This window comes from Thiocystis violacea, from assembly GCF_016583575.1.
Lineage (GTDB): Bacteria > Pseudomonadota > Gammaproteobacteria > Chromatiales > Chromatiaceae > Thiocystis > Thiocystis violacea.
Map to the genome: position 1 here is coordinate 55163 of NZ_NRRG01000007.1, position 57671 is coordinate 112833.

General features: G+C 65.8%; 46 protein-coding genes and 1 pseudogene (2 of these 47 running past the window's edge). 18 read left to right on the forward strand and 29 right to left on the reverse strand.

All coding sequences use genetic code 11. The annotated features are described in order from the left end of the window. Both CKO27_RS05600 and CKO27_RS05605 read right to left on the reverse strand, forming a co-directional pair. Positions 1-1148, reverse strand: partial view of an iron-containing alcohol dehydrogenase gene (locus CKO27_RS05600; protein ID WP_200373897.1) — the 5' portion only. It extends 40 nt beyond the left edge of the window; only the first 1148 of its 1188 coding nucleotides appear in the window; its start codon is at positions 1146-1148; its stop codon lies beyond the left edge, outside the window. Between the two features lie 56 nt (positions 1149-1204). Continuing rightward, positions 1205-2173: a DMT family transporter gene (locus CKO27_RS05605; RefSeq protein ID WP_200373898.1), complete on the reverse strand. Its 969-nt coding sequence runs from the start codon at positions 2171-2173 to the stop codon at positions 1205-1207. 230 nt (positions 2174-2403) lie between these two features. On the opposite strand from CKO27_RS05605, the pseudogene CKO27_RS05610 reads away from it, so the two are divergent. Next, positions 2404-2664: pseudogene (locus CKO27_RS05610) on the forward strand (LysR substrate-binding domain-containing protein); the annotation flags it as partial. A gap of 71 nt (positions 2665-2735) precedes the next feature. Beyond that, positions 2736-3323 (forward strand): 1,6-anhydro-N-acetylmuramyl-L-alanine amidase AmpD, encoded by a 588-nt coding sequence (gene ampD / locus CKO27_RS05615; protein ID WP_200373899.1) that lies wholly within the window; start codon positions 2736-2738, stop codon positions 3321-3323. Here the strand turns inward: ampD and CKO27_RS05620 are convergent. Further along, entirely contained in the window at positions 3299-4015 is a 717-nt protein-coding gene (locus CKO27_RS05620; protein WP_200373900.1) for a GNAT family N-acetyltransferase, read from the reverse strand. The genes ampD and CKO27_RS05620 overlap by 25 nt on opposite strands. Positions 4016-4273: 258 nt before the next feature. After that, positions 4274-5788, reverse strand: coding sequence for a helicase HerA-like domain-containing protein (locus CKO27_RS05625; protein ID WP_200373901.1), 1515 nt, complete (start codon positions 5786-5788; stop codon positions 4274-4276). Between the two features lie 129 nt (positions 5789-5917). Between CKO27_RS05625 and CKO27_RS05630 the strand changes: the two genes are divergently transcribed. From CKO27_RS05630 to CKO27_RS05645, 4 genes are all read left to right on the forward strand, one after another. After that, positions 5918-6370 carry a rhodanese-like domain-containing protein gene (locus CKO27_RS05630; protein WP_200373902.1) on the forward strand — a complete coding sequence of 151 codons (453 nt, stop codon included), beginning with the start codon at positions 5918-5920 and terminating at the stop codon, positions 6368-6370. 19 nt (positions 6371-6389) lie between these two features. Beyond that, positions 6390-7001, forward strand: coding sequence for a hypothetical protein (locus tag CKO27_RS05635; protein WP_200373903.1), 612 nt, complete (start codon positions 6390-6392; stop codon positions 6999-7001). 91 nt (positions 7002-7092) lie between these two features. Next, positions 7093-7656, forward strand: a complete 564-nt coding sequence (locus CKO27_RS05640; protein ID WP_200373904.1) for a peptidylprolyl isomerase — start codon at positions 7093-7095, stop codon at positions 7654-7656. Positions 7657-8020: 364 nt separating this feature from the next. Next, complete coding sequence (locus tag CKO27_RS05645; RefSeq protein WP_200373905.1) at positions 8021-8224, forward strand: hypothetical protein; 204 nt, start codon at positions 8021-8023, stop codon at positions 8222-8224. An 11-nt stretch (positions 8225-8235) separates the two neighbouring features. Here the strand turns inward: CKO27_RS05645 and CKO27_RS05650 are convergent, their stop codons facing one another. Beyond that, entirely contained in the window at positions 8236-9147 is a 912-nt protein-coding gene (locus CKO27_RS05650; RefSeq protein WP_200373906.1) for a DNA ligase, read from the reverse strand. 255 nt (positions 9148-9402) lie between these two features. Between CKO27_RS05650 and CKO27_RS05655 the strand changes: the two genes are divergently transcribed. The 5 genes from CKO27_RS05655 (at position 9403) to CKO27_RS05675 (ending at position 14391) form a co-directional block, all read left to right on the forward strand. Then, positions 9403-10686 carry a CoB--CoM heterodisulfide reductase iron-sulfur subunit A family protein gene (locus CKO27_RS05655; RefSeq protein WP_200373907.1) on the forward strand — a complete coding sequence of 428 codons (1284 nt, stop codon included), beginning with the start codon at positions 9403-9405 and terminating at the stop codon, positions 10684-10686. A 3-nt stretch (positions 10687-10689) separates the two neighbouring features. Further along, positions 10690-12780: a hydrogenase iron-sulfur subunit gene (locus tag CKO27_RS05660; protein ID WP_242470753.1), complete on the forward strand. Its 2091-nt coding sequence runs from the start codon at positions 10690-10692 to the stop codon at positions 12778-12780. Positions 12781-12920: 140 nt separating this feature from the next. Beyond that, positions 12921-13757, forward strand: coding sequence for a CoB--CoM heterodisulfide reductase iron-sulfur subunit B family protein (locus tag CKO27_RS25145; RefSeq protein WP_338115902.1), 837 nt, complete (start codon positions 12921-12923; stop codon positions 13755-13757). A 111-nt stretch (positions 13758-13868) separates the two neighbouring features. Next, a complete protein-coding gene (locus tag CKO27_RS05670; protein ID WP_200373908.1) occupies positions 13869-14141 on the forward strand; it encodes a type II toxin-antitoxin system Phd/YefM family antitoxin in 273 nt (90 codons plus the stop codon). Beyond that, positions 14122-14391, forward strand: coding sequence for a Txe/YoeB family addiction module toxin (locus tag CKO27_RS05675; protein ID WP_200373909.1), 270 nt, complete (start codon positions 14122-14124; stop codon positions 14389-14391). Before CKO27_RS05670 ends, CKO27_RS05675 begins: the two co-directional genes overlap by 20 nt. A 133-nt stretch (positions 14392-14524) precedes the next feature. Here the strand turns inward: CKO27_RS05675 and CKO27_RS05680 are convergent, their stop codons facing one another. The 4 genes from CKO27_RS05680 to CKO27_RS05695 are packed head-to-tail and all read right to left on the reverse strand — an operon-like array spanning position 14525 to position 21249. Beyond that, the gene (locus CKO27_RS05680; protein WP_200373910.1) at positions 14525-15706 is read right to left on the reverse strand and encodes a Wadjet anti-phage system protein JetD domain-containing protein; all 1182 of its coding nucleotides are present in this window, start codon (positions 15704-15706) and stop codon (positions 14525-14527) included. Beyond that, positions 15703-19173: an SbcC/MukB-like Walker B domain-containing protein gene (locus CKO27_RS05685; RefSeq protein WP_200373911.1), complete on the reverse strand. Its 3471-nt coding sequence runs from the start codon at positions 19171-19173 to the stop codon at positions 15703-15705. Before CKO27_RS05685 ends, CKO27_RS05680 begins: the two co-directional genes overlap by 4 nt. Next, on the reverse strand, positions 19170-19829 hold the full coding sequence (locus tag CKO27_RS05690; protein ID WP_200373912.1) for a DUF4194 domain-containing protein: 660 nt from the start codon (positions 19827-19829) through the stop codon (positions 19170-19172). Before CKO27_RS05690 ends, CKO27_RS05685 begins: the two co-directional genes overlap by 4 nt. Beyond that, the gene (locus CKO27_RS05695) at positions 19819-21249 is read right to left on the reverse strand and encodes a Wadjet anti-phage system protein JetA family protein (RefSeq protein WP_200373913.1); all 1431 of its coding nucleotides are present in this window, start codon (positions 21247-21249) and stop codon (positions 19819-19821) included. The genes CKO27_RS05690 and CKO27_RS05695 overlap by 11 nt, the downstream gene beginning before the upstream one ends. 1368 nt (positions 21250-22617) lie before the next feature. On the opposite strand from CKO27_RS05695, the gene CKO27_RS05700 reads away from it, so the two are divergent. Further along, a complete protein-coding gene (locus tag CKO27_RS05700; protein WP_200373914.1) occupies positions 22618-23106 on the forward strand; it encodes a low molecular weight protein-tyrosine-phosphatase in 489 nt (162 codons plus the stop codon). Here the strand turns inward: CKO27_RS05700 and CKO27_RS05705 are convergent. The 4 genes from CKO27_RS05705 to rne form a co-directional block, all read right to left on the reverse strand. Beyond that, the gene (locus CKO27_RS05705; protein WP_200373915.1) at positions 23022-23822 is read right to left on the reverse strand and encodes a polysaccharide deacetylase family protein; all 801 of its coding nucleotides are present in this window, start codon (positions 23820-23822) and stop codon (positions 23022-23024) included. The genes CKO27_RS05700 and CKO27_RS05705 overlap by 85 nt on opposite strands. Then, the gene (locus tag CKO27_RS05710; RefSeq protein WP_200373916.1) at positions 23809-24972 is read right to left on the reverse strand and encodes a glycosyltransferase; all 1164 of its coding nucleotides are present in this window, start codon (positions 24970-24972) and stop codon (positions 23809-23811) included. Before CKO27_RS05710 ends, CKO27_RS05705 begins: the two co-directional genes overlap by 14 nt. 55 nt (positions 24973-25027) lie before the next feature. Then, positions 25028-26218, reverse strand: coding sequence for a sulfotransferase (locus CKO27_RS05715; protein ID WP_200373917.1), 1191 nt, complete (start codon positions 26216-26218; stop codon positions 25028-25030). Positions 26219-26440: 222 nt separating this feature from the next. Beyond that, positions 26441-29464: a ribonuclease E gene (gene rne / locus CKO27_RS05720; RefSeq protein ID WP_200373918.1), complete on the reverse strand. Its 3024-nt coding sequence runs from the start codon at positions 29462-29464 to the stop codon at positions 26441-26443. Positions 29465-30178: 714 nt separating this feature from the next. On the opposite strand from rne, the gene CKO27_RS05725 reads away from it, so the two are divergent. The 3 genes from CKO27_RS05725 to CKO27_RS05735 all read left to right on the forward strand — a co-directional run bounded on the left by CKO27_RS05725 (position 30179) and on the right by CKO27_RS05735 (position 32846). Further along, entirely contained in the window at positions 30179-31093 is a 915-nt protein-coding gene (locus tag CKO27_RS05725) for an RluA family pseudouridine synthase (protein ID WP_338115903.1), read from the forward strand. Continuing rightward, positions 31090-31746 carry an HAD-IA family hydrolase gene (locus CKO27_RS05730; protein ID WP_200373919.1) on the forward strand — a complete coding sequence of 219 codons (657 nt, stop codon included), beginning with the start codon at positions 31090-31092 and terminating at the stop codon, positions 31744-31746. Before CKO27_RS05725 ends, CKO27_RS05730 begins: the two co-directional genes overlap by 4 nt. 92 nt (positions 31747-31838) lie before the next feature. Beyond that, positions 31839-32846, forward strand: coding sequence for a S49 family peptidase (locus CKO27_RS05735; RefSeq protein ID WP_200373920.1), 1008 nt, complete (start codon positions 31839-31841; stop codon positions 32844-32846). A 48-nt stretch (positions 32847-32894) separates the two neighbouring features. Here the strand turns inward: CKO27_RS05735 and CKO27_RS05740 are convergent, their stop codons facing one another. The 15 genes from CKO27_RS05740 to CKO27_RS05810 form a co-directional block, all read right to left on the reverse strand. After that, entirely contained in the window at positions 32895-33503 is a 609-nt protein-coding gene (locus CKO27_RS05740; protein WP_200373921.1) for a hypothetical protein, read from the reverse strand. A gap of 102 nt (positions 33504-33605) precedes the next feature. Then, positions 33606-35057 (reverse strand): DUF294 nucleotidyltransferase-like domain-containing protein, encoded by a 1452-nt coding sequence (locus CKO27_RS05745; protein ID WP_200373922.1) that lies wholly within the window; start codon positions 35055-35057, stop codon positions 33606-33608. A 92-nt stretch (positions 35058-35149) separates the two neighbouring features. Further along, the gene (locus CKO27_RS05750) at positions 35150-35524 is read right to left on the reverse strand and encodes a response regulator transcription factor (protein WP_200373923.1); all 375 of its coding nucleotides are present in this window, start codon (positions 35522-35524) and stop codon (positions 35150-35152) included. After that, complete coding sequence (locus CKO27_RS05755; protein ID WP_207280615.1) at positions 35517-38279, reverse strand: ATP-binding protein; 2763 nt, start codon at positions 38277-38279, stop codon at positions 35517-35519. The genes CKO27_RS05750 and CKO27_RS05755 overlap by 8 nt, the downstream gene beginning before the upstream one ends. A gap of 6 nt (positions 38280-38285) precedes the next feature. Further along, entirely contained in the window at positions 38286-38486 is a 201-nt protein-coding gene (locus CKO27_RS05760; RefSeq protein ID WP_200373924.1) for a hypothetical protein, read from the reverse strand. Between the two features lie 79 nt (positions 38487-38565). Beyond that, a complete protein-coding gene (locus tag CKO27_RS05765) occupies positions 38566-39000 on the reverse strand; it encodes a type II toxin-antitoxin system VapC family toxin (RefSeq protein ID WP_200373925.1) in 435 nt (144 codons plus the stop codon). Positions 39001-39389: 389 nt separating this feature from the next. Further along, positions 39390-39677, reverse strand: coding sequence for a BrnA antitoxin family protein (locus CKO27_RS05770; protein WP_200373926.1), 288 nt, complete (start codon positions 39675-39677; stop codon positions 39390-39392). Further along, positions 39664-39825, reverse strand: coding sequence for a BrnT family toxin (locus CKO27_RS25150; protein ID WP_200373949.1), 162 nt, complete (start codon positions 39823-39825; stop codon positions 39664-39666). Before CKO27_RS25150 ends, CKO27_RS05770 begins: the two co-directional genes overlap by 14 nt. 17 nt (positions 39826-39842) lie before the next feature. Next, complete coding sequence (locus CKO27_RS05780) at positions 39843-42338, reverse strand: glycogen/starch/alpha-glucan phosphorylase (protein WP_200373927.1); 2496 nt, start codon at positions 42336-42338, stop codon at positions 39843-39845. Between the two features lie 237 nt (positions 42339-42575). Beyond that, complete coding sequence (locus CKO27_RS05785) at positions 42576-44978, reverse strand: putative bifunctional diguanylate cyclase/phosphodiesterase (RefSeq protein WP_200373928.1); 2403 nt, start codon at positions 44976-44978, stop codon at positions 42576-42578. Positions 44979-44990: 12 nt separating this feature from the next. Continuing rightward, positions 44991-45431 carry a hypothetical protein gene (locus tag CKO27_RS05790; protein ID WP_200373929.1) on the reverse strand — a complete coding sequence of 147 codons (441 nt, stop codon included), beginning with the start codon at positions 45429-45431 and terminating at the stop codon, positions 44991-44993. A gap of 6 nt (positions 45432-45437) precedes the next feature. Further along, positions 45438-46619: a hypothetical protein gene (locus CKO27_RS05795; protein ID WP_200373930.1), complete on the reverse strand. Its 1182-nt coding sequence runs from the start codon at positions 46617-46619 to the stop codon at positions 45438-45440. A 137-nt stretch (positions 46620-46756) separates the two neighbouring features. Then, positions 46757-46966: a SlyX family protein gene (locus CKO27_RS05800; RefSeq protein ID WP_200373931.1), complete on the reverse strand. Its 210-nt coding sequence runs from the start codon at positions 46964-46966 to the stop codon at positions 46757-46759. 32 nt (positions 46967-46998) lie between these two features. Then, a complete protein-coding gene (gene trhA, locus CKO27_RS05805) occupies positions 46999-47613 on the reverse strand; it encodes a PAQR family membrane homeostasis protein TrhA (protein ID WP_200373932.1) in 615 nt (204 codons plus the stop codon). A gap of 8 nt (positions 47614-47621) precedes the next feature. Continuing rightward, complete coding sequence (locus tag CKO27_RS05810; protein WP_200373933.1) at positions 47622-48701, reverse strand: serine hydrolase; 1080 nt, start codon at positions 48699-48701, stop codon at positions 47622-47624. 197 nt (positions 48702-48898) lie between these two features. On the opposite strand from CKO27_RS05810, the gene CKO27_RS05815 reads away from it, so the two are divergent. The 3 genes from CKO27_RS05815 to CKO27_RS05825 all read left to right on the forward strand — a co-directional run bounded on the left by CKO27_RS05815 (position 48899) and on the right by CKO27_RS05825 (position 54495). Further along, on the forward strand, positions 48899-50128 hold the full coding sequence (locus CKO27_RS05815) for a YcjF family protein (protein ID WP_200373934.1): 1230 nt from the start codon (positions 48899-48901) through the stop codon (positions 50126-50128). 8 nt (positions 50129-50136) lie between these two features. Continuing rightward, positions 50137-51675 (forward strand): GTPase family protein, encoded by a 1539-nt coding sequence (locus CKO27_RS05820; protein ID WP_242470754.1) that lies wholly within the window; start codon positions 50137-50139, stop codon positions 51673-51675. 111 nt (positions 51676-51786) lie between these two features. After that, positions 51787-54495 (forward strand): methyl-accepting chemotaxis protein, encoded by a 2709-nt coding sequence (locus CKO27_RS05825; RefSeq protein WP_200373936.1) that lies wholly within the window; start codon positions 51787-51789, stop codon positions 54493-54495. A gap of 83 nt (positions 54496-54578) precedes the next feature. Here CKO27_RS05825 and CKO27_RS05830 read toward each other — a convergent pair whose 3' ends face one another. Then, positions 54579-57671: the 3' portion of a sulfite exporter TauE/SafE family protein gene (locus CKO27_RS05830; protein ID WP_200373937.1), read on the reverse strand. 462 nt of this gene lie beyond the right edge of the window; the window shows 3093 of its 3555 coding nt (coding positions 463-3555); its start codon lies beyond the right edge, outside the window; its stop codon occupies positions 54579-54581.

The following is a 57671-nucleotide window of genomic DNA, read 5'->3' on the forward strand; positions in this document are numbered from 1 at the left end:
GTCATGGGCGGGCGACCCAGCAATCGGCCCTGATCGTCATGGACCACGAGCACGGCGTCCTTGGCGTACGCCTCGAACAGCGCGTCGCCGATGCCCAGCTCCGACAGGCGGGTGGGGCAGCCGATCTCGCGCAGGAAGCCCTCGTAGGCCGCGATGCCCGCCAGGCCCAGGGTCAGCGCGTCTTTCCCGTCCGGCGACAGACCGAAGATGCGCTGGGCGAACTGGGCGAAGCGCTCGGGACGCGCCCTGGCGGCGAAGCGCATCCAGGCCGGATTGACCACGGCCAGCCCCGCGCCATGGGGGATGTCGTGGTGGGCGGAGAGGGCGTGCTCGATCATGTGCACCGGCGGCACCATGCCGACACCGGCCTGAACCCAGCCATTGAGCGCGACGATGGAGGCCCACTGGACCTGGGCGCGGGCGTCCAGATCGCGGCCGTCGGCCACCGCCCGGCGGCCCCATTCGATGGCGTTGATGATGACCCCTTCGGCGAAGCGGTCCTGGATGGGCGTGCCGTCCACGCCGTTGAAATAGCCCTCGGTGACATGGGTGATGAGGTCGCACACGCCATAGGCGGTCTGGTCCTTGGGCACGGTCAGGGTCAGCTCGGGGTCGACCAGGGCCACTTTCGGATACAGACACTCGGCCTGCACGAAGGATTTCACCTTGGTGGCATCGTTGGAGATGACCGCGCCACAGTTCATTTCCGAACCGGTGGCGGCCAGGGTCGGCACGGTGATGATGGGCAGCGCCTGGGTCGGAATGTGCCAGTGCTCCTGGCCGTGACCGATCATGTCCCAGGGGTCGCCGGCATAGAGGACCGCCGCCGCCATGACCTTGGCGGCATCCATGGTGCTGCCGCCGCCCAGGGCGATGATCACCTCGCACCCTGCCTCGCGCGCGATGCGCGCGCCGCGCACCACGGAGGTGATGCGCGGGTTGGGCTCCACGTCGGTGCATTCGGCATGGGCGACGCCGGCGTCCGTCAGACTCGCGACCGCGCGATCGAAGGCGCCGCTGCGCTTAACGCTGCCGCCGCCCGTGACGATCAGGGCCTTCTGGCCGTATTCGCGCGTCACCGGCCCCAGTCGCGACAGCGTGCCGGCGCCGAAGATCAATTTCGTCGGGTTATGGAATTCGAAGTTCATGGCGTTTTCCTCGTATCAGTGCGTAATGTTTGTGGAGAGGGACGGACGATCAGGCGTCACGGCGAAACGGGTGCGGACGCCGTGGTCGGCGCGACGGCGGCCGGCCCGCGAAACGGGAGGCGCAGCCCAGGTGCGCGGGCGGCGAGCGCGCTCATCACGCCCGCGACCGCCACCACCGCCATGCCCAGCAGGCTCAGGTGATCCGGCACATGGCCGAGCGCCAGCCAGCCGAGCAGTCCGACCCAGAGGAGTTGCAGATAGCTCATCGGCGCCAGGAGCGAGGCCGGCGCCTGCCGATAGGCCGCCGTGAGCAGGAAATGCCCTAAGACCGCGGCGACGCCCATCGCCAGGAAGAGGATCAGCTCCAGCGTCGTCGGCACCGGTCCGCCCCAGGTCCAGGGCAGTGAGCCCCCGAAGCCAAGGGCGCCCACCAGGGCGGCATAAAACAGCAGGCTCAGCGTCTGTTCCGTGCTGGCCAGGACACGCGAGAGCAGGAAGTAGACGACCGTGGCGCCGGCCCCGCACAGGGCAAAGAGGACGCCGGTCGGATCGAGTCCGCCGCCGGGGCGCACGATCAGCAGGACGCCGACGAAGCCGGTCACCGCCGCCAGCCAGCCCAGCCAGCCGATGCGCTCGCCCAGGATCGGACGCGCGAGCAGCACCACCAGCACCGGGGCGAGGAACACGATGCTTACGGTCTCGCCCACGGGCATCCGCCGCAGCGCCAGCGCGACGAAGAGCGAGGCCATGGCCAGCGACACCGCGCGCACCAGGACCAGACCGGTCCGCTGCGTCTGGATGAGCGTTCGCCCCTGGGTCGGCGCCAGGAAGACGACCATCAGCAGGCCATGGACGATGTAGCGCATCGCCATGACCAAGGGCGCCTCGTAGTGGGCGGTGAGGATCTTGGTCGTGGTATCCATGCCGGCGAACAGGACGGTCGCCGCCAGGAGCAGCAGAATACCGCGCAGCGTCCCGGCGCCTGGGTGGCGCGTGGCGGTGTCTGATTGGCGGGTTTGCATCATGGGTCTACCGGTCTGGATCGCGGGTGCCGAGCGGAGGTCGACACGGGATGCTCACACTCTAGCCGCCGCGAGACCCAGTGATAAGATGGGAGAATCGGGATGACCTTATGAGAGCGATTCATCAATGCCGCGTCAGAGCCTGGATGACCTGGTCGCCTTTCTGGCCGTGGCGCTCGCCGTGATCTGCGCGACAAGCCGGCGGGAACCATCCGCATCACCACCGCCGGCCATGCCGCCGAGACCATCCTCTGGCCCAAGCTGTCGAGGGTTCTAGCAGCAGCCCGCCGATGCGGCAAGCGGCACTGGCGGGCGCTGGGCTGGCCTATCTGCCCGAGGACATGGTGCTGGAGCCCATCGCGGCTGGGCGGCTCGTCCGGGTGCTCGATGACTGGTGCGCGCCCTTCACGGGCTACCATCTCTACTATCCCGGTCGCCGCCAGTCGTCACGCGCGCTGGCCCTGGTGATCGAGACGCTGCGACATCGAGCTTGAGGTGCCGGCCTGTTGGGTGAGGACGCTTATCGCTTTGCGCAAGCGACCGACGGATTCCGAGAAAATCTAGCATGAGCGACAACAGCATGACGTCCATGAAACCCCCTGATTGGGGCCTCGACCCCGCCGGCTGGCTGACCGGGGCGGAGCGGCGTCCCTCGCCGAATCAGGACGAGCGGCCGCCTGGGACCGATATCGATCTGCTGGTGATCCATAACATCAGCCTGCCGCCCGGCGAGTTCGCGGGGGATTGGATCGATGATCTCTTCCTCAATCGGCTCGATCCGACCGCTCATCCCTATTTCGCGCCGATCGCCTCGGTGCGCGTCTCGGCGCATCTGCTGATCCGTCGCGATGGTCGGCTGATCCAGTACGTCCCCGGCGAGCGGCGCGCCTGGCATGCCGGGGTCTCCAGCTTCGATGGGCGCGAGCGTTGTAACGACTATTCGATCGGGATCGAGCTGGAAGGCGCGGATGATGTGCCCTTCACCGAGGCGCAATACCGCACGCTCGCCGACGCCACCCACTGTCTCCAGATCCGCTATCCGGCCATCACGGCTAGGCGTATCACCGGACACAGCGACATCTCGCCCGGTCGCAAGACGGATCCGGGTCCGGCCTTCGACTGGGCGCGCTACCGTGCTCTGATCGCCGGCTGAGACGGCCCATCGCCGGCCATCGGCCAGGTCATCCAGTGCGCGGCATTGAGCAGGCGATGCAGGCTGGCGGACCAGGCGTCGATGGCCAGGCGCGTGATAGCGAAAGGGTCCAGCCAGGGCGGCAGGCTGTCGGCCGGTTCCGCCTGGGGCTCGGCGAAGTCGTAGTCGTAGGTCAGGGTGCCGTCGTCCAGCCCATGGACACGACCGCCAAGACTGACCGCCAGCGCCCGCATGTCCTTGTTCGCCGTCAGCACCTCGTACCTGAACCGGCGCAGGCCCTCGCGGCGGGCCAGCACGACCAGTTGCTTGACCAGCGCCTTGCCGAGGCCGCGCCCCCGCGCCGCGTCGATGACCGCCATCGCCAACTCGCTCGTATCCGAGCCAGGCCCCAGGCGAATGCAACGCGCGGCGCCCAGCACCTCGATTTCCTCGCCCCAGGCGTTCAACCGAAAGGCGCCCAGCGCGATGTGGTCATGCCCGTCCGCGCTGGTCAAAAAGGCCAGATCGCTCTCGGTGAGCGCGGGCTTGGCGCCGAAGAAGCGCTGCCATCGCGACTCGGGCGAGAGTCCGGCGAAGCAGGCGAGCATGGCCTCACGGTCATCCCGGCCGATCGGGCGCAGGCGGCAGGGCGTTCCATCCTTGAGTCGGATGGCGTGACCGGAGGTCACCGGAGCGGTCAAGGTGTCGAACATGGCTAACCTCCGCCGAATGGTCGATGGCGATCATGACCGCTGACTCGGAGGCCGCGCCCCGGCCCAACCTGGGACGGTGCGCGACAACCTCCGGTGAAATCCGGAGCGCCAGCGGTGGCGGTGCACGGACAGGGTCGGGCTTGACCCGATCGGAATTTGTGCACTGCAACATTGGAGGCGGGTGATAGGCAAAGGTTCAATTGGCCCCGGATCCCTGGGGGATCGGGGGCGCTCCGTTCTGGTGAGGCTCTCGGAGAATCAGCGTCCGCGCGTCCCTCCGAGCAGGGAGCCCAGGATGCCGCGCACCAACTGACGCCCGACCTGGGTTCCAAGCGAGCGCATGGCGCTGGTGGCGAACGCCTCGATCGGGCTCGGGCGGTTCCCGGTCCTGGGGCTCGGCTCGCGGCGGTTCGCGGGCGAGGGCGCCGTCCGGCCGCCGCGTCCGAGATAGCCCGACAGATCCGGGATATCGGGCGCGTCCGCCTGCTGGGCGCGCTGTTCGAGGATCTCGTAGGCCGAATGACGGTCCACCGGGGTATCGTAGACACCCTTGGCCAGGGACTGGTCGAGAATGTCCTGGCGTTCCGCCTCGCTGATGGGGCCGAGCCGGCTGCCGGGCGGGGCGATCAAGACCCGTTGCACCATGCCGGGCACGCCGTCCTCGTCCAGGGTCGAGACCAGGGCCTCGCCGACCCCTAGGGCGGTGATGGTCGCCTCGGTGTCCAGGGCCGGGTTCTGGCGAAAGGTCTCGGCGGCCACCCGCACGGACTTCTGATCCTTGGGCGAGAAGGCGCGCAGGGCGTGCTGAACCCGGTTGCCGAGCTGGCCCAGCACCTTGTCCGGCACGTCGATCGGGTTCTGGGTGACGAAATAGACGCCCACGCCCTTGGAGCGGATGAGCCGGACCACCTTCTCGATGCGATCCTGCAAGACCTTGGGGGCGTCGTCGAACAAGAGGTGCGCCTCGTCGAAGAAGAGCACCATCCGGGGCTTGTCGGGGTCGCCCACCTCGGGCAGTTCCTCGAACAGTTCGGAGAGCAGCCAGAGCAGGAAGGTGGAATAGAGCGCGGGCGAGTGGATCAGCTTGTCGGCGACCAGGACGTTGATGTAGCCGTGCCCGGCCACATCGGTCTGCATCATGTCCTGCAACGCCAGCGCCGGCTCGCCGAAGAGCTTCTCGCCGCCCTGCTGCTCCAGGGCCAGGAGCGACCGGAGGATGGCGCCGACGCTGGCCTTGGAGACGTTGCCGTAACGGGTCCGCAGACTCTCGGCCTCGTCCGCGACATGGGCGAGCAGGGCGCGCAGATCCTTCAGATCGAGCAGCAGCCAGCCGTTCTCGTCGGCGACCTGGAAGACGATGTTGATCACGCCCTCCTGGACCTCGTTGAGATTGAGCAGGCGCGACAGCAGCATAGGGCCCAGCTCGCTGATGGTGGTGCGCACCGGATGTCCCTGTTCGCCGAGGATGTCCCAGAACATGACCGGATTAGCGGCGTGGACGAAGCCCTCTTCCTGCTCCAGGTTCATCTCGGCGACACGGGCGGCGACACGCGGATTGTCGCCGCCGGCCTGGCTGATTCCGGCCAGGTCGCCCTTGATGTCGGCCAGGAATACGGGCACGCCCTGGCGGCTGAACTGCTCGGCAAGCCGCTGGAGCGTGACCGTTTTGCCGGTTCCGGTCGCGCCGGCCACCAGACCATGCCGGTTGGCCAGGCGCGGCAGGAGTGAAACGGACGTATCGCCCTGTTTACCGACGAGGATGGACGTTGTCATTGACGGCACTCCGTGTTTTTTTAGAGATTCTCGACTGGCCACGAGTATATAACGGTCGCGCCCCCACTCTGGAGGCGCGGGCCTCTAGGCCATGTCGAGCCTTCCGACTTTCAACACCGAGAGATCATCATGCTGTACAGACCTATTCGCCGACTCGCCGTCCTGATCGCCGCCAGCTTCCTGGCCATCGGCTGCTCGCAGGCCGCGGATTCCGGACTCACCCTGACCCCGGAGGCGGCGCTCGCCAAGGCCCAGGCGGGGGAAATCACCCTGGTCGATATCCGGACCCCGGGCGAGTGGCGTCAGACAGGCGTTGCTCCGATGGCGCGACGCATCGACATGCGCAACCCTAAGGACCCCAGTGGTTTCGCTGATCGCGTTTTGAAGGAGGTCGGTGGAGACAAATCCGCCCCGATCGCCCTGATCTGTCGCACCGGTAACCGTAGTGGTTACCTTCAGCAGGAGTTGCGGTCCCTAGGTTTCACCAATATCCATAACGTCCCCGAGGGCATGGCGGGAAGCAAGGCCGGCCCCGGTTGGATCCGCCGCGGTCTGCCTGTACAGCCCTGTCCCAATTGCTGAGCCCAAGGGAACCGCACGCATGCTGTTCGACGTCGATGAAGCCACCCGCAAGCAGGCCAAGTCCCCGCATGAGCTGGCGATGGTCAATCTGGTCATCTTCAACCTGCTCATCGGCGTCGGTCTGCTGGCGGGCTCGATGGCGCCGCCGGACTCGACCATCGCGCGGTTCAAATGGATCGCGGTTCTGGCGCCGCTTGCCGGTTCGCTCGTCCTGATCGTCTTCACCCACTGGCGGGCGAGGCGGGGAGCGAGGCGGTCATCCTGGTTCGTCGCCGCGCACTGGCGGCTGGCGGCCTCGCGCTATCGTCTCCTGCTCGTCGCCTATCTGGTCTGCGCCGCGATCCTGAGCCTAGCCCTGTTCGGCGGTGGGGTAGGGGGCCGGAGCGAGGCTCGGATTCGCGACCTGCCGCCCGTGATGCAGGAGATGGAGCGACACAAGCTGGAATCCCAGGACATGGGCGGGGCGGTGTGGGCGCGGATCGGCGTGGTTCCGCTCCTGCTTGCGATCATGGTCAGCATCATGCTGGAATCCGGCTCCATCTATCAGGCCGGTCGGGGTGAACTGCCCGACGCCCTGGTGGCCCGTTTTCCTCCTCCGCCGGACCTCGCGGAACTCCGGGAGGCCGGCTAGAGGACCGGATCGTCTTTCACCATCTCCACGACGCGCTCGCCTTGTCGAAGGTTTCCCATCACCCCTTGATCTTCAACCACGAGGAAATCCCATGAAAACATCACCCATTCTGCTCGCTGGCTTCCTGCTCGCCACGACCGTCACCTCGGCCCTGGCCGCCAACCCCAAGGTCGCCCTGGATGTCAGCATCGGCGGGGAGCCGGCCGGGACCATCACGCTGGAGCTGTTCGCCGACGTCGTGCCCAAGACGGCCGAGAATTTCCGCGCCCTCTGCACCGGAGAAAAGGGCGAGGATCTGACCTACGCGGGCAGTCCCTTCCACCGCATCATCCCCGGCTTCATGATCCAGGGCGGTGACTTCACTAACGGCAACGGCACCGGTGGCAAGTCCATTTATGGCGAGAAATTCGAGGACGAGAATTTCGACCTCAAGCACGACGAGCCCGGCATCCTCTCCATGGCGAACGCCGGACCCAACACCAACGGCTCGCAATTCTTCATCACGACCGTCGCCACGCCCTTTCTGAATGGCCGGCATGTCGTCTTCGGCAAGGTCGTCGACGGCATGTCCGTGGTCCGCGCCATGGAAGAGCAGGGCAGCCCATCGGGCCGCACCAAATCCGCTCTGAAGCTGGAGAGTTGCCGCCAGCTCTGAGGTCGGTCGCCTGGCCATCTCCCCGCGCGGGGAGATGGTTCGGAACCGGGCCGGGAGCGACTAGGACGATCCTCTCGCACTCGAAGGCGAAGCGCACCGCGTCAGGGCAAGTCGGCCCGCTCATGCACTCCAATCGACCTTGGATCGCTCGGTTTCATCGCGTGATGAGACTTGATGCTCGGACGCCGAGGGCGAGGGCGGTCAAGAATTAAGGTGAAACGAACGGAGCCAACCCCAGGAACAGGGGGAAATCGGCGGGTTTTCATCGCTGAGTCGATCCCCCATCTTGGCTTTGACCCTTTCGGGCAGATTTCTTGCTTTGAGATGTCCGTCCACCGATTCCACACGACACGAGGCTCCGATCATGCCAGACCTCCATGCCGACCAGAATCCCAGGGGAGCCAACCATCGCCCCGAGGACCGCCGATGGCCAGAAGCGGAACTCGCCCCCCGGCTCCATCCCTGGGCCGATCCCCAGGCCAGGGATCGAATCGACGGGTCTCCCGGTCGCTTCGACCGTCAGATCGAGGCGGATGTGCTGAGAAACCTGGCGAGAATGGGTTTCTGAGCCGAGCCTTCTCAATCGGTCTCCCGCACACGCTCGAAGCTCGCGAAGCGCGGAATCCCCGCGCTCGTGCGGCCCTGATACCTGAAGGTCACGGTGCTTCCGATGGGCGGCGGTGATCGCCGCTCGGCATCGCTGAAACCCGTCCCGATACGGAACCTTGGCCCGTCCGGTTCTTCCACCACCAGCGCGCCCAGCATTCCCTCGTATTTGCCCTTGCCGGGTCGATGGGCGATCACCCGCGCCTCGGCGTCCAGATAGGGTTTGACCTTGAGCAGGTCATCGGTGCGTCCGGCCCGATAGGCGGATCCATCGCGATGCAGCATCAGCCCCTCGCCACCGGCCCGGACGACGGCGGCGAGCCGCTCCATCAGGTCGGCGTGATCGGCGACCCGGAATTGCTCGACGGCGGCGATACGCTGATTCGCTGAGCCGGCCAGGAGTCGCTGGAGCGCCTGGAGACGTTGGCCGAACGGGGCCGACAGCCCCGGCAGGTCGAAGACCATGTAACGCACCGATCGCCAGGCTTGCGGATCCGGCTCCTGGCGTCTGACCGTTCCCGACAGCTGCTCGAAGGTTCCGCGTCCCATCCAGAGCTCGCCGTCCAGCGGCACACTCGGGAAATCCGCCGTGAACCAGTCCGGCGTCTCGATCCGCTGTCCGCCCCGGCTGATCAGTCGGGTGCCGTCCCAGTAGGCACGCACGCCGTCGAGCTTCTCGCTGACCCAATAGTCGGACAGCTCGACGCCTTCACGATAGAGATTCGCCAGCACCAGATCCGGCTTGATCGCCGGCGTTTCCAGGCCGACCACCGGGGTTGTCGCGGTCGCGGTAGTCGGCTCCGCCATCCCGGTGGAGGCGGTGACACAGAGCAGAAGCGCGCACCAGGCGGCCTGGGGAGCGCGGATACTCGACCTGTTCAACATTCCTGTCCTCCTATCGATCCATGGATGATTACCGTCCGCTCGGGCGAGCATAACCCCCCTCCATCAAAGCATCAAAAACTACGATCCGTATTTCAAGCCCCCGGCATAGCCGCGACCCCTCGCGGGGGTACCTTAGCAAATTCCGATATTCGGGCGTTCCCACCGCACCGGATCACCTGAACGACGCAGACCTCCCCCGTCCCTTCACCGCTGAGTCGTTCGCCACGCCATATCCGCGAAGACGGAGGAAAGTCCATGACGGCAGTCGTCGCAACCAATGAGACCATTCTGGTGGTCGGCGGTGGCATCAGCGGCATGACCGCTGCGCTGGAAGCCGCCGAGACCGGGAAACGGGTCGTGCTGGTTGAAAAGCGTCCCTATCTGGGTGGCCGCGTCACCCAGCTCTATAAATATTTCCCGAAACTCTGTTTCCCCACCTGCGGTCTGGAAATCAATCAGCGCCGCGCCAAGATGAACCCGAACCTGACCATCCTGACACTGGCCGAGGTGATGGGACTCACGGGCCGCGAGGGCGACTACACCGCGACCGTCAAGCTCTCCCCGCGCTATGTCAACGAACGCTGCACCGCCTGCGGCGACTGCGGCACGGCCGTCGAGGCCGAGTTCGACGACGATTACAACTATGGTCTCGGCAAGCGCAAGGGCGCCTATCTGCCCTACCGCATGGCGCATCCGGCGCGTTATGTGCTCGATCCCGCCATCATCGGTACCCCGGACGCGGACAAGGCCAAAGCCGCCTGCCAATATGACGCCATCGATCTGGAGATGCGCGAGGAGACCGTTGAATTCCGCTGCGGCGCGGTGATCTGGGCGACCGGCTGGCGTCCTTACGATGCCGCCAAGATCCAGCCCTACGGCTATGACCGGATCGCCAACGTCATCACCAGCGTCGAATTCGAGCGACTGGCCGACCCCAATGGCCCGACCGGCGGCAAGTTGATCCGTCCCTCCGACGGCAAGGAAGCGAAAAAGGTCGCCTTCATCCAGTGCGCCGGCTCGCGCGACCGCAACCATCTGCTGCACTGCTCGCGCATCTGCTGCATGGCCTCGCTCAAGCAGGCGACCTATGTCGCCGACGCCTTCGCCGATGACGCCGAGATCAATATCTATTACATCGACCTGCGCGCCATCGACCGTTTCGAGGACTTTTACAACAAGGTCCGCGCTAACCAGCGCATCAAGTTCATTAAATCCAAGCCGGCCTCGATCGTCGCCGACAAGGACGGCAACCCGGTCGTCCATGGCGTCGACACCGAAGGCTACAACCGTTTCGCCGAGCCGCACGATCTGGTGGTGCTCGCCATCGGCATGGAGCCGTCGGTGGACAAGGACGACTTCCCGGTGTCGATCGTCATCAACCGCGAGGGCTTCATCGAGGCCGCGCCCGAGAACGGCGGCGTCTTCGCGGCGGGCTGTGCGTCCGATGCGCTGGACGTGAACCGGGCCGCGCAACATGCCACCGGCGCCGCGCTGCGCGCCATCCAGGTCGTCAACCGCGTCGCCAGGGCGGAGGTCTAACACATGGCAGTCGAAAAGAAATTGGCCGGCTATCTCTGCACCGGCTGCGGGATCGGCGAGCGTCTGGATACCAGTCAGCTCATGAATATCGCCACCCGCGAAGGAAAGTTTCCGAGCGTCAAGCAGCACGCCATGCTGTGCTCGCCCGCGGGCGTCAAGCTGATCCAGGACGACATCGACGCGGGCGCGGCGACGCATCTCATGATCGCTGGCTGTTCGCGTCGTTCCAAGGTCGAAGCCTTCAGTTTCAGGAATGTCGCCATGTCGCGCGCCAATCTGCGCGAGGGTGTCATCTGGGCGCGTCCGGACACGCCAGAGAACACCGAGACCACGCAGGAAATGGCGGACGACTACATCCGCATGGCCTGCGCCGAGGTCAAGTTCATGACCGTGCCGACGCCCTCCGGCGAGCAGGAACTCAACAAGAATATCCTGGTGGTCGGCGGCGGCGTGACCGGCATGACGGCGGCGCTGGAAACGGCGGCGGCCGGTTATCCGGTCCATCTGGTGTGCGACGAGGACGTGCTGGGCGGGGTCTGGAAGGATCTCTACAAGCGCGTGCCCTTCCGCGCCGCCGCGTCCGACGTGCCGAACGGGCGCGATGTCGATCTGCCGGGGCCGGAAGATCCCGGCATCGCGGACATGATCGAGCGCGTTCTGGCCAACGAGCGCATCACGGTCCACCTCAACGCCCGGCTCTCCAAGACCTCCGGCGCGCCGGGGCGCTTCTCGGCTGACATCGACGTTCAATCCGGCCCGACGGTGACCGAGAACTTCGGCGCCATCGTCCAGGCGAGCGATTTCAAGCCCTACGACGCGAACAAGCTGCCCGAGTTTGCCTACGGTAAGACGCCGAACGTGCTCACCAACTTCGAGCTGGAGCGTCTGGCCAAGGCCGCCAACGGCGGTCCGCTCAAGCGTCCTTCCGACGGCAAGGTGGTCGAGTCGGTCGCCTTTATCCAGTGCGCCGGTCAGCGTTCGGACAAGGAGGGTCATCTACCCTATTGCTCCGGCTTCTGCTACACCGAGTCGATCAAGCAGGCGATGTATTTCCGCGAGCAGAATCCCGACTGCGACACCACCATTCTGTTCGACGATCTGCGCACCCCCGGCGCGGCGGGCGAGGATTTCTACCGCTGCGGCCAGCAGGCGATGGTCACCTTCACCAAGGGCAAGGCCAGCGCGGTGGTCCAGAATGGCAAGGGGCTGAAGGTCCAGTTCAAGGATCTCATCCTCAACGAAGCCACCGAGATGGACTGCGATCTGGTGGTGCTCGCCACCGGTCAGGTGCCCAACAACGGCCCCGATCCCTACGCCCAACTTGCCGTCGACGAGGCCGAGAGCGAGGAAGAAAAGGAAGCCGCGCGCCAGAAACTGGCCGTCGCCCCGCCGTCGATCCTCAATCTCGACTATCGCCAGGGCACCGACCTGCCGCAGCTCAAGCACGGCTTCCTCGACAGCCATTTCATCTGCTTCCCTTACGAGACGCGGCGCACCGGCATCTATGCCGCCGGCCCAGTGCGGCGTCCGATGGACATGAAGCAGGCGATGGAAGACGCGGTCGGCGCCGCCATGAAGGCGATCCAGGCCGCCGAAAGCGCGGCCCAGGGCACCGCTGTGCATCCGCGCGTGGGCGATCTCAGCTATCCGAGCTTCCGCAAGGAAGGCTGTACTCAATGCAAACGCTGCACGGTGGAATGCCCCTTCGGCGCCATCAACGAAGACGAACAGCGCTACCCGGTCTTCAACGAATCGCGCTGCCGGCGTTGCGGCACCTGCATGGGCGCCTGCCCGGTACGGGTGATCTCCTTCGAGAACTACTCCATCGATACCGTCAACCAGCAGATCAAGGCGGTCGACATCCCCGATGAGTTCTCCGAGAAGCCGCGCATCCTGGTGCTCGCCTGCGAGAACGACGCCTATCCGGCGCTCGACATGGCCGCCCAGGCGGGGATCGAGACCACGCCCTTCGCGCGCGTGGTGCCGGTGCGCTGTCTGGGCTCCGTTAGCCTCTCCTGGATCACCGACTCGCTCAACTCCGGCTTCGACGGCATCCGCTGCCGGCCATGGAAGCGCGAAGCGCGAGGCCGGTAGTCCCGGGTAGGCGTAGGGCGCGGGCGGATCACCGCCGTGGCGAAGGGGCCTTGTCCCGAGCCGCGTAGGTGATCTGTAAGCGCATCCGAGACGCCGTCAAGTCATTCGTCGTAGGGTCGTGCGTAGCCCGCGCGCGCCCGGTGGGCGCACCGCGAGGCGCAGCCGCGGCCCGGAGCGGGACGAACCCGGGCGTAGCCAGTTGTCGCCATGGCGCGAGTCCCGGCGGCGAGGGATCGACCCGCCGGGTATCACGAGCGCTAACGCGACACTCCGGGCGCAACCTCGCCCTGAGCGAGCAGCACAACCCCGGCCAGGATGTCGTCGCCACCTGCGCCGCCTGCTGGCTCTCCACCCGCGAGGCCCAGGAGCGGCTGCACGAGGATCAATCTCTGCTGGCCGAGGCCAACACCGCGCTCGCCGAGGCCGGGCTTAAACTCACCAAGGAGATGCCGATCAAGCACATGGCCGAGGTGCTGATCGAGGACATCGGCTATGCGGAACTGGGCAGCAAGGTCAAGCGCCCGCTGGAAGGCATCAAGATCGCCGGCTATGTCGGCTGTCAGACCAACCGCCCCTTCGGCATCGCCGGGGAGTCGTTCGAGAATCCCAAGTATCTCGACCAACTGGTCGAGACCCTCGGCGGCGACTCGATCCCGGACTACGAGAAAAAGGTCCAATGCTGCGGTGGCGCGCTCACCTTCTCCGAACCGGAGAAATCGCAGGAAATGGTCAAGGGCCTCATCGAGGCGGCCTACGACCACGGGGCGGATCTGATCGTCACCCCCTGCCCGGTGTGCCAGATGAACGTCGAGGTCTATCAGGACCAGATCAATCAGACCTACGGCACCCAGTTCAAGATGCCGGTGGTGTATTACTCGACGCTCATGGCCGTGGCTTATGGACGCAGCGCCAAGGACGCGGCGCTCAATGGACAGGTGATTCCGGCGAAGAGGCTGGAGGCGATTGCGGGGAAGTAGATCGACTCGATGTTCCACATGCTTGACAAAGCCCGCTGATGCGGGCTTTGTCTTTTCAGGAGCCTGGACTATATTGCGTACTGACTTCCCGTACAGAAGAGACATTCATCAATGGACACCGTAACCGTCAACCATTTCCGCGACAATCTACGCGCGCATGTCGAAAAGGTGATCTCCGACCACGAACCGCTGAAGGTCTCCCGTCGCAACGGTGCCGACTTCATCGTCCTCAGCGCCGAAGACTGGGAGCGCGAGCAGGAGACCTTGTATGTCCTGCAAACCCCGGCCCTCATGACGCAGATCGCGCAGTCGTTGCAGACGCACGCGACCGCCAGCGGTTATCGGCCCACACGCGAGCAACTTGATGCGCTCGATCGTCTTTGAGGGCGGTACCTGGGAGCGCTACGAGGCGCTTCGGATCGCGGACAAGCGACTGCATCTCAACCTATGCCGGATTCTCAAAGAGATGCAGCGGGGCGATCCCGCAACCGGGATCGGCAAGCCGGAGGCTTTGAAACACAACCTGAGCGGCCTCTGGTCGCGTCGACTCTCGCAGAAAGACCGTGTGATCTACCGGTTCGACGACGGGGCGATCTATGTCTTCGCGATCGGCGGGCATTACGATGATCGATAGCGGCTGGCGGGAATCGCCGCCTCTTACCATGTAAGAGCCAAGGAATACTCAATGCCGCCAGACACCAAACCGAGATCTCGAAACTGAACGCCGCCGCCCTATCCTGGCCGCCCCCTGGATTCGGATTTCCCTGCTACCTGGGAGCGACAGGATCGAGCTGCTCCTGCTCCAAGGGTCCAAGTCCGGCATCAAGCCAGCGGCGAGCCAGGTTGCCGGCCGGATCGGGTCGGGCGGCCAGGGTCTCCAGGGCTCGGCGCTCCGTCGCGTTGAATTCTTCTCCGCCGTCCATCGGCTCATCCATTAGGTGCGGTTGCAGGACGTGCGCCCTCAAGGCGGCGGAGAGCTGGGCGAAGATGCGCAGGCCGCCGATGTCCCGGTCGCCCCAGTGGAGGAAAGGGCAATGGGCCGGCAAGGTGCAATCCAAGAGCTGTATCACTCGGATCAGGTCCGGTCCCGGAAAGCCGGCGGTGTAGAGCAGCAATGCGCGGTCCTGGATCTCGCGCGCATGGTGCTGGAAGCTCGCCAGGTTCTCGATGCACAGCAGATAGGGGACGGCACCCGCGGGCTCCAGGGACTGGATGGCGTCGGGCGAGAGGCCGACGTAGGGGGTCAGGCCGGTAATGTCGAGCCGCCGTTCTTCGATGCGCAGCGCAAGCGGCCCCTTGATGAGGAGCGGCGGCGGGAACTTCTCCAGACCGATGACCCGGAACAGGTCGCGGTTTTCGGTCAGATCCTGCCATTGGGGGTTGTGCCGCAGCAGCTCGGCCAGTCGGCCGGACAGGCGCTCGACGGCCTTGGAGTCGCCGAGCAGCCGGGCGCTGAAGCGGCGCAGGTCGAGTCCCAGGTGCCGCTCCTCGGCGACCGCCAGGGCGGTTTTGAAGAGCGCCAGGGCGCCGTCCCTGTCAGCCGCCTCGATGCGGAAGGCGCTTTGCCCCAGGCACCATTTCGCAACCGCCATGCCATAGGCATCCCGCAGCCAGGCGGGCGCCTCGGCCAGCAGCGGCCCGAGCGCCCCGCTGATCCGCGTGACGGACTCCCGCGCGCGCGGCACGCCCAGCCAGTCGGCCAGGCGATCGGCATCGCACAGGCGCAGTCGCAGCAGATCCTGAGCGGCGGCGCCCCGACCCCATTCGAGTCCAATACAGCCGGCTGCCTCGGCATTGGCCAGCGCCGCATGGATCGCGTCGCGGCCCGCCAGGTCGCATACCGCGAAATAGTCGCGGGCCGCACGCTCATTGATCGGGAGTGTCGCGCGTCCGCCCCGCTCGGCCTGGGCCAGGAGCTTCAGCAACAGGGCGCGGGCCGGCTCGCTCACGGCCGTGCCGGGCTCGGCGTTGGACGCAGCACCGGGTTGTCCGCCGCAAGGGCGCGCTGGGCCTCGGGCTTGATGTACTCGGTGTCGATGTAGACGCTGCCGCCGTCGCGGTAGACATTGACGATGGTGTCGACATTCTCGGCGATCTGGCCGTACTTCTCGTCCGGCGCGGCCAGGATCACCTGAAGCCCCAGCTCGGTGAGGAAACCCAGGGCGCTGACGGTGTTCTGGAGATCGAGCTTGGAGAAGGCTTCGTCGAAGACCGCGAGTGCGATGCCGCCGCGCGGCCCCCCATCCGGTTGACGCTCGATGCGGTAGGCCGCGGCCAGGGCCGCACCGATCGCGACGTAGAAGGGTGACTGGTGCTCGCCGCCGGAGCCCTTGCTCAGGCGCCGCGACAGGAGCTCGGGGTTGCCGCCGCCGTCGGCCTTGTCGCTCATCCGCACGTCGAAGTGATAGTACTGGCGGTAGTCGGCCAGACGCTCGTCCCAGCCGCTGGCGCGGCCCTCGGTGCTCGCGGCCTCCATCAGGAGATCGCGGATGCGGCGGATCGCCTCCCGGTGGGGGTGGTTGGGGTCGTCCGCCGCATCGAAGAGTCCGCCCACGTCCCGGCCCTGCTCCGGCGACCAGGCCAGAACCCAGTCGAGAACCTGCCGCAGGTCCGGCTCAGGGTGTTTGACGAAGCTGTAGTACTGGCCGTGGAAGGGACGGTGGCGCAGGTTGCGGTTGAGCTCGACGCGCTGGTCTTCGAGCCGCTTCAGGTTCTCCTGGAGCTTGCCGACGAAATCGGCGCGGAAGGCGTACTCCGCCTCGCGCAATGCGTTCTCGGCCTCGGTGACATAGCGGGCGAGCTGGGTGTCACGGATCTGGGTCAGCTCGAGCAGGACCCAGGCGGCGAGCGGGCGATGGTCGTCGAAGGCACCGGCTGCGGGGCGGGTCTCCGGAGGACAGGCGGCCCAGTACTCGGTGATCTGCTGTGCGGCATCGTTGCGGGCGTTGCGGGATGAGCCCTCCTGGCTGACCGCTCGCCTGCTCGCCTCGGCGCTCAGGGCGCGCCAGCTATCCGGGGTCTCGGCCGAGAAGAGTTGCTGACCACGCAGCTCATCCAGGCGCTCGCTCGCGAGCCGGGCATCGAAGCCAGGCGCCTGCTGGGCCTGCGTGCGCCGGGCGGCGACCTCCCGCGCAGCGTGCTCGCGCTGATCCAGGTGCAGACGGTCGCGCTGAAGCGACCGCTCCCGGTCGGTCTTCCTCGCAACCGCAGCCGTCTTCCCGTCGGCGACGAGATCGCGCTCCTTGCGACGCTCGACAGCGTTCTGCTGTAGGCGCTGGTAGCTGGCATCCTCGTCGAGCGCATGGCGCTCGGCCTTGAGGGCGCGGCGGCTCTGCTCCTTATCGCCACGCTCGGCAACGAGCCGGGCCAGATCGGGGAGGGCGTCCAGATGACGCTCCAGGGGCATCACCAGCTCCTCTCGCAGCCGCGCGATCAGCGTCTTCTCCTGCTGCTTCTCGTAATGGCGCCGGCCGTTCTCGGCGAACCGGCGCTCCAGCGTCTCCTGTGTCAGGGCCCGTGCGGCCCGGCCGAGCATCGGCTCCTCGGGCTGCAGGCGCACCACCGAGCCGCCGGTCGCGAGCATGCCGTCGGCGGTGATCGCACGCTCGTGGCGCACCAGCTCGTCCTCGGTCTCCACCCTTAGGACGTTGCCGGCATGACGGTTCACATAGGCGACGGCGTGACGGTCGTCGCTCTCGGTGACCTCGGCAAGGCTGCCCGGATCACGGCGACCGGTCCATTCATCCGTCCTTAAGGTGTTGATGATGCGGCTGCCATGGATGCCCCGGCGCCGGCCCTCGCGGCGATACAGGGTGATCGCCTCGCTCACCTGGGCCGGGTCCACCAGCAGGGCCTCGCGGTGACCGCCAAGGAAGGCTTCCAGCGCATCGCGCCAGGGCTCGTCGGCTACGTCCACCCGGTCGCAAAGCGGCACCGCCTCGATGCCCCGCTCGCGCAGCAGCTCGATCAGCCGGAGCGTGTTGGGCTGGAGGTCGCTGCCGCCCTGGCGCAGTCGCTCGATCCGCTCCTTGAGTGCGCGCAGGTCGCGATCCAGCTCGGCCTCTTCCAGGACCAATGCCTCATAGCGCGCCTTCAGTCCGCCGGCTGTCTGCGCAAGGCGCTCGCGAAGCCGAGCCGCAGCTCGCATGACATCCTTCGGCGCCGCCGGCCAGGCCGCCGCGAGCAGGCCCTCATCGCGGACCAGTACAGCGGCGACCGCCTGCAAGGACTCGGTCAAGGTGTCGTCGGCGAGCTGCTCGGCGTGGTCCAGCAGGGGATGCACGGCACCCAGACCCTGGCGTGCGCGCTCCAGGTCGGTGCCGAGCGCCGCCAGGCCCTGGCGCAGGGTCTCCAGCTCGGCATCGATCCGTCGGCGCTGCTGCTCAATGTCGCTGGCCGCGAGGCGGCGGTTGGCCTCTTGAAGCGCCTCATCGGCGGTCTTCCAACGCTGCTCCAAGTCGGCGATCTCGAGGTCTAGCCGGACGATCTCGCCCTCGGCCTCGCTCAGCGCGGCGCGCAGCGGCTCCATCTCCGTCTCCAGGGCGTTGAAGGCGGCCTCCTGCTCGACCCAGCGCCAGGCCAGCGCCAGGCACTCGGCCTTCTCGGCACGGCGGTAGAGTCTGTCGATCTCGCTCAGCAACTGCTCGCGCCGCCGGGCCTCCTGGGTGCTGATCTGGATCTGGCGGTACTGCTGGAGGGCCTGCTGGAGCGAGCGGACCTGAATCGGACGCTCTTCGAGAATGTAGTCACGCACGAAGCCGGAAACGTTGCGGATGGGGCTGAAGGTGATGGCGTTGCGGAAGGCGCGCAGGAAGCGCTCGCGGTCGAGCGTGCGCTTGCCGTCATAGAGATAGTGGCAGAGCTCGCGCTGGTACTCGCCGACCTGCGGATGGACGCGCAGGGCCGCGCCGAGCCGTCCGCGCATGGCCTCGCGCAGCCGTTTCCAGGGCATGGGCGTCGCGCCGTCCGGGGTCTGGTCCACGAGATCGGCGAGCCTGAGGTCCAGCCCGGGGGCGATGAACCGTCCGTCGATCTGCTCCTGGCTCTCCTCCAGACGGGCATGCATCGCGAGCCCGATGCTGGTAGCGCTGCCGTCCTCGGTGTCGCGAAAAACCAGCGCCAGGTAGGTGATCGCCTGCTCGCGGGGGCGAAACTCCTGGGACAGGTCCGGGTTGTCGGGGTCGCGGACGACTCCCAGGCAGTAGTCCCGGAGGCTGCGGGTGCTCTTCTCGCCCGCGCTGGCGTTGGGGCTCCACCAGCGCTTGTCGCCGCCGACCAGCACCGCCTGGATCGCGTCGAGCAGGGAGGACTTGCCGGAGGCATTGGGGCCGATGACCGCCGCATGGCCCTCGATCTCGACGCTGGCCTGGTCCAGACGGTACCAGTTGATCATCAGAAGCCGGATCAGGCGCTTCATCCGCCGCTCCCATCTTCGCCGGGCGCGTTCTCGTCCGCGACGGTCCCGTCGTCATCCTCGGTATCCGCCGTCTCCTCTTCGGCCGTGTCGAGGAAGGCGGCGAGCCGCTCCTGCACCCGCTCGCCGGTCACCAGCCGGATCGTCGGCAGGATGCGCAGGGCCGGCAGACCGTCCTCGGCCGCGTCCCCGGTCTCGATCAGCGAGTGACGGCGCAGCCGGCCGATGACCTCGCGGTACTCCGAGACCAGGGGGCGCTTGCGCCCGAGCAGTGCCTCGTAGCGTCCGAGGAGGGTCTCGGACGCCGTGTAGACGCTACCCTCCCGCGCCTCGAAGCGCTCCATCCCCTCCTCGTAGAGCAGGCGCAGGCAGAGCAGCATCAGGCTGTCCACCAGGCGCAGCCGGGCGAAGCCCTCCGCCTCCGTCGGCAATAGGCCGATCAGGCCGAAGGTGTCGTCCCGGTGCAGGGTCCAGCCCAGGGCATCGAAGAGGTTCGTGAAATAGTCGAAGTGGTTGGCCACCAGGCGGTAGAGGTCGCGGTCCCGAGACCGCTCCAGCAGCAGGAACTGGCGCTCCAGCAGGCCGCGGGCGGCGGCGCGGAAGTCTTCGGCCTCGGCGCCGCCGGGACGCTCGCAGATCTGCCGCAGATCACGCAGCATCTCGGCTCCCCGCGGCGCCTGAGCGGCGATGGGCCACGAAGGCCGGACAGCGCACCCAGTCGTTCTCCACCCAGCCTGGGCGCCGTTCGATACGGTATTGGCGTCTGAGACTCGTCGCACCGGGCAGATACTCCAGGTGGCGCACATGGGTGAAGGCGATGAAGTCCTCGACGCTCTCGATCCGCATATCGGCGCCGTCGAGGGCGCCACGCCCGGCGAGCTGGCACTCCAGATAGCGGGCGATGCGGCGCGGGTCGATCCGGCGCCGGTCCAGATAGGCCCTCAGGGCCTGCTGGCGAGCGGCGACCGCCGGGTCCGCGGGCCGACTGCGCAGGGCCAGAGGCTCGGGTAGGCGGCGGTGACGCGGGGCCTCGCGCAGACTCCGGGTGCCGACGGGACGGACGTCGAGGAGCGGCATCGGGAGCGGCGTCGGCGCATCCTCCGGAAGATCGGCGAGCTTGGGTCCGAGCCGTTGCAGCGCCGCCGCGATCCTCGTCGCCATACCGGGGTGGGCGCGGTCCAGATAGCGCACCCTGTCGGCGACCCGCCGCTCGACCTTGGCGCGATAGGTGTCCACGCGCGCCAGATGTCCGTCGAGCTGCTCGAACACCGCGCGCAGTTGGACGATGTCGTCGTTCATCGCCCGCCAGGCGAGCTCGCTGTCCGCCTCCCCGGTCTGCTCCATGAAGCCAGCCACCAGCTCCTGCTTGCGCGGCAGATCGTATTCCAGCTCGCGGACCAGTTGGAGGATCCGCAGCCGATGGCGGAAGGGGTTGTTGCGGGTCTTCAGCCGCTTGTAGTCCTGCACCAGGATGCGCTCGACGAAGTCATCGAAAAAACGCGAGAGCACCAGGCGGTGGTCACGGGCATCACCGATCTCTCCGAGCAGTCCCTTGAGACCGTAGATCATGGTGTTGATGTGCTGAAGGAAGCGCCGCGCCTCCCGCGACGCCTGGCGCAGGGCCAGAACCTGCGCCCGCGGCTCCTCATAGGCGCGCTGCACGTTGTTGAAGATGGAGAGCACCATCCCCCCGTAGAAGACCCGGTCGGGCCGGGCAATCTCCACCAGGGCAGCCCACAGGGTTCCCACTGCCGGCGGAACGGCGACGCGCACCCGATAGCCCTCGGTCTCCTCCTCCAGCCAGCCCGCGGCCACCAGGCGTCGATAGGCGAGTGCCGCCGGGGTGCCGTCCGCCTCCTGAGCCGTCGGATCGGCCTCGTCCTGCCAGCTCGCCGCCATGACCGCGAGCCGCTCCTCGATCTCCCGGCGCACCGTCTCCCGGGACGGAAAGACGTCCTCGTGGACCTGGTCGAAGAACAGCGGATAGAGGTCGAGCAGCAGGCCCGCGTACACTTGGCGGTTGGCGCTGGCGAGCGGCGAGAACAGCCGGTCGGAGACGCGATCGAAGAGCTGGCTCATTGGCGATACCGGTCGTGGGTCAGGCTCGGTCGACGCCCGCCATCTGGGGCGAGAATAGGGGACGCGCTAGAGTGTGTCATCAATTCTCGCTGTCAGTCGGATGAACGCGGAGAACAAGGATTCCTCCCTCCCTTGAGCCGCATGTCGGTTTGTAGGGACGAATTCATTCGCTCCTACAAAGGATGCCGCGCGACATCCGACTCGACACGAATCACGCGCCTTTTTGAAGTGCGAGATGATAAACCGAATCATCAAGACAACATCCAGCATCGGTTCTCAACGCATTGAGGCAAGGACAGGTCAGATCCGCTTTGTCATCGTGAGCGGGCCGTTACGGCCTGGCGCACGACGTCAAACGGCTCGGGCCGGGCCCGAAGAACCAGCCTACCGCCAGATTTGCCCAACTGTTCTGGGACAATCCGAGGGTCAAGGGCTGCGTCAATGAGCTGAAACCGGGACTCAGTCTCTACTTCATGAACGGCCTCGGCGACGGCGTCAAGGCGCCTCCTCCTCGAACTATCTGATCTCGATCCAGACCCTGTGCGAGGCACTGGACGTCCAACTCAACGAGATCCCGGACTGGAACCGCAGCGCCACTTCGATCGGCTGCGCCAGCGGCGGCGAGCGGCCGCGCCTGACTTTATCCGCGCGCAACCTGGCCTTGAGCGAACAGCACAACCCCGGCCAGGACGTGGTCGCCAACTGTGCCGCCTGCTGGCTCTCCATCAAAACAGATCAGCAAGGATGACGTCGACCGCTCCGAAGCGGTATTAGGATTTTCACTTTGGGCCACTAGGCGCGGTTTAATTCCGGATACGCCAAAAAAAAACCCCGCGAATGCGGGGTGAATCACCACTGAGGAGGTCAGAGAACGTAACGCGCGAACAGAGGTTCGCTCGCTGCTTTGATTAAGCATGTATCGGGCCACTTTGCAGTCGATTCGTTGTTTCTTTTATTGTTAATCACTTACCTGGTGGCGATCGGTTCGCTGCCGGTGAGCGCCGACGGCCGACGCGCACTCTTCGGGTCTGGGGGGCGTGTCGGTCGCACTCGATTGGTGCGTTGGCCTGGGCTTGGGGCGGTGCGGAACGCTTCGATGACGCCTGCCAGGGGTGTCTTTCGGCCGTTCCCGCGCCTTTGTGTGCGACTCTGTGTGCGAAACGATTGGAAGATTGATCGAAAATTGATCGGACTTAGCCGGCATCGACTCTCCTGATACCATCGTAAGGAACGGTGCAAAAACAACCGTCACGACGATGGCTCGACTTTCTCCCCTCTCCCCGCTGGGGCGAGGGGCTCCGGAGCGTACCGTTTCGGTTATTTTTGAACCATCACTCAGTCTCTCCAATCCTCGCTTCCCGTCTAATCATGAATACATCCGCCAGAGTCAAGATCCTGTTTGTTTGCATGGGAAATATCTGTCGATCGCCCACGGCGCATGGGGTGTTTCGCAAGCTCGTCATGGACGAGGGTTTGCCGCATGTCATCGAGATCGATTCGGCCGGAACCCATGCCTATCATGTCGGTGAGCCGCCGGATCGGCGGGCGCGGGAGACGGCGCGCGAGCGCGGGGTCGATATCGGCGATCTGCGCGCCAGACGGGCCAGGCCGGAGGATTTCCTGCTGTTTGACTATGTCATCGCCATGGACGAGGACAACTACGCCAGCCTCGCCGGGATCTGTCCCACCGGGATGGAGGACAAGCTGAGGCTGTTCATGGAGTTCGCGCCGGACCTGGGAATCCGGGAGGTGCCCGATCCCTACTACGGCGGTCAGGGCGGGTTCGAGCGGGTGTTCGATATGGTCGAATCCGCGACGCGCGGTCTGCTCGCCGACATCAGGAGCCGGTATCTCTGATCGCCGTCCTCGTCGATGGCGGCGTAGTCGGCGTGCAGGCGAAACCGGCGCAGATCCCGGCGCAGATCCTCGGCGAGCGCGAGATCCAGATCCTGGGGATGGATGCCGATGCGCAGCCAACCGCGCCGTCGGCTCCGGTGGCGGTTGAAGTGATTCCAGATCCGTATGACGGGAATCCGCCAGGCCCTGTCCGCCTCGTAGCCGAGCATGGGGATGGGGTAGAGCCGTCCGGTCTGCCCGGAGAGGACGCCGGAGAAGATCTCATAGCGCAGGAAGGGGAGTTCGGCTAGGGCGTTGCGCGGGATGGCTCCCATCGCCCAGGCCGGGGGGACGTAGAGCGTGGGCGCGCGCAGGCCGTGCGCGCGAAACCAGGCGTGGCAGCGGCTCATGAGGTTCAGGATGCCGTCGGCGTCGAGCGCTAGGTGCTCGGCGACGTTGCGCGAGAGGAACCAGGCATGGAGCCGGTGCCGGAGTCCGCCGTAAGTCGCCACGCGATGGAGCCATCCATGTCCGGCGAGCTCGTAGCCGCGCGCCTCGTGTCGCCTCAGCCAGTCGATCTGCTCCGACGACCAGTCCAGCCCAGGGACCACCAGGAGGGTGACGGCGTTGACCCCCTCGGTCGCGAGCAGGTCGAGAATGCGCTCCACCCGCGGCAGGGTCTCGGGCATGACGTCATGCACCGAGACCAGGGTGCGAATGTCCTCAACGCTGGACATGGAGCGCTGGCTCCTGGCTGTCGCCGAGAACGGCGATCCAGTGCTCAAGATTACGTTCGTTGAGCTCGATCGCCGCAGCGCGGGCGATGCGCGAGCGATGCTCGCGGATCGCCGGATCCAGATCGCGCAACCGCGCGAGCGCGTCGGCCAGATGTTCGTCGGCACGGATCTGGAAAAGACCGCGACTCAAGACGTCCCAGCTCAGGATTCCGCACGCGGACGACACCAGTACGGGGCGGGCGCGGGCCATGGCCTCCAGCGCGATGGTCCCGAAGGACTCGACCTTGGATGGCAGCACTAGGGCATCGGCGCTGTCGATCAAGGCCAGGATGCGGGCGCGCTTGGCCCAACCGATCAGCGTGAGGTTTTCGAGGGCGCTCGATCGTGCTTGCAGCCAGGGCTTGAGCGGTCCATCGCCGACGATGAGGAATTCCAGGTCGGGCAGCCGACGCGCCGCTTCGACGATGGCGTCCAGGTTCTTCTCGGGCGCCAGCCGCCCGGCGAACAGGATCCGTTTGAAGCCGCTCGATGTCGCAACCGGCGGCCGGTCCAGGAACGGCTTCGGGATGGGGGTGGCCATGAGCCCGACCTGTTGGGCGCCCATCGTCCGTGCGATCTCCATCATCTGGGTGGAGTTGGCCAGGACCAGATGGCTACGCTTGAACAGGAGTCGATGGCAGGTACGCAGATAGGCATTGGCGATGCGGGCGCCTAGTCCCCAGCCCTGAAACAGATCCGTCAGGGCCTCGAAATGGGTATGGAAGCCGACCACTACCCTGAGGTCGCGCCGCCCGGCCAGATAGAGACCAAGCAGACCATAGGGGCCCGGCGTCGGGATCACCATGACGTTGGGCGCCAAGCGATCCAGCCGGTCGCGGATGCGCGACCAGGAAGGGATGAGGATCTTCTGAGTCGGATCGCCCGGAAGCGGGAGCCGACAACCGCCGTGCCAGTTCCCGGCGTGATATCTCGGGGCGATCAGTTCGACGCGCGCCCCCCTGGCCTTGAGGTGATCGGCCAGGTCGCGATAGTAGGCGCCGACACCGTTGCGCTCGGGCGCGGCGTCGGACAGGATCGCGACGCGCAGCCGCTCGGCCCTGGTGGCGGAGTCGGTCCCGACCTGGTTGTCGGTGCCGGATGGGTTCGGCATGGCGGCGCGGCTTCCGTGGTCGACGAGGGGCGTGTTCGATCGCTGATGGGATGGGTCAGCTTCGCCGCGAGGGCGAATCCGGTCGGGACTGGATGGAGCGCGCGGCGAGAGCGGCATAAATGAAACCGAGTTCCTCGTCGACCGGACCCAGCGAGAGTCCGTAGGGCTCCAGGCGATACTGGTGGCGGCTGCGGTAGTCCCGCGACTTGGCCTCTTGCCGGCGCAGCTCGGAGCGGAAACCGACGCCTGGCTCCAGTTCCAACTGGCCATGGATTTGCTCGATCGCGTCCTCTAGGCCGGCCTTCAGCGTCTCCATGGTAACCCATGCGCGGCGGTTGTCGGGCATCTCGGCGAAGACGGCTTGCAGGTTTCGATAGTAAAACCCGAGTTGTCCAGTCAGTCGCTCGCCTAGATTCGGGGTGGCGGAGAGCGAGTCGAAAAAGGCGATGCCGGAGGCGATCGAACTGAGCTGGGAGGGCAGGGTGCGCTCGGGTTCGCGCAGACAGAGGATGAAACGTGCGTCGGGAAACCGACCCGCCAGCGCGCCCGCCAGTGGGGCGAAGGCCGCGTTCTTCGATAGCAGCCGCTTGTCCGGGCCGTGGACATAGAGGTGTCGTTGCAGGCAGCGGTGGTAGAAATCCATCAGGCGCGCGCGTTCCGCTTCCGGCATGTCGCGGTCGAAGGTGCCCATCCGCCAGAGGAAATCCGAGTTCGGAAACGGCAGGATGAGGATGAAGCAGGCGAGCACCGGCATGAGGGCGAAGTAATCCTCCTCCGGGTCGCCGAGCCGCATGGGATGCACCGCTTCCAGTGTCCCGAAGACATGGGTCTCCATCCAGCCCAGCAGGTGTGCGAGCGGGCGTCCGAGCCGTGCGTCGAGGCGGGCGATGGCGAGCCAGAAGCGGCGGGCGCTGATCGAGAGCGCGAACAGACACTCCCAGGTCGAGAAGGTGGTGTACTGCGGATCGCGCGCCAGGACGTGGTGGAGATGGGTCGTGCCGCTGCGCGGGACACCGAGGACGAACAGTGGCTCGCGAATGGCGACGCGGCGGTAAGCGGGGAACAGGATCTCGTCGAGCAGGAGTCCGATCCACTGAATCCCCTGGATCAGGGCAAAACAGGGAATGAAGACACTCATCACGAGCAGGCGGCGGACACTGGCTCGCGGCCGACCCCGGCCAGGAACATAGGTCCGGAAGATGAGCCGAAGGAAGCGCGCCAGGCTTTCGAGCAGGATGAGCGGCATTGTTATCCGGCCATCGATTGAAGGCTGTCGCATCCGGGATGAGCGGGATGGGGTCGCGGATGGAGCCGCCTCGCCAAGACCCCAGTGCCCAGTCTCTCCAACCCCTCGCCGAGCGGCGAGGGGGCCTGGCGGGAGCGTCCCACCAGGAGCGGGTCGGAGAGAGATCGGGTCATGGCTGGTGCCGAAGGGTGCTTGGCCTCGGGAGACGGCTGGCCAGCGGCGTCAGGAGCCGTCGTCCACCCGATCCGGATCGACCCGAGGCGCGGCGACCGGCGTGTTGGGCGCTTGGGGCTCCCCCGCGACCGAGTCGGCTTGGCGTGGTTCGGGTGCTGGCTCGGGCATTGGCGCTGGCCTTGGTTCGGGTACTGGCTCGGGCTTGGGCGCTGTTATTGGCTCGGGTGCTGGCTCGGGCATTGGCGCTGTCATTGGTTCGGGCGTTGGCTCGGGCGTTGGCTCGGGTGCCGCGATCAGTTCCCGAATCGGTTCCGGAGCCTGCAGCATGGCCTGAGGCTCGCTCTCGCGAGGCTCGGTCTCGATGCAAGGCTGGGGAGCCGGTTCCTCGGACCACTCGCGTTCCGGCTTGGCGGGCTCGGATGATTCCGGGCGTGCTTCCACCACCGGGTACGTATCGGCGGCGTCCCAGCGTCCGGGATGCTGGTCGCCTGAATCGGAATCCTGATCGGAATCCTGATCGGGTTCGGCGGTCGGCCGGGTTTCGCCATCCGACTTGCCTAGCTCGTCCGCGTCGGATTCCGTTCCATCCGTTGCCGCGGTCTCCGCCGAGGGACGGCGTCTGTTGCGTCCGCCACGACGACGGCGCGACGAGCGGGGACGGTCCGGATTGACCGGCGTGTCCGTGCCCGGCGTGAGTTCGAGATCCTGCTCGAAATCGCCATCGACCGAGTCACGGCTTGATGTCTCCGGTCGCGCGGACGTCTCGCCAGCGTCTCCAGACGATCCAGCGGCGCGATCGCGCGGTGCCTGGTTGGGTGACGACCCGTTCCTCGGCTCGCCGCGACGGCCCCGCGTGGGCGATTCCGGGCTGGCGTCCTGGTCGGCTCGTTGAATCTCCGGCTGATTCATATCGGAGCCTTCCTGCCCACCCGCCTGCTCCAAGCGCTCGTCGCCGCGTGGGCCGCTCGTGGGCGATCCCGATCCCCGACGGCCGCGTCCGCGCGAGCCGCCGCGGCGCGAGCGGGGTTCGCCCGTGCGCGCCTGGCGTTGTTGCTCGTCCTCGGTCGTCGCCTCGCCTGGCTCGTCGTTCGCGCGTCTTTCCTGATGCCCGCGAGCCGCGGTTTGGGACGCCGGCGCTGGTCTCGCCGCGTTGGCGCGTCCGCGATCGTCGCGCGACTGGGGCGGCCGAGACGCCGCGGAGCCCTGGTCGGCATGCGCGCCGTTCCGTGGCGATCCCTGACCACGCTGGTTCTGTTCCTGTCGATTCGGTCTCTCGGAGCCGCTCATGGGCTCGGGAGCCTGGGCCGATTCCTGCCGAACGGGTTCGGATTCGCCGGTGCGCGGCACGAATAGCCCCGTCCAGATGCGCTTGAGGAGGCTTTCCGGCTCGGTGCGCTCGGGCTCCTTGCGAATCGCGGTCGGCGTCGGGAGGCGCGGCGTTTCCCGTTGGGGTGCCGGTGCGCTGGGCGCGACATGCTTGACGGCCGGTTCCTCGACGCGGATCGGCTGGCCGAGCTTGGCGTAGTGCGGCGGTGCGTTCGCCTCGATCGGGGCCGTCATCTCGTAGCTGGGGAGATCCACGGCGGTCGCCGCGGCATCCTGGGCGCGCACGCGCTCGATGCGATACTCCGGCGTCTGGATATGCTCGTTGGGAACCAGCAGGATCTCGACCTCCTGGCGTTCCTCGATATCCAGGATGGCGCGCCGCTTCTCGTTGAGCAGGAAGGTGGCGACGCTGACCGGGAGCTGGGCGAGGATGCGGTGGGTGCTGTCCTTCATCGCCTCCTCTTCGAGGATGCGCAGGATCGAGAGCGCCAGCGATTCGACGCCGCGAATCATGCCCTGACCCTTGCAGCGCGGGCAGGGCTGTTGGCTGGATTCCCCAAGCGACGGACGCAGCCGCTGGCGTGACATTTCCAGCAGGCCGAAGCGCGAGATGCGCGCCACCTGGACGCGCGCGCGGTCTTGCTTCAGCGCCTCGCGCAGGCGGTTTTCCACCTCGCGCTGATTTTTGGGCGGGGTCATGTCGATGAAGTCGATGACGAACAGTCCGCCAAGGTCGCGCAGTCGCAACTGGCGGGCGATCTCGTCGGCCGCCTCCAGGTTGGTGTTGAGCGCGGTCTCCTCGATGTCGGCACCCTTGGTGGCGCGCGCGGAGTTGATGTCGACCGAGGTCAGGGCCTCGGTGTGATCGATGACGATGGAGCCGCCCGAGGGCAGGCGCACTTCCCGCTGGAAGGCGGACTCGATCTGGGTCTCGATCTGGTAGCGGGTGAAGAGCGGAACCTCGTCCTGGTAGAGACGCAGCTTCTTGAGGTTCTGCGGCATCACCTGACGGATGAAGTTCTCGGCCCGCTCGTAGACCGCCTTGTCGTCGATCACGATCTCGCCGATGTCCACCCGCAGATAGTCGCGGATGGAACGGATGATGACGTCGCTTTCCTGATAGATGAGAAAGGGCGCCTTGCGGCTCTCGCCGGAGTTGACGATGGCCTTCCAGAGCTGGAGCAGATAATCCAGATCCCACTGGAGCTCCTCGACATTCTTGCCGACGCCGGCGGTGCGCACGATCAGCCCCATGTCCTCGGGGATCTCAAGCTGACTCATGGCGTCGCGCAGCTCGCTGCGGTCCTGGCCCTCGATGCGGCGCGACACGCCCCCGGCGCGCGGGTTGTTGGGCATCAGCACCAGATAGCGACCGGCCAGGGAGATGAAGGTGGTCAGCGCGGCGCCCTTGTTGCCGCGCTCCTCCTTGTCGATCTGGACCACCACCTCGGTGCCTTCGCGCACCGATTCCTTGATGCTGACGCGCGAGCCGGCCTTGGTGGTATCGGGCTCGAAGTAGGCGCGCGCGATCTCTTTCAGCGGCAGGAAGCCGTGGCGGTCGGCGCCGTAGTCGACGAAGGCCGCTTCCAGGCTGGGCTCGACGCGGGTGATGGTGCCCTTGTAAATGTTGGCCTTTTTCTGTTCGCGGCCGGGCGATTCGATATCGAGGTTGTATAGCAACTGGCCGTCGACAGTCGCGACGCGCAACTCCTCCGGCTGAGTTGCGTTGATCAGCATTCTCTTCATGTTATTCCTTATCCTGCACACCACGGCGCGTGACCCGTGGTTGGGCGCCTCGCCACGGAGTCACCTTTGGAGACTCCCGCGGGCGGCTCGGCGCGTCGCCGGTCGACTCTCAGCCGATGCGAGTCGAGGGCGTCGGCACTGTCCGTTCGGCCAACGTCGGTGGGCGGGCTTGAACGGGCACGCGCGTATGAACAATCGTTTACGGGCCCCGATGGGCACCCGCGTCTTTCGGGTCTTCTCTTGTGGCCGAAGGCCCGTTTCGGAGCGGTCGATCTGGCGCCGGCGGCGCTGGTCCGCCTGGATGCGCGCCTCGGGGAAAGCGCTGGGTGTAGAATCGGCTTCGCTCGATGTCGCGAGCTGGCTGGAAGCACCGCGCGGCCCTTCGGGCGGCATGTCGGATGCCGGTATCAGGACCAGTGGTCCGATTGGCGCCTGTTGGATGGGCGTTGGATGCGAACCCCTGGATGCACTCGCCGCTCCGGAAAATCTCGCTTTCACTGGCCAGCGCAAGCCGTCAATGGTATCAGCGAACTTTACTAGCAGCAATTGAGCCACAAGGGCGGATCCAAAACCAAATTGAAATCCCCAACAACAGGTTCCAAAGGCTCCACGAGCCGCGTCTCGATCACCCTGTCCGAGTCCAGTCAATACGTCCTAACCCGGCAAGATGGGGATCATGCCACATCCCCACAACTTGTCCGTGTCGATGAAGAGGTGGATGGTCAGCGGATCGACAACTTTCTGCTTCGTGTCATCAAGGGCGTACCGCGCAGTCATGTCTATCGCCTCCTGCGGCGGGGCGAGGTGCGGGTCAACAAGGGTCGGGTGAAGGCCGATCATCGCTTGCGGGTCGGCGATCTGGTGCGGATCCCACCGGTGCGCATGACCCCGCCGGCGCCCAAGGGACGCGCCCCCGATGCCCAGTTGGCGCGGCTGGAGCAGGCCATCATCCACGAGGACGAGCGTCTTCTTGTGATCGACAAGCCGGCCGGGCTGGCGGTGCATGGCGGCAGCGGTCTGAGCTATGGACTGATCGAGTCGCTGCGCCAGTTGCGCCCCGGACGCGAGCTGGAGCTGGTCCATCGACTCGACCGCGAGACCTCGGGTTGTCTCGTCCTCAGCAAGCGCCGGAGCGCCTTGCGCGAGTTGCATCGCCTGATCCGCGAGGGCGCGATGAACAAGCGCTATCTGGCGCTCCTGGTCGGCGAGCTGCCGCGCCAGGAGGTGCTGGTCGACGCGCCTCTGCGCAAGAACGTGCTCAGCAGCGGCGAGCGCCTGGTCAAGGTCGACCCGCTGGAGGGCAAGGAGGCGCGCACCCGCTTCCGGCGTTTACGTCGTCTGTCCGCGGCGGGCCAGCCGCTGACCCTGGTGGAGGCGGAACTTATCACGGGTCGAACCCATCAGATCCGGGTCCACGCGACGCACCTGGGAATGCCGCTGGCGGGCGATCCCAAATATGGCGACGAGACCGTCAACCGTCTCCTCAAGGGGTTTGGGCTGACGCGCTTGTTCCTGCACGCCTCGGTTCTCAGCTTCCTTCTGGAAGGCATGACCCGGCCGCTGCGACTGGAAGCCAAGCTGCCGGACGAACTGGAGCGTGTACTGAACGCCTTGGAGAGCGAAGAGTGAGTTTCGAGCTGATCGTCTTCGATTGGGATGGCACCTTGATGGATTCCGAGGCGCGCATCGTCGCCTGCCTTCAGGCGGCCTTCGCCGACCTGGGGCTCGCCGAGCCGACCCGGGAGGTCGCCCGCGACATCATCGGGCTGGGGCTGGAGGAGGCGATGGAGCGCCTTCTGCCCAGTGGGGACGCGGCCCTGCGCGCCGAGCTGGTGGTCGGCTATCGACGCCACTTCCTGGTGTCCGATCCGACACCCTCGGTGCTTTTTCCGGGCGCGCTCGAAATGCTCGACTGGATGACCGGACAAGGCTATCGACTGGCGGTGGCGACCGGCAAGAGCCGCCAGGGATTGGACAAGTCGCTGGCCGAAACGGGTCTCGGGAGGGTTTTCCATGCTACCCGCTGCGCCGACGAGACCTTGTCCAAGCCCAATCCTCGCATGCTGTTCGAGCTGATGGACGAGCTCGGCGCGCATCCCGACGAGACCCTGATGGTCGGCGATACCGAATACGACCTGCAAATGGCCAGCAATGCCGGTGTCCGATCGCTGGCGGTCTCCTATGGCGTGCATTCGCCAGGACGCCTGCTGACCCACGAGCCGCTCGCCTGTCTCGATTCGCTCCGAGCCATCCAGGACTGGCTGGCGGAGCATTCCGGTTGACCGGCCCAAGACGTCGACCGGGCGCCCGTTACCGTCATTTTCGTCTCGAACCCAGGTTCTAAGGAATCACTTATGAAATCAAGGTGTCACGCATGAACTGGAGATTTTGGAAAGGTCGCGGGGAGCCCATGCCGTCGCCGGACCATCCCGATTGGGAACGCGCCCTCTTCAATCGCATGGCCGCCGAGTACGTGGCGGATCAACGCACGCGCCGCCGCTGGTCGTTCCTCTTCAAGTTTCTGGTGCTGCTTTACCTGTTCGGTCTGCTCATCGCGGCCAACACCCGGAATCTGACCGAGATGATGTCCACCAGCGAGGGTCACGCGGCGCTGATCGAGGTCAAGGGGGTCATAGGTCCGGCATCGGAGGCCAGCGCGGATCGGGTCATCACGGCCTTGCGCGCCGCCTTCGAGGCGGACCATGTCAAGGGGATCATCCTGCGTATCAACAGTCCGGGCGGCAGTCCGGTCCAGGCCGGCTACATCAACGACGAGATTCGTCGCCTCAAGGCCAAGTACAAGAAAGACAAGAATAAGGAGATGCCGGTCTATGCCGTCGCCGTCGATCTCTGCGCGTCCGGTGGTTATTACATCGCCGTTGGCGCTGACGCCATCTATGTCGACAAGGCGAGTCTGGTCGGTTCCATCGGGGTGCGCATCGACAGCTTCGGTTTCCAGGAGGCCATGGATGAGTGGGGGATCGAGCGGCGTCTGCTGACGGCGGGCTCCAACAAGGGGATTCTCGATCCTTTCTCGCCCCTGCAAGAGTCGCAGCGCGCCTTCGTTCAGTCGGTGCTCGAAAAGCTCCACGGACAGTTCATCGCCGAGGTCAAGAAGGGGCGCGGCGACAAGCTCAAGGGCGGCGACGAGCTGTTCAGCGGGCTCTTCTGGAGCGGGCAGGAGGCGGTCGAGCTGGGATTGGCCGACGGCCTGGGCAGTTCCAGCTCGGTGGCGCGTGAGGTCATCGGCACCGAGAAGATCGTGGAATATACCCAGAAACGCGATCTCCTGGAATCGCTCGCCAAGCGTTTCGGCGCGAGCCTGGGGCTTGGGATCCTGGAGAGCCTGAGTCTTTCGAGCGGCCTCGGCCTTCCTCGCTGAGGCCCGCGCGGAACCTGGCTCGACCGTTCGGTCGAGCCAGGTCGCGCGCTATTTGGTCAATGCCGCCTGGATCGCGTCCATATCCAGTTGCTCGAAATAGGCCTCGATCGGCTGGCTGTCCGCGAGCCGGCTTCCCTTGCCCTGGATCACCAGCCGGTTGCCGACCATGAGCGTGATTTCGTAGTCCTCGCTGTTGGCCGCGTGCTCCAGCATTCCGCGATGCCCCTTGAAGGAATAGGTCTTCATGTCCTGGTTGCTCTGCATCACGAAAGGCATGGACATGGCCATGGTGAGCATCGGCATCAGGGGCGAGTCGGCCATCAGGCTCAGGGTCACCTCGGCGCCATCCTCGCGCGCATAGCGCCGGCTCAGCGTGGTGCCCGTGATCATGGCCGCCATGCCACCGGATTGGGATTGGGGCTCGTCGCCCAGCCAGCCATCCAGCGGCTCGGGGAGAAGTTTCAATAAGGTGGCGGTCATTTGCTCCTGGATCTTGGCGACCGCGAAATTGAGTGTCTCGACGGCGGTGCGCAGCTCGCCGGATTCATAGGCCTTTTTCGCGGCCTCCATCTGGTCGGTGACCTCATCGGCGCGCAGTTGGCCGGAGAGACAGAGGGTGGCCGCCAGGGCGATCAGGGTGGGTCGTCGAATCATCATGGTGCGGCTCTTGATTGGTGACGTCTGAGTGTTTGATTGTACGGTCGTTCGGAATGGCTGGGTTCTGGGTCGTCGTCCAGCCACTGAAAACCAAAGAAAAGTTTAGAGTCCGAACTCCTGGCGCAGCCGGGCCTGGAGCTTGCGAGCCTGTTTGAAGGACTCCTTGAGCATCAGCCGGTGCAGTTCGTTGAGATCGTCCGGGTTGACGCGGTTGACCGCGTCGGGATCCTGGGTCTGGAGCTGTTGATTGATCCGGAAGCGCTGGATCAGATGGAAGGCCTCGACCTCGGCGGAGATGTCCTCGGGCTGGCGCCGACGGATGCGTCCGACGGCGCGCAGACGCTCGGCCGTGTTGGTCGCCCAGACCCCTTCCTTCAAGGCCCAGAGACGGGCCGCGTCCATGAAGAAGCGCGCGCCCTGGAGCTTGAGGTCGATGGTGTGGGGGAAGGCCCGGTTGCGGTCGAAGGCGAACTGGCCGGCCCAGCCCAGCGGCGGGACCGTGCTCAGGCTCTGATCGGCGAGCGCGTGGAAGAACCGGCTTTGCTCGGGCGCCTCGCGGATCAGCCAGCCGCGGAGTTGGTCGACCGGATCGCTGCTGCCGTAGAGCGGCCGGAAATCGAAAAAGATGGCGCCGTGCAGCACCGCCTCGGGGTCCGGGAGGTGCAGCCAGTCCGCGAAACGCTGGCGCCACTCGGCTTCGCTCAAACACCACTCGGGATTGCCGGCCATGATGTTGCCCCGGCAGCGCTCGAAGCCGCAGTGATGCAGGGCTTGATTGACCGCCCGCGCGAAGGGCAGGAAGGCCTCGCGCAGGGCCGGGGTGCTCTCGGGATCGGGAGGCACGAACAGCAGTCCGTTGTCCTGATCGGTCACGAAGGTCTGTTCGAGCCGGCCCTCGGAGCCGAAGACCATCCAGCACCAGGGCACGGCCGGCAGGTCGAACTCGTCCTCGATCAGCTCGATCACCCGCATCCCGATCAGGTCGTTGAGGCCCGACATCCACTGACAGAGCGGTTCGACGCCCATCCCGCCCAGGAACAGCTCGGCGCCGCGCCGACGTACCCGATCCGCCGCGAGGGTCATGGCCGCCATGTCGCGCGCGGCGCCGATGCTGGCGATCAGCGATTCCGCGCCGCCCGCGCGCAGCCCAAGCAGATCGGCCTGGGTGACCAGACCGCACAGCCGACCGTCCGGCTCGGTCAGTACCAGATGGCTGACGCCCTTCTTGGCCATCATCACCTTGGCGCGGTGCGTGGGGGCGTCCGCAGCCAGGCTCAGGGGCGCACCGATCATATGGTTGGCGACCGGATCCTCCAAGCCGCCACCCTCGAAGCTGATGACGTGCAGCATGTCGCGCAGCGTGACGAGCCCCAGCGGCAACCCGGTCGCGGTGTCGGCGACGACCGCCGCGTCCTCATCGTCCTGACTGAAGCGATAAAGCGTTTCGCGCAGTCGTGTCTCGGGCGCGACCACCAGGGGTTCGCGGCGAGCCAGCGCCCGCAGCGGGGCGAGGTCCGGTCCTGATTCGGTCGGCGGCGTCTCGATCTCGCTCATGTCGGTCCTCTTAATCCTCCGGCGGGTCGGCGCTTCATCGCTCGATCCGGAGCGGTGTGCCTTGTCGTTGGTCGCGGCGGCGTTCGCCCGGATCAATCCGTCGTGGCGAGCAGTTCCTTCACTTTATCGACCAGGTCGCGCGTCGAAAATGGCTTCGGCATATAGGCGTCCGCGCCCAGGGCGAGTCCCTTGTCGTGCTCGGCTTCGCGGCCCTTGGCGGTCAGCATGAGCACGCGCGTCCTGGCCAGGGCCGGATCCGCGCGGACCGCGGCCAGGACGGCGAAACCATCGAGCTTGGGCATCATGACATCGAGCACCACTAGGTCCGGTCGATGGGTTCTGACGGCGGCCAGGCCGGCCTCTCCATCGCGGGCGACGCGCACCTCATGCCCCTCGCGCATCATCAGGAATTCCAGCGAGATGACGATATTGGGCTCGTCGTCGACGATCAGGATCCGCTTACTCATGGTCAGGCCTTCGGTCCAGGGTATCCGAGTGATGGGCTGGTAGCTCGAAGCAGAGGTTAGCACCTTTTTGGGGCGGATTTTCCGCCCAGATGCGTCCGCCCAGGTTGTCGATGATCTGTCGGCTGATCGGGAGGCCCAGACCGGTTCCGGCGGGTTTGACCCCGCCGATCGAGGTTTGGCGGAATTTTTCGAAGACCAGCTCAAGCTCGGTCTCCGGGATGCCTGGTCCGTTGTCGGACACGCGGACGCGCCAGCCCGCCTCGACGCCATGGAGCCCGATCCCGATGCGTCCGGTGTCGGCCGGAGCGAATTTGGCCGCGTTCGACAGCAGGTTCACGAGCACCTGGACCAGACGATCACGATCGCCCCAGACGATCGCGGGTCGCGGATCCAGATCGATCTCGAGCGCGATCCCCCGCTCCTCGATCAACTGTTCGGTCGCCGAGACCGCCTGCTCGATCACGGTCTGGAGCGTCACCGCCTCGGTGCGCCAGTCTGCATGGCCCGATTCGATCTTGGCCAGATCCAGTACCTGATTGACGAGCCGTGACAGCCGCTCGGTCTCGCTGACCAGGATGCCGAGAAAACGCTTGCGCTGATCGAGTGCGATCTCGGGATCGTCGTACAGGATCTCGGAGAAGGCCCGGATGGAGGCCAGTGGGGTGCGCAGCTCATGGGTGACGGACGACATGAAGTCGTCCTTGAGCCGATCGAGTTCCTGGAGCCGCACATTGGCGGCGCGCAGCTCGGCGGTGGCGACCTCCAGCGCCTGGGATTTCTGCTCCAGCTCGTGGCTGTAGGCGCGGATCTGCGACGCCTCGTCAAGGATGTCGAGCACCTCGTCGAGTCCCAGCGCCTCCTCCTGCGTGACCGAGCCCACCATCAGTCGCGCCGAGGCGCCGCCGATCGCGCCCGAGAGCAGGGTCTCGGCGAAGTTGACCGTCTCGGCGTCGGCGGGCAAGGCGTCGGGCGAGGCCAGCCCCCGCGACTCCGCGTAGCGGGAGAAGGCGAAACGGGTGCGAGCCAGACCGAGGAAACGCCCGTTCAGGGCCATCAACTCGCGGATGTCCGCGCGGCCGCGCCAGAGCGGCGCGCGGCTGGTCTGGCGTTGCCGCGGGGCGTCCACGAAGATGCGCGCCTGGGCCGCCTCGATCGCGTTCGGCTCGCGCCGCGAGGAGACCGCCAGAAAGGCGCCGATGTTGGCGATCAGACTCCAGAATAGGCCATGGGTGATCTCGTTCCAGCCGGTCAGACCGAAGAGCGCCAGCGGGGCGAGGAAATCCATGCCGCCGGGACCGGATTCCATGAAGGCCGGAGGCAGCCAGCCGGACTTGGCGAAGGAGGGCAACAGCAGGGTGTACATCCAGACCGCGAAGCCGGCGCTGAGTCCCGCCAGCGCCCCTGCGTGGGTGCCGCCGCGCCAGTAGAGCCCGCCGATCACCACGGGCGCGAACTGGGCGATGGCGACGAAGCTGATCAGCCCGATGCTGACCAGGGCATAGGCCTCGCCGGCGAACCGATAGTAGAGATAGCCGAGCATCAGGACCAAGACGATGGCCCCCCGGCGGACATTGAGCAGCAGCCGGCCGAGATCGGCCGGCGGCGGGCGACGGCGCCAGCGGCGCAACAGCATCGGCAGCACCAGGTCGTTGCAGACCATGGTCGAGAGGGCGATGGTCTCGACGATCACCATCCCGGTCGCGGCGGACAGACCGCCGATGAACACCAGCAGCGCCAGCCAGGGCTGGTCGAAGGCGATCGGCAGGGTCAGCATGAAGGTATCGGCGTCGACCGTCCCGTCCGGAAAGGTCGCGAGCCCGGCGATCGCGATCGGGATCACGAACAGATTGATCAGTAGCAGATAGAGCGGGAACAGCCAGATGGCGCGCCGGATGTGGCGCTCGTCGCTGTTCTCCACCACCGCGACCTGGAATTGGCGCGGCAGCAGCATGACCGCCAGCGCGGCCAGGAAGGAGATCGCGAACCAGTCCTGGAAGGGCGAGAGACTGGGCTCCAGCAATGGCGCGAGCCGCTCGGCGAGTCCTGGGTCATCCAGGACGCGCGGCAGCTCGGGGCCGCCGAGGCCAAGCAGGCCGGCGGTGACGAACAGCCCGACCGCCAGGAAGGCGACCAGCTTGACGATCGACTCGAAGGCGATCGCCGCGACCATCCCCTCGTGTCGCTCGCTGGCGTCCAGTTGGCGCGTACCGAAGAGGATGGTGAAGGCCGCCAGCAGCAGGGCGATGACGAAGGCCGAATCGTGCCAGAGCGGCAGGGCGGTCTGGCCCGGCATCCGGACCTCGGGGTAATGCTGGAGGATGGCGAAGCTCCAGGCGATGGCCTTGAGCTGGAGCGCGATGTAGGGCACCACCCCGATCACCGCGATGACGGTCGCCACGCCTCCGAGCGCCTGACTCTTGCCATAACGCGAGGCGATGAAGTCGGCGATCGAGGTGATGCGCTCGGCCTTGCTGACCCGAACCATCTTGAGGAGCACGGATCCCCAGAGCAGGGCGATCAGGGTCGGTCCCAGATAGATGGGCAGGAAGCCGATGCCGTTCTCCGTCGCCCGCCCGACGCTTCCGTAGAAGGTCCAGGCCGTGCAATAGACGGCGAGCGAGAGCGCGTAGATGGTCGGATGCGCGATGATGGAGCGACCGTGATCGGCGCGCCGGTCCGCCCAGTAGGCGATCGCGAAGAGCAGCCCGAGATAGGCGAATGAAACACCGATGATGAGCGGCCCAGTGATCACCATGGGCCGTCATTCACGCCCGCGCGTCGCGACCCAGGCGGCCAGACCAATGACCGTGGCCCAGACGCCGTAGAGATAGAGCAGGAGCGCCGGGATTCCCCGCCAGCGTTCAAGGGCCTCGAACTGGAGCACGAGCGGCGAGAACAGCAGCAGCATCGCCGCCAGGAAGAGCGTCAGCAGACGTTGTCTGAGCAAGGTCGCGCGAGGCATGGGCGGCTGGCTATCCGGTCGGGTCGGAGGCGAAACGGCCCGCGCGGATCGCGGGCCGTCATGCGCTGAAGACGAGGATTCAGGCGACCTTGGCCTGCATGCGTCTCAGAAAATCCGCAGGGGCCAGCACCGGCAGCGTGGTCTCGGGGAAATCCGAGGGATTGAGGGTGATGACATGATCGAGTCCGTTCACGCGGGCGCAGGCGTGGGTCAACGCATCCTCGAAGTAGAGCCATCCCAGATCCATGGCCGCGTCGACCACGGCGGCGTCGACCGGGGCGACCTCCAGCATGGCGCGCAGCTCGGTCAGCTTGGCCCGCGCGCGGGGCGATCCTTGCGAGCGGGTGAGAAAGTCGTTCAGGTATTCGATCGCCGTGGCGCAGACATATCCCGCGACATCGCCATTGGCGGCCAGCGTCAGGGCCGCGTTGGATTCCGGAGTGGGTTGACCGTCATTCGTCAATGCGTCGACCAGCACGCTTACATCGAACAATGCCTTGGGCTGTGGGTTCATGAGTTGCTCCTTATTTCGATCCATGGTCCTGTGGGGCGATCGGTGCTTACTCGCTAGCGCCCCTTGGCGGGCTCATCGCCTCCGGTGCCGCCGTCGCGCGTGCCAGGAAACCAGCGGAACTTCGCTCTCCGCGAGGAGGCGGCTGGTTGGATCCAGGGTGATCCAGGGATGGCGCGAGCGAATGTTCCAGGAGCTGGAGGAAGGCAAAACGGCTACGGATGGCCGCGTCGAGACAGGCCAGTCTCCTGGATGCGGTTGAATATCTTCCTTGATCATCCCCGCTCGTCGGCATGACGGAATGGCGTCAACCGATTCTGCCTCGATTCTTGAGCGCGCGCGAGCCTATTTTTCAGGCATGGGCGAGTCGGGCGGCCATACCCCGCCGTGTATCAGCGAGGATGCGTCTCGACGTAGGCGCGCACGATCTCGTTGACGCGCGTCTGCCAGCCCGGCCCGGTCGCCTTCATCGCGGCCAGGACATCGGCATCGAAACGGATGGTGGTCGAGACCTTAGGCGTCGGCGAGGGCGGCCGGCCGACGCGCGACCGGGGTTTCACGGTTTCCCACTCTTCATCCGTCAGTGGTCGGGCGTCCGGATCGGACAGCGCGGCGGCGGCGGTGATGGCGGCGTCTTCTTCGTCGGTGGGTATGATGGTGCCGGGTTTAAGACGTGGCATAGTGATTGATCTCGCGTTGATTGGCCTTGCGCAGGCTGATGAGGCGTCGCGCATCGGATCGATCGACGAAGACCACCGCGAACAGGCGCAGGCCGATGTAGCCGATACCGCCTTGCCGCTCTTCGCCGTAATCCCAGCGGTTATCGATAAGGAGGAATTAAGATCCTAGGGATCGATCGGCTTCGGTGTGACCTTCCAGATGTGTTCCGCGTACTCGCGAATGGCGCGGTCGGAGGAAAATCGGCCGATGCGCGCGACATTCAGGATCGACATGCGGGTCCAGTGCGCCTGGGCACGGTAGGCTTCCCCCGCCCGTTCCTGGCATTCGAGATAGGCCCGGTAGTCGGCGAGCACCATGAAGGGATCGTGATTGATCAGGTTGTCGGTCAGCGGACGGAAGAGCTGTGCGTCTCCGTGGGAGAAGAGGCCGGAGTTGATGAGATCGATGTCGGCCTTGAGATCCTGGTCGCCATGGTAATAGTCCCAGGGACGATAGCCCGCGATCTGCTTATCGAGAACCTCCTCGGCGGTCATGCCGAAGAGAAAGAAGTTGTCTTCTCCAACCTCGTCGCGGATCTCCACGTTGGCGCCGTCCAGGGTGCCGATGGTCAGGGCTCCGTTCATCGAGAATTTCATGTTTCCGGTGCCCGATGCCTCCTTGCCGGCGAGCGAGATCTGCTCGGAAAGATCGGCGGCGGGGTAGAGTCGCTGACCGTTCTTGACATTGAAATCGGGCATGAAGACCACGCGAATCGAGCCATTGACCTCGGGGTCGTTATTGACGACCCGAGCGACCGCGTTGATGAGCTTGATGATGAGCTTGGCCATGAAATAGGCGGGGGCCGCCTTGCCGCCGAAGATGAAGGCGCGCGGGACCGGACTCAGGTTCGGGTTCTGCTTGAGGCGCTGATAGCAGCGGATGATGTGCAATACGTTGAGATGCTGGCGTTTGTACTCGTGAATCCGCTTCGCCTGCACATCGAACAGGGCGTTCGGGTCCAGCTCGACGCCGGTCGCGTGCTTCAGCCAGGCGGCCAGATCCTGCTTGGCCGCGTTCTTGACCTGGCGCCAGCGTTCCTGGAGGTCGGGGTCGTCGGCGTGAGGCTCCAGCTCGCGCAGTCGGTCGAGATCGCGAATCCAGTCGTCATGGCCGCAGGTCTCGGTGATCAGGCCCGCCAGTCGCGGGTTGGCGACGACGATGAAGCGGCGTGGCGTGACCCCATTGGTGACGTTGTGGAAACGCTCCGGCCAGAGTTCGTTGAAATCCTTGAAGAGCGTCGACTTGACCAGCTCGGAGTGGAGTTCCGCCACCCCGTTGACCGCCCGACTGCCCACCACCGCCAGATGGGCCATGCGGATGCGTCGCACCTCGCCCTCGGCGATCAGTGACATCCGCCAGACCCGTGCCTCGTCGCCGAGAAAGCGCATCCGCACCTCGTCTAGGAAGCGTCGGTTGATCTCGTAGATGATCTCCAGATGGCGCGGCAGCAGGCGCTCGAAGAGGCTGACGGACCAGGTTTCGAGCGCCTCGGGCAGCAGGGTGTGGTTGGTGTAGCAGAAGGTATTGTGGGTGATGTTCCAGGCCTGTTCCCAGGTCATGGCGTGCTCGTCCACGAGCAGCCGGATCAATTCGGCCACCGCGAGCGCCGGGTGGGTGTCGTTGAGCTGGGCGACGAACTTGTCGGCGAAGGTATCGAGCGGACCGACCGTGTTCAGATGCAGCCGGATCATGTCCTGAAGCGAGCAGGAGACGAAAAAATATTGCTGCTTGAGCCGCAGTTCCTTGCCGGCCTCGGGCTCGTCGTTCGGGTAGAGAACCTTGGAGATGGTCTCCGCCTGGATCTTGGCGTGGACCGCGCCGTAATAGTCGCCCACGTTGAACGCCTGGAAGTCGAAGGACTGGGATGCCTCGGCCTTCCAGAGCCGGAGCAGGTTCACGTTGCCGGCTCCATAACCCAGGATCGGCGTGTCATAGGCTACCCCATTGATCTCCAGGGCGGGACGCCAGCAGGTGCGCGTCTGGCCCCTGTCGTCGCGGTACTGCTCGGTATGGCCGCCGTAGAGGACCGGGAAGCAGATCTTGGGGCGCGGGATCTCCCAGGGGTTACCGTTGCGCAGCCAGGTGTCAGTCTTCTCCACCTGCCAGCCGTCCTCGATCGCCTGATCGAAGATGCCGAACTCGTAGCGGATGCCGTAGCCGATCGCCGGAATCTGGCAGGTCGAGAGCGAGTCCATGAAACAGGCGGCCAGCCGCCCGAGCCCGCCATTGCCCAGACCCGGTTCCTCCTCTTCCTCCATGATGGCGTCGAGGTCCAGATCCAGCTCCTGACCGGCCTCGCGCGATACCTCTGTGATCCCGAGATTGACCAGGTTGTTGGCCAGATGCGGTCCCAGCAGATATTCGGCGGACAGGTAGCAGAGGGTGCGCGCGTGGCTGGTCTTGAAGATCTGAGCGGACTTGACCCAACGCTGGAGCAGGCGGTCGCGCGTCGTGAAGGCGGCGGCCATGTAGAGATCGTGGGGTGTCGCGACCTCGCGGAAACGCCCCTGGATATAGAAGAGATTGTCGAGGAAATCCTGTTTCAGCGAGGCCTTGGACATCCCTGTGCGGGTCGGTTCGCGCTCTGGGGGAATCGTCTCGGAGGAATGCGCCGTGCTCATGATGGTGCCTCGTCGGAACCTGATGGAAGGAGTTGGAAGAGCCCGGCCGGATCCGGGGTCGCCCCGCGCTATCCGCCCGGAATCGGTGTTGGGGTGACCGCCGTTCAGGTCGCTGTGTCGCTGTCGCTGGCCTGTCGGGCCTTGATTTGGAACCGACCACTGACCTTCGCCAACTCTAGAACGCTCGGGTTCGGTCGTCCATGTCTGGCCTGGTGGCGCCGTACCCCAGAGCCTGGTTCAGGACTCCAGCGTTGTCAGGAGTAGCTCCGGGATTCGTTCGCCGACATCCGGGAAGGACTCGATCGGCACCGGACGCGAGAAATAGTAGCCCTGCGCGTAACGGCAGCCCATGCGCCGCAAGAGCCTCACATGGCCGGCGTCCTCCACGCCCTCGGCGACCACCTCGATCTCGAAGCTGCGCGCCATCGCGGTCACCGCCTCCACCAACGCCTGGTCACCGACGTTGGTGTTGATGTCGCGCACGAAGCTCTTGTCGACCTTCAGGCGATCGACGGAGAAACGCTTCAGATAGGAAAGCGATGAGTAGCCGGTGCCGAAATCGTCCAGATAGACGGGGAAACCGTTCGCGCGCACGGCTTCGAGCCAGGTCTGAGCCCCGCCCAGATCACTGAGCAGGACGCCCTCGGTGATCTCCAGGGCCAGCGAGGCGGGCGTGAAGTCGAGACGGCTGGCCAGATCGAGCAGGATGTCGGGCGGGAGACCATCGGGGATCTGGCACGCCGATACATTGACCGACAGGGACAGTGTCTTGCCCTCGCGTCGCCAGGCGGCGAGCTGCCTGCCGGCCTCTTCAACCACCCAGAGTCCCATATCCGTGATGAGGCCGGTTTCCTCGGCCAGTGGAATGAACTCGTCGGGGGGAACCAGCCCGCGCTCCGGATGTTGCCAGCGGATCAGGGCCTCGGCGCCAGCCAGTCGGTTGTGCTTGAGATCCACGATCGGCTGGAAGAAAAGGACGAATTGCTTTTCACGGACGGCGCGTCGCAGGTCGTATTCCAGGCGTCGTCGATGCTCGGCGATCTTGGCCAGGTTCGGATCGAAAAAGCGCACGTCGCTCCCGTTGCTGGCTTTGGCATGGCTCAGGGCCAAGCCGGCATGTTGCATCAGTCCTGGGATTCCGGCGTCGGTGTCCTGGGGATAAAAGGCGATCCCGGCGCTCACATGGAGCCTCAGGGGCGAGCCGGCGACGAAATAGTGCTGATGCAATCCTTGCAGAATGCGGGCGGCGACGCGCTCGGCGTCCAGATCGCGCTGAAGGTCGACCAGCACCAGGGCGAACTGGTCCGCGCCGATCCTGGCCACCACATCGGTGCTCTTCACGCTCCTGGACAGGCGTCGGGTGGCTTCCTTGAGGATCTCGTCGCCGGTGGCTGGACCGAAGCCATCGAGGATTCGCCTGAAGTCGTCGAAGCTGATCAGGATGAGCGCGAAACCCTCGTGCTGACGAAGATCGCAGGCCAGGGTCAACTCTTGCATCCGTTGCTCCAGTCCGAGCGGGTTGGCCACGCCGGTCAGACTGTCCGTGACGGCCATTTGTCTGGCCGATCGCTCCGCCTCCTTGTGCTGGGTGACATCGTGGATGACACCTTGGATGGATTGCTCCGCGATCGGCGTGAGCACCATGCTCAGCCATCGATCCGGTCCCTCTGGCGTGCGGAATGGCAGGTCGGCCGCGGTGCTGCGATGGTTGCTCAGACAGCCGAGCAAGACCTCGGCCAGCCGCGCCGGCTCTTTCCAGCCGAGACAGAAGATCGACAGCTCGGTCGGCGGCTCGTCGACGACGGGCAGACGCGCGAGCCGAGCGAACGCGGGATTCCATGAGGTCAGAATCCCTTCGTTGTCGATGATGAAGATGCCCGTTTCCGCGTTCTTGAAAATGGCGTGATAGCGGCGCTCGTCGATCTCCCGTTGGATGCGCAGGCCACGCTCCTCGTCGAGCGCCTTGACCAAGCGGTCCGCCATCAGATTCACGTCCGTCACCAGACGGCCGATTTCGGAGCGACGGTGTCCGGCCGGTAGGGGCAGACGCTCGCCTCGGGTCGCGTCCATGCCGTGCAGCCCATCCGAGATGGCCTTGATGGGTCGGATGATGCGCAGCAGCATCGCCGCCGCGACGGCGAGCGCGACCAGCAGCAGTTGCAGGGCCATTTGCACCATGGCGACATGCGCTTCCTGGTGCATGGCCTCACGGATCACGCTCAGGTTCGGGGTGAGCAGGATCCGGCCGACGCGCGTTTCGGGCGTGAAGGGAGAAAAGACCTCGCGCACCAGGGGCGTGGCGTTCGCGTCCGCCGACGCCTCGACCGGATCCTGGGACCGGCGGCGACTAGCCAGTTCCAGCTCACCCGCCTGGATGACGACGGACAGAACCTCTGAATTCCTCAGCAAGCCGGACGCGAGTTCGGCGGCGAGAACCTCGTCCCCGGCGAAACAGGCGACGCTGGCGGTGCTCTCGACGGTATCGAGCAGTTGACTGAGACGGAGCTTGGAGGCTGCCTCCGCTTGTATCCGGTCGTACTTCAGATTGAGAGCGACGGTGAGGGCGCCGAGCAATACGAACACCGCGACCAGGACAAGCCCGGTGCGAAACAGGATGCTGCTGTGCCAGCTAGGAGGCATGAGGCCGCGTGCTCAGGGGCCGAGCGTGAAGACCACTTTGAGCTGGGACGGACGTGCGTCCGAGCGCATGTAGCCGACCGCCCCTGGGTTGTCCGACAGCCATTTCAGGCCCTCTTCGTGTGATTTGGCCTGGCGAGGCGGAGCGGTTTTTCCCGAGAAGACCAGGCGCGACCAATAGGCGCGGATTTCGGCCGGCTTCTTGTTGACCAAGCGCTGATAGAAGTCGGCCAGGAGCGCCGGATCCTCGGGTTGGTCGACCGGAAGCGCGGCCTGGCCGCTCGGCAGTTGGCGGAAACGCCCGAGGAAGATGTTGATGACCTCCTCGCGCGTCAGGCTGTCGACACCGCTGGCGCCGCTCATGACGACGACGAGCGCGCCATCCGCGCGGGCTCCTCCGAGTCCAAGCAGGAGCGTGATGATCAGCAGCCGCCTAAGTCCATGACGTGTCTTCATGGCGGGCTAGAACACGAAATCCAACGAGAGGCTGAACAGATTCATGGAGCCATCCCACTCGGACGTTTCCCAACGATAAAGGAAGGTTGAATCCGGACTCCCGCGGATGATGTCCACTTGAGCCTTCAACGCCATGTTCTCCCGAAAGTCCCAGCGCGCGCCGAGGAACAGCGTGCGCTGATCGGTGCGGAAGTAAGCCTGATAGGCGTCCGTGTAGCCTGGGATTGGGTTATTCAGATCCTTGGGGCTGGATTTCGCCGCGGAGAGTCCGACGAACGGGGTCCAGTCCTGGACCCGATAGCCGAGGATGAAATAGCCGGCCCAGGTATCCTCGAAGGTCGCGTGCTCGGCGAAGGTCTTGCTCAGCATCAACTGGGTCTGGAGCGGTCCCTCGTCGTAGACGATGCCAAAGGAGTTGAAATGCGACCAATGGTCCTTCACGCGCAACTCGTTCGCGGTCGCGGCGGGCAGGAGGCTATAGAAGTCATCGATCGGAAGCTCGTTGTCGAACTGGACACGGGCATGTCCAAGGCGAACCTGCCAGGGGCCTTTCAGGTAATCCAGATAACCCCCGACCAGCAGCGAGCCGCTCATGTTGAACTGCCGATCCTCCCAGGGTGATTGCTCGCGACTGAGACCCGCGTACAGCTTGCCCTTGAGCAAACCGCCCGCGAGCGGCCTGGCGGCGGCCACGTCCAGTCCATCCACGTAGTTGAACGGCAGGGTTCCGTAGTAATCGACGGGCGGCCGAACCGTGGTGTAGGAGTAGCCGACCAGGCGGGAGTCGGACAGCATGTAGAACTCGGTGCCCAGGCGTCCGGCGCGGAAGGTCCAGGCGGGAGTGGGCGTGAAGCCCAGGAAGGCCCAACTGATCTCGGGTTCGTAGGTGCCGTCGTAATGGTGGCGCGAGACCGCCTGAATCACGGCTTGCAGCTCGGGGCTGAATCCGAGGTTGGCCTGGATGCCCAGGACCGAGTCGGTGTCGAGGCTCCAGCGCTCGGTCACCCCGTGGGGTTGGGACAGGTCACGGACGATCTCCGCGGATCCGTCCGAGGTACGGGCGGCGCCCAGGGTTCCAAAGCCGCCGAGCGAGAAATCCATCCCGCTGGCTGGGGGGATGAGCGCGCTGCCCCACAACAAGGCCAGTCCCTGGATGAAACCTCTGGTCGTTCGGGTTGATTGGCTCAATCTCACTGTCCTGCGTTGCGAGAGACTCCCTAAACCCGGCAGTCCTTGGTTGTCGGTCGAAATGGCGTGGCGGTCCAGCCGCCGCGGCCCTTGAAACCTCGGGTCGCTGGCTTGCTCGGTGACCTTCCGAACGCGCGTCAATAATGCGGCGGTGGCGGCTCCGGTATCCGGGACACTGGGCTGGATTCGGCGAGGGATCCGACCCTGGTTCGAAGTCGGTCGAACTCGGCGCGCAGCGAATCGATCTCGCTCTGCTGGCGGGTAATGATGCCGTTGAGTACGCGCAGATCGTCTTCCTGGTAGGTCAGCCGGGTCTGAAGGTCGGCGAGTTTATCGTTGATGTCCATTGGAATCGTCAAGTCTTTCGGCGCGTCGAGGCTCAGAGAAACAGCAGGATCGTGAAATAGTGACTGACACTGCCGGCGAGGACGAACAGGTGCCAGATCCCGTGACACCAGGGATAGCGGGTGTCGAGCACATAGAAGATGACGCCGACGGTGTAGAAGAGTCCGCCGGCGAGCAGCGCCCAGAAGCCGGCCGGGGGCAGGGCGGCGATCAGTGGATCCAGGGCCAGGAGCACCAGCCAGCCCATGGTCAGATAGATGACGAGCGAGAGGATCCGCGGACCCTTGCGCGGCAAGGCGTCGAGCACCATGCCGATCAGCGCCAGGCTCCAGACGGCGCCGAACATCCACCAGCCGGTGGCGCCTTGCAGCGCCAGTAGTGTGAAGGGGGTATAGGTGCCGGCGATCAGCAGATAGATGGCGTGATGATCGAGCTGGCGAAAGATCCGCTTCGCCCGGCCCTTGAGGCTGTGGTAGAGCGTCGAGAAGAGATAGAGCAGGAAAAGGGTGAGGCCGTAGATCGTCAGGCTGAGGATGCGCAGGGCATCCCCCTCGGTGCTCGCCAGGGTGATCATCACCGTGGCCCCGATCAGGGCGAGAACCGCTCCGATCAGGTGCGAGATGCTGTTGAAGAACTCGCCTCTGTACATTGGGAGCCTTATCTGGAGGCCGTCCGGTGACTCGCCATGATCCAATCGCGCACCCGATTCGAGTCACCCACGGTACTCAACTTCCCGTTGGAATCCAGGAAGACCATGTACAGCGGCTGATTGTCGATGCGTGCCTGCATCACCAGACAACGTCCGGCCTCGTTGATGAATCCGGTCTTGCTCACATCGACGGCCCATTCCGGACTGCGGACCAGTGGATTGGTGTTGCGGTAATGGAGGGGTACGTGATCGGAGTGGGGATTGAGGGTCATCTCGCCGCGCTCGGTCGTGGCGCGGATCAGCGAATAGTTGGAGGCGGCGCGGACCATCTTCACCAGATCCTCCGCCGTGGAGCGGTTGCGCGGGTCCAATCCCGAGGAGTCCACGAACCGGGTGTTGTTCATTCCGAGCGCCTGGGCCTTGCGGTTCATGGCCTGGACGAATTCGGGCATTCCACCTCTGTAGGTCGTGCGGCCGAGGGCATGCGCCGCGCGGTTATCCGAGGACATGACGGCCACCATGATCATGTCCTGGCGCGACAGCGTGGCATCGCCGATACGCAGTCGCGAGCGGCTGTTCTTCAGGCGGTCCCGGTCCTGCTCGACGATGCGGATGGGCGTATTCAGCGACACGCCGGTATCCAGCACCACCATCGCGGTCATTAATTTGGTGATCGAGGCGATCGACTTGACCTGGCGCGGGTTTTTTGCGTAGAGCTGATTCCCCCGGCTGTCCATGATCAGGGCGCTCGCCGAATTGAGCCGGAGCGCCGAGCGGTCGAGATCCTTCCAGACGCTGCCGGAGCGATCGCCGGGCGGCCAGTCGGCCGCGTCCTGTTCGAGCCGCGCCCAGTCATAGGCGGAGCCTTGGGGCGGCGCGGTGGCGTGCACGTAGGGTTTGGGCCGATGTAGGTCGGGGGCGGCCTGCCCCTGGTTGGAGGTTGGGCCTTCCTGGCTCCCGGCGCAGGCCGCCCCGGTCAGGACGATCGGCCCCACCAACAGCAAGACGAGCGCGAGGCGCGTCAGCCGACACGCTTCCGAGCCCCATTGGATTCGCGACAGGAATGAGGAGGCGGGCGACCTTGACATGGCGGTAGAGTCCTGGTTTGGATGGTTGAGCCGATATTGCATTATCGCATAGGGATATGGGAATGCGATGGGTGGACGCGACCGTGCGTCTTCTAACTCGACACGCGCGAGGCGCGGCCTCGGGCCGGTTCCAGGCCGTTCGCGACAGCCGTCCTTCAATCAAAGGATTCTAGCCGCCCTTGGGAAGACCATTAGAGATGATCGATTTCGACTGGAAGACGCGACCGAACCGCTGGCGCCGGCTGCGGGACATCCTCTTGAGCCCGCGCGTGGCCGACCGGGAACTCGCGGCGGCGCTCGCGGCGGCGCGCGTGCGCCTGCCCTTGCCGGTGATCTGGCTGATCGGCAAGACCCAGTCGGGCAAGACCTCCATCATCCACGCGCTCACCGGGAGCGCGCGCGCCGAGATCGGCAACGGGTTTCAGCCCAGCACCAGAAGCTCGCGGCTCTATGATTTTCCGGCTCGGGTTCCCGTGGTGCGTTTTCTCGACACCCGCGGGCTGGGTGAGGTCGCCTACGATCCGGGCGAGGACATTCGGTTCGGCGAGTCCCAGGCGCATCTGTTGCTGGGGGTCATGAAGGCGACCGATATCGAGCAGGAAGCGGTGTTCGAGGTCATTCGCGCCGTGCGTCGACGCCATCCGGAATGGCCGCTCGTCATCGCCCAGACCGGGCTGCACGAGGGCTATCCGCCCGGTCACGACCACCGCTGGCCCTATCCCTTCGAGGAAGAGCCCTGGCCGGCCTCGGTCCCGCCCGATCTGGCGCGGGCGCTCAAGGCGCAGCGCGATCGGGCGGGTCCGATCCCAGGGCGAACGCCCGCGCGCTGGGTTCCGGTCGATCTCACCTTGCCGGAGGACGGCTACGAGCCGCCGCACTACGGCCTGGAGGCCCTGTGGCGCGCCATCGATAGCCTGGCCGTTCCGCGTCTGCGCTTTCTGCTCGGGAGCGACGCCGAGGTGCGGGATCTGTTCGAGCGCGCGGCCCATCCGCACATCCTCGGCTACGCGCTGGCCGCGGCGGGGGTCGGTGCATTACCCTTGGTCGACTTGGCGGGAGTGCCCGCGATCCAGGCGAAGATGCTGCAAAGCCTGGCGGCGATCCATGAACAGGAGTGGGACCGCCAGACCATCCTCGAATTTCTCGGCCTCCTGGGGGCGGGTATCGGGGTCGGCTATGGGGCGCGTGTCGCGGGTCGGACCCTGATGAAACTGGTGCCCTATCTCGGGCAGACGCTCGGCACCGTCTGGGGTGCGAGCACCAGTGGCGCGACGACCTTCGCCCTCGGCAAGGCCGCGGCCTACTACCTCCATCGACGGAATCTGGGATTGGCCACGGATGCCAGGGCGCTGCGTCGGGTGTTCGCGGATCAACTGTCTCAGGGCTCGGATATCCTGCGCGACGGCATCGGGTCAGGTAGACCATGAAAGCATTGATGAATCGGATCGATCGCTGGTGGCTGGGGGCGCTCCTGCTGTGGGTGATCCCTTTCGTCGCCCTGCTGCCGATGGGTTTGCTGTGGCTGCATGAGCAGGGCGCCGTGCTGGTCTGGCTCGGCTCCATCCTCCTGTTCAGCGTCGCTGGATACGCCCTGCAACAGTGGCGGCGCAAAGAGGCGCGGGATGCGCTCGACGCCGCTCGAACCCAGCCGGATCCCGCCTGGCCGCCGCTCGCCGATGGCGCTTGGGCGCTGGTCGAGGCGATGGCCGAGGGGATCGATCCGGCGGACTGGCCGCTCGACGAGGAGATGCGGCTCGGCGCGCTCGCCCGGCGGACCCTGGAACAGATCGCCGGCTATTATCACCCCGAGGTCGACCAGCCCCTGCTGGAACTGCGCCTGCCCCACGCCCTGCTCATCATCGAGCGGGCGAGCCGCGATCTGCGCGAAAGCCTCACCGAGCACATCCCCTTCAGTCATCGCCTGACGGTCGGTGCCCTGGCGCGCGCCTACCGCTGGAAACCCTTCGCGGAGCGCCTGCTGGGTCTCTATCGGGCGGGGAATCTGGTGCTCAATCCCAGCCATGCCTTGCTCAACGAAGCCTGGGGTCGGCTCCGCGAGCGTGGCTTCACGGCGGCCAGGGAGGATCTCTACCGCTGGTTGCTCCAGGAGTACGTGCGCAAGGTCGGACACTATGCCATCGAGCTTTATAGCGGACGTCTGCTCCTGAGCGACGAGGATCCGGTCAGGCGTCCGACGCAAGCCTCCAGTCGGGATCTGGAGCGCGCCGAGGCCGAGACCGCCAGCGGCGGCCCGCTGGAGGAGCCGCTGCGGATCCTGGTCCTGGGCCGATCGAATACCGGAAAATCAAGCCTCATCAATGCCCTGTTCGGCCAGCTTCGGGCCGCGATCGATCTGGTTCCCGATACCACCAGGGCGCTCACGCCCTACCGTCTGGAGCGCGAGGGGGTGGATGTCGCGCTGATTTTCGACACGCCCGGTTCCGAGCGTCTGGCCTACAAGAGCCTGCACGACGCGGCCACCGCGGCCGACATGATCATCTGGGTGAGCGCCGCGCATCGTCCCGATCGCCAGTCCGAGCGCCAGACCCTGGACGCCCTGCGCACCGCCCAGGGCGCGCGGGTCGACCGTCGTCCACCGCCCCTGATGGTGGTGGTGACCCACATCGATCGGCTGCGTCCCCTGCGCGAGTGGCAGCCGCCCTACGACCTGACCGACACGACCAATCTCAAGGCGATGAGCATCCAGGCGGCAGTCACCGCCCTGGCGGCGGATCTCGAGGTGCCCATCGCCAACGTGATTCCGGTCTGTCTGGCGGAGGGACGTGTCTACAACGTCGACGACAGCCTCTGGACCGCGCTCATCGAACAGACGGACCGCGCCCAGCGGGTGCGGCTCCTGCGCTGTCAGGACGCGCGGCGCCGGGAGGAAAACTGGAACCTGCTGCGACGTCAGCTCGCGAATGCCGGACGCTTCCTGCTCGCCCTGCCGGGACGCACGTCACGGAATCCATGATCCGCGTCCGGTGGCGATACTCATCCTGTGTCGGTCGGCGCTACCATGCGCGCATTCAATTCAAGCCCGGTCAGCCGCCGCGCCGGGCGTCCGTCACTCCAGGGATTTCCAATGCGCCTCAATCTTCCAGTGACCGACGTCGAGCACGCCATGCCGGACGATCGGTTGATCGTCTCCCGGACCGATCCCAAGGGTCGGATCACCCAGGTCAATCAAGCCTTCGTCGATATCAGCGGTTACGCGGAGGAGGAACTGCTCGGCGCGCCGCACAATCTCGTGCGTCATCCGGATATGCCGGCCGCCGCCTTCGCCGACCTCTGGAAGACCATTCAGGACGGTCGTCCCTGGAGCGGAGTCGTCAAGAACCGCTGCAAGAACGGTGACTACTATTGGGTCGAGGCCAATGTCTCGCCCCAGTTCGAAAACGGTGCCGTCACCGGCTATATCTCGGTGCGACGCAAACCGAGCCGGGAACAGATCCAGGCCGCCGAGGCCCTGTATGCCCGTCTGCGCGCGGGCAAGCCCGCCCTGCCGCTGTTGGCCCGTGCCCTGGCTCGGATCAACGACATTTTCATCGCCAGGGCCTTGCCCGGTGGTCTGCTGCTCATCTCGCTGCTGTTCATCCTGGCCATCGCCCAGTCGCTGCTCGGCCTGCGTCAGGCGACCGAAGAATCGAGACGCCTCACGGAGGAAACCCAGGCTCTTGAGCAGTCGTACAACGATATGTACGCGCAGGGTCTCCAGATGGTGGCGGCCATGCGCTTCATCCTGCTCAACCCGACCGACGCCAAGGTACGCGGCACACTGAAGAAGGCGCGCGATGGATTCGACGTGGAGTTGACCCGCGCCCGCGATCTGTCGGGCGAGGACGCGCGCGCGCTCGAGACGCTGGACGCGATCGACGCCGGGCGGAGACGCCATGTCGAGATCCATGACCAGATCCTGGAGCGTCTGGACGCGGACGACATGATCGGCGCTCGTCGGATCTATGACGCCGAGGAGGCCCGCGTCTGGCGCCCCTACAAGGATCTGATGCTGGAGGCGGTTCAGGGCATCAAGGCGGAGGCACGAGCCAAGCGCGACGCCTTCATGGCGGCCGCCGAGCGCGCCGAGGACAAGGCGCTCGTCTTCACCCTGATCGCCGCGCTGCTGGCGATCGTGCTGGGCGTCTGGCTGACACGCAAGATCAGCCGTCCGTTGCGCGTCACGCTGGAGCACCTCGGGGCCATCGCCAATGGCGACTACGCCACCCGGATCCAGGTCGGCAACAAGGACGAGCTGGGCGAGATGATGCTCGCCGTCAAATCGGTTCAGGCCCGACTCGATTACGACATCCAGGAAGTCAAACGGATCGCGCTGGAGAATCTCGGAATCCGCGCGGGTCTCGATCAAGTCACGCTCCCGGTCACCATCTCCAATCCGCGTGGCCAGCTCGTTTATCTAAACGAGTCGGCACGCATCTTCTGGGGCGGCATGGCCGCGGACATCGCGCGCCAGAGGCCTGGATTCAGCGTCGACACCATGATCGGCCGTCGTCTGGCGGATCTCATCGAGGAAGCGGAGGTTCGCGCGGCCTTCGATGCGTCGCTCACGCAAACCCGTCAATTCGACATCCGTTTGGCGGGTCGTCAACTCCTGCTCACCGCCAGCCCAGTCCGGGACGTGGACGGCAGTTATCGCGGACGGGTGACCCAATGGCTCGACCGCACCGCCGAGGTGACGGCCGAGCAGGAGATCGCCGGGCTGATCGGAGCCGCCGCGCACGGCGATTTCAGTCAGCGGATCGATGTCAGCGGCAAGGACGGCTTTTTCCTCCAACTCGGCGAGGGACTCAACCGGCTGATGGAGATCGTCGCCAGCGGCCTCGCCGACATGGCCGGGGTGCTCAACGCCATCGCCTCCGGTGACCTCAACCGTAGCATCGAGACCGACTACGAAGGCACCTTCGGTCAGCTCAAGGACGACACCAACGGCATGGCCGCGCGGCTGCGCGAGGTAGTCGGGCGCATTCTGGAGGTCTCCGACGCCATCACCACCGCCGCCGGAGAAATCGCCTCCGGCAACGCCGATCTCTCGGGACGCACCGAGGAGCAGGCCGCCAGCCTGGAAGAGACCGCCAGCTCCATGGAGCAGCTTAACGCCACGGTCAAGCAGAACGCCCAGAACGCCGACCAGGCCAACCGTCTGGCGCACAACGCCAACGCGGTCGCCACGCGCGGCGGCGAGATGGTCCGGCGGGTGGTGGAGACCATGGGCGGCATCCAGGACTCCAGCCGGCGCATCGCCGACATCATCGGCGTGATCGACTCCATCGCCTTCCAGACCAACATCCTGGCGCTCAACGCGGCGGTCGAGGCGGCGCGCGCCGGCGAGCAGGGGCGAGGCTTCGCGGTGGTCGCCTCCGAGGTACGCGGTCTGGCGCAACGCAGCGCCCAGGCGGCCAAGGAGATCAAGGAGCTGATCAGCGACTCGGTCGGCAAGGTCGAGGGCGGGGTGCACCTAGCGACCCAGGCTGGCGACACCATGGGGGAAATTCTTCACAGCTTCCAGCAGGTCACCGGACTGGTCGACGAGATCACCAACGCCTCGCGCGAGCAGAGCAGCGGGATCGAGCAGGTGACCCAGGCGGTCGCCCGGATGGACGAGGTGACCCAGCAGAACGCGGCGCTGGTGGAAGAAGCGGCGGCGGCGGCCGAGAGTCTGGAGGATCAGACCCGCGTACTGGCCGAAACGGTATCGATGTTCCGCCTCTCACCGACTTCCGCTGTCAAAGAGCCGACCGCGTCTAACCCGAAGGCTCTACGCCGTCTCCCCGACTGAAGCCATGGATGAAACGCCACTACCAAAAAACCATGTAAAAGATTAAAAAACAATAATTTATACTAACAACTAACAACTAACAACTATCCCAAATCAATACAAACATGGGTCGCGCCGGCCCGTCCGCTGAAGACCCGGATGTCCTCGCGAATGCGATCGCGGCAAATCTCCCCGAGCGCGGCGCGGTTGCCTCGGATCTCGGCGTTCAGATAGAGATCGGGTTCCTGGAGCCAGATGGACAGGCATAGCTCGATCGGGGGCTCGGATTCCTCGGTCTTCTTCATCCGCAATTCCATCATCAGTTCGAACGAGGCGCTCGCCAGACGCGGACGTCGCGTCTGGATCCAGGACAGGGCGCAGTCCGGATCCTTGCAACGGCGCCGCAGCGCGTAGGCCAACTCCCGATCGCAGAAGACGCAGATCGCCTGCTCGATCTCGGCCAGGTGGCGTTGCGCGTCGCGCAGCCGTTGCGGGTTTTCCACCTCGTTGGCGATCTGTTGGCGCAGGACGCGCCGCAGCCGGTCGAACGCCTTGGGCAGGGTGCCGCTATGGAATCCTCGCTTGAGAAATCCCCGCAGGGTCTCGCCGTGACTGCCAATGATGGCGGGCTCGATCGGAACATGGGCCAGGTCTTCCCGGCGCACGGCGTAGAGGCCGGGCCTGGCGCCAACGGCGGGGTTGAGGGCGGAATGATTGGCGGCGTAGATCTTCCAGTTCTCCTTCAGCTCCCAGACCAGGAAGCCCGCCAGCCCTGGCAGCAGCAGCATGGTCAGGGTGACGAAGGGGATCGCGATCCATTTCGGCAACACCGGGTCGAGCACCTCGACCATGAGGCTGGTGATCAGCGGCAGAAACGGCAGCATCAGTTTGTGCGCGATGGTGACCAGCGGGAAGTGCTTGATCGGGTTGACCTGGGGCTCCACCAGCACCGTCGCGTAGAACTGGATGATCGATTCCAGGAAGCGCCAGACCGGGACTAGCAGCGCCTTGAGCAGCAGTTGCGGCGCGGATTCGCCGAGATGGTGGCTCAGGCGCTCCTCGATGCGATGCAATCCCTGCTGGAAGCGTCGGGTGACCTCCTTGAAGAAGATCATCAGCTCCTGGATCAGTCCCAGCACCAGGGTCTGGTTGAGGCGTCGCACGAAGGCACCGACGGCGCTGGCGATATCGTCCAGCACCCGCCGGCCACCGGGCGTGTTGCGCACCAGGATGCCCAGGACCAGGGTCAGCGCGACGAGCGACAGGTTGGGTCGCACCCAGGCGCCCTCGATCAGACTCGCCGCCCCGACGATCGGTAGCATCAGAAGCAGGCCGATCACGAAGGGTCTGAGCAGATTGCGGTCCAGTCCGCGAACGATCTCGCTCTCCAGCAGCCGGCTGACGGGCCGCCAGCGCATGAGCCGTCGCATCCCGTCGAACAGCAGCAACCGCAGACTCCACCAGAGGGCGCGCAGAAAGGCCCGCGCGCCGATCCGCCCGGCGCTGGTATAGGCGACGGCGTTGATCAGGAGCGCGAGTCCGACGAGCAGCCATGGGTTGGTCAGGTGCACGCTCGGCTCCACCGAGGCGAGCAGGCCCACGATCACGTCCAGCGTCTTGAGCCCGATGAAGGCCAGCCCCAGCGGGAGAATCAGGTGACGCAGCAGGAGTCGGCCCTGGGGCGTGCCGAAGAGCGGCGCGCCGAGCTTTTGCAGACCCTTGATGTAGATCTCGCCCGGTCGGTAGACACCGGGCAGCGCGCGCGCGGCACGACTATCGAAGCGGGCCAGGCGATCGCCCCGAAACAACTCGTCGACCGATAGATCCGGCAGCCGCATCAGGTTGCGCGCCACGATGTCGCGCATATCCGTGAATCTGAGATGCCGCCGGTGCTCGATCACGTCCAGCAGCTCGCGCAGCAACTTGTTGAAGGCGACCTCCTCGCGGTGGCTGCCGGGGGTGAAGCCGGCCTCGCGCAGCGCGCGCTGGAGATGCGGCTTGAGCTGTCCCTCCAGGTGATCGGTGAGACGCCGGGACAGGGCCTGCAACGGCTGCCGGGAGCGCTCCGCCTCCGGCGCGGGCCAACCGAGGCGATCCAGGCGGTTCTGGGCCATGTCGAGCGCGCGCAGGGCCTTGAGGTTGGCCTGGAAGGGCAGGATCTGGCGCAGGCGGGTCCGCCCGGCCGACAGCAGCCAGGCGATGGGTCTGAGCTGGTAGTAGGTCGTGCGGCTCTCCATGAGCACACGTTCCAGATCCCGCAGGAGACCGCGCGAGGCGCGACGGCGGTCGAGCAGATCCTCGCCGAGCCGCCCGACCAGGATTCCCAACTCCCGACCGGCGTCCGAACTCATCTTCCACTTGGCCGCCAGCAGGCCCGCGAGCGCCTCCCCGGCACCGTGCCGGCGTTGTTCCAGGATCCGCCTGACCTGTTCCGCCTCCGGCGCGCAGGGCTCGCCCATCGCCTCGAAACGTCGCTCGGCCGTGGCCAGATGGCGAATCGTGGCGGCGTAGTGATCGGTGCTCTCGGTGCGTTGCGCGCGTCGCACGGCGTGACCGAAGAGCCGCAGATACAACTCCAGGCGGACTCCGCGCGCCGGTTGAGGGGAACGGCTCCGGCGGCGCAAGCGATTCGGCAGTTCCAGCAGCGGTTCCAGGATCGGGGCGACGACGTCGAGCAAACGGTCCTTCAAGTGGCTCCGCCAGTCCTGCCGCGGCAGTTGCAGCCCTCGGCGCAGGGCGGCGAGACAGCGCGCCTCGGGTGCCCTGGTGTCGGTCGGGGGAAGCTCGTCGAGGTCGAGAGCCTCCAGCAGGAATGTTTCCGGCTCGCCGGCGCGCGCCGCTGAAGGCTGGATCGACGCGGATCGCTGGACGCTATCGAGATCCGGATCCGAGAGACCGTAAGGCAGGCCGCTCGGCAGCAGCGGATACCGGGTCGGATGTCCGCAGCGCGCCTCCGGCCGGGAGCGCTCCAGCAGGCACGGCAGGCGACTCGCGGGCTTGGGAGGCGGCAGATCGAGTCCGCTCTCGGTTAGCCAAGCGTCCAGCGTCGGCCAATCGCGGATCGCCGGAAAGAAATAGCCGCGCGCCCCCGGACTGAAATAGCGCAGCCGCGACACCAGGGCGACGAAGGCGCGACAGACCTGAGCGTCGTCCAGCCCGGCCGGCATGACGCCATCTCGGGTGAGGACATCGCGCAC

Bases quoted from the DNA above. Each gene is read 5' to 3' on its own strand.
- CKO27_RS05605 (WP_200373898.1), bottom strand. From the start codon at position 2,173: ATGATGCAAACCCGCCAATCAGACACCGCCACGCGCCACCCAGGCGCC.
- ampD (WP_200373899.1), top strand. From the start codon at position 2,736: ATGAGCGACAACAGCATGACGTCCATGAAACCCCCTGATTGGGGCCTC.
- CKO27_RS05620 (WP_200373900.1), bottom strand. From the start codon at position 4,015: ATGTTCGACACCTTGACCGCTCCGGTGACCTCCGGTCACGCCATCCGA.
- CKO27_RS05625 (WP_200373901.1), bottom strand. From the start codon at position 5,788: ATGACAACGTCCATCCTCGTCGGTAAACAGGGCGATACGTCCGTTTCA.
- CKO27_RS05630 (WP_200373902.1), top strand. From the start codon at position 5,918: ATGCTGTACAGACCTATTCGCCGACTCGCCGTCCTGATCGCCGCCAGC.
- CKO27_RS05635 (WP_200373903.1), top strand. From the start codon at position 6,390: ATGCTGTTCGACGTCGATGAAGCCACCCGCAAGCAGGCCAAGTCCCCG.
- CKO27_RS05640 (WP_200373904.1), top strand. From the start codon at position 7,093: ATGAAAACATCACCCATTCTGCTCGCTGGCTTCCTGCTCGCCACGACC.
- CKO27_RS05645 (WP_200373905.1), top strand. From the start codon at position 8,021: ATGCCAGACCTCCATGCCGACCAGAATCCCAGGGGAGCCAACCATCGC.
- CKO27_RS05650 (WP_200373906.1), bottom strand. From the start codon at position 9,147: ATGTTGAACAGGTCGAGTATCCGCGCTCCCCAGGCCGCCTGGTGCGCG.
- CKO27_RS05655 (WP_200373907.1), top strand. From the start codon at position 9,403: ATGACGGCAGTCGTCGCAACCAATGAGACCATTCTGGTGGTCGGCGGT.
- CKO27_RS05660 (WP_242470753.1), top strand. From the start codon at position 10,690: ATGGCAGTCGAAAAGAAATTGGCCGGCTATCTCTGCACCGGCTGCGGG.
- CKO27_RS05670 (WP_200373908.1), top strand. From the start codon at position 13,869: ATGGACACCGTAACCGTCAACCATTTCCGCGACAATCTACGCGCGCAT.
- CKO27_RS05675 (WP_200373909.1), top strand. From the start codon at position 14,122: ATGCGCTCGATCGTCTTTGAGGGCGGTACCTGGGAGCGCTACGAGGCG.
- CKO27_RS05685 (WP_200373911.1), bottom strand. From the start codon at position 19,173: ATGAAGCGCCTGATCCGGCTTCTGATGATCAACTGGTACCGTCTGGAC.
- CKO27_RS05690 (WP_200373912.1), bottom strand. From the start codon at position 19,829: ATGCTGCGTGATCTGCGGCAGATCTGCGAGCGTCCCGGCGGCGCCGAG.
- CKO27_RS05695 (WP_200373913.1), bottom strand. From the start codon at position 21,249: ATGAGCCAGCTCTTCGATCGCGTCTCCGACCGGCTGTTCTCGCCGCTC.
- CKO27_RS05700 (WP_200373914.1), top strand. From the start codon at position 22,618: ATGAATACATCCGCCAGAGTCAAGATCCTGTTTGTTTGCATGGGAAAT.
- CKO27_RS05705 (WP_200373915.1), bottom strand. From the start codon at position 23,822: ATGTCCAGCGTTGAGGACATTCGCACCCTGGTCTCGGTGCATGACGTC.
- CKO27_RS05710 (WP_200373916.1), bottom strand. From the start codon at position 24,972: ATGCCGAACCCATCCGGCACCGACAACCAGGTCGGGACCGACTCCGCC.
- CKO27_RS05715 (WP_200373917.1), bottom strand. From the start codon at position 26,218: ATGCCGCTCATCCTGCTCGAAAGCCTGGCGCGCTTCCTTCGGCTCATC.
- rne (WP_200373918.1), bottom strand. From the start codon at position 29,464: ATGAAGAGAATGCTGATCAACGCAACTCAGCCGGAGGAGTTGCGCGTC.
- CKO27_RS05735 (WP_200373920.1), top strand. From the start codon at position 31,839: ATGAACTGGAGATTTTGGAAAGGTCGCGGGGAGCCCATGCCGTCGCCG.
- CKO27_RS05740 (WP_200373921.1), bottom strand. From the start codon at position 33,503: ATGATGATTCGACGACCCACCCTGATCGCCCTGGCGGCCACCCTCTGT.
- CKO27_RS05745 (WP_200373922.1), bottom strand. From the start codon at position 35,057: ATGAGCGAGATCGAGACGCCGCCGACCGAATCAGGACCGGACCTCGCC.
- CKO27_RS05750 (WP_200373923.1), bottom strand. From the start codon at position 35,524: ATGAGTAAGCGGATCCTGATCGTCGACGACGAGCCCAATATCGTCATC.
- CKO27_RS05755 (WP_207280615.1), bottom strand. From the start codon at position 38,279: ATGGTGATCACTGGGCCGCTCATCATCGGTGTTTCATTCGCCTATCTC.
- CKO27_RS05760 (WP_200373924.1), bottom strand. From the start codon at position 38,486: ATGCCTCGCGCGACCTTGCTCAGACAACGTCTGCTGACGCTCTTCCTG.
- CKO27_RS05765 (WP_200373925.1), bottom strand. From the start codon at position 39,000: ATGAACCCACAGCCCAAGGCATTGTTCGATGTAAGCGTGCTGGTCGAC.
- CKO27_RS05770 (WP_200373926.1), bottom strand. From the start codon at position 39,677: ATGCCACGTCTTAAACCCGGCACCATCATACCCACCGACGAAGAAGAC.
- CKO27_RS05780 (WP_200373927.1), bottom strand. From the start codon at position 42,338: ATGAGCACGGCGCATTCCTCCGAGACGATTCCCCCAGAGCGCGAACCG.
- CKO27_RS05785 (WP_200373928.1), bottom strand. From the start codon at position 44,978: ATGCCTCCTAGCTGGCACAGCAGCATCCTGTTTCGCACCGGGCTTGTC.
- CKO27_RS05790 (WP_200373929.1), bottom strand. From the start codon at position 45,431: ATGAAGACACGTCATGGACTTAGGCGGCTGCTGATCATCACGCTCCTG.
- CKO27_RS05800 (WP_200373931.1), bottom strand. From the start codon at position 46,966: ATGGACATCAACGATAAACTCGCCGACCTTCAGACCCGGCTGACCTAC.
- trhA (WP_200373932.1), bottom strand. From the start codon at position 47,613: ATGTACAGAGGCGAGTTCTTCAACAGCATCTCGCACCTGATCGGAGCG.
- CKO27_RS05810 (WP_200373933.1), bottom strand. From the start codon at position 48,701: ATGTCAAGGTCGCCCGCCTCCTCATTCCTGTCGCGAATCCAATGGGGC.
- CKO27_RS05815 (WP_200373934.1), top strand. From the start codon at position 48,899: ATGATCGATTTCGACTGGAAGACGCGACCGAACCGCTGGCGCCGGCTG.
- CKO27_RS05820 (WP_242470754.1), top strand. From the start codon at position 50,137: ATGAATCGGATCGATCGCTGGTGGCTGGGGGCGCTCCTGCTGTGGGTG.
- CKO27_RS05825 (WP_200373936.1), top strand. From the start codon at position 51,787: ATGCGCCTCAATCTTCCAGTGACCGACGTCGAGCACGCCATGCCGGAC.